Genomic DNA, 55,797 nt, shown 5'->3' with positions numbered 1-55,797 from the left:
GGCCCTCGTCGCGCTCGAGGTGATCGGCGTCGTCGCGGTCCGGCACGGCGACGGGACGGTGCTGACCGACAAGCCCAGGGCCGAGCGCATCACCGATGCGATCCGGGCGCACGCGGAGCGGATCCCCGACGTCATCGAGGCCCGCGACGCGCTGGAGACCAAGATCGCCGCGCTGGCGGCCCAGCGGCGTACGCAGGAGGACCTGGATCGCATCGATGCGGCGCTGAAGGCGATGAAGGCCGACATCGAGGGCGGTGGCCGCGGTGTCCAGGGTGACGAGCTCTTCCACCGGGCGGTCACCGAGGCCGCCCACTCCCCCCTGCTCGAGCAGATGATGACCGAGATCAGCGAGCTGATCCGCGAGACCCGCATCGAGTCGCTCTCCCAGCCCGACCGGCCCAAGACCTCGCTCGCCGGCCACCAGAAGATCGCCGACGCGATCGCCTCGGGCGACGCCCAGGCCGCCGCGGCCGCGATGCACGGTCACGTCATGCTGGTCAGCGACGTCGCCCTGCTCCGCGACTGATGACGTGGGTCGACCAGCTCGCGGTGCTCGCCGCGGGGCTGGGTGCGGGCATCCTCACCTCCACCGTCGGCGTCGCCTCGCTGCTCAGCTTCCCCGTCCTGGTCGCCGTCGGTCTCCCGCCGGTGGTGGCCAACACCTCCAACACGGTCGGGATGACGCCGGCCGGACTGAGCGGCTCCTTCGGCTACCGGCGTGAGCTGGCCGAACATCCGGGCGTGACCGCTGCCGTGCTGATGACGGCGGCCGGAGGCGGCATCGCCGGCTCGCTGCTCCTGCTGTGGCTGCCGGGATCGGTCTTCGAGGCGGTCGTCCCCTGGCTGATCCTGGGCACCTGCGTACTCGTGGGGGTCCAGCCGCGGCTGAGCCGGTTCCTGCGCCAGCACGCCACCGACGACGAGCCGCGGGTGCGGATCTCGGGGCTCACCACGGTCTTCGCGACGCTGACCGGCGTCTACGGCGGCTACTTCGGCGCCGGGTCCGGTGTGATGATGATGGCCGTGCTCGGGCTCGGCACCGACCTGGAGTTCCGCACGGTCAACGCGCTCAAGACGTTCGCGGTGATGGCCTCCAACGTGGTCGCGACCGTGATCTTCCTGGCCATCGCCGACCTCGACTGGCGGGCCGTCGGACTGCTCGCCACAGGCTCGGTCGTCGGCGGGTACGTCGGGGCCCACATCGGTCGGCGGCTGCCGGCCACTGTCCTGCGCTCGCTGATCGTCGTCGTCGGGATCGGCGCGGCGACGCTCATGCTCGTGCGCTGAGGTCAGAACGGCGGTGGTGCCCTCCAGCGCGCGCCGGTCGAGCGACCACTGTCCCGCGGACTCACCGATACTGACCGGACGCGTCAGAGCACCGCGAGGCGGTCGACCAGCAGCTCCAGCCTCTGCTCGGCATCCTCGGGCAGCAGTCGCCTCGACCGGGTCAGGGTCGCGATCCCGTGCAGGGAGGCCCAGAAGACCTCGGTGAACGCCTCCGGGCCGACGCCGTCACCGGCGACCTCGCTCAGAGTCTCCATCAGTGCGGCGAAGGCGTCCTTCAGCTGCTCCGGGGTGTCCTCCTGTGCGTACGCCAGGCCCCCGTCGAGCTGGAACAGGGCGTCGTAGACCGCCGGGTTGCGGTCGGCGAAGTCGAGATAGGCGTGAGCAAGAGCGGCGACGCGCTCGCGCGGCGTGTCGGCGACCGCAGTGGCCGCTCGCATCGCCACGGCCATCTCGGAGGCACCCTCGAGCGCAACGGCGCCGATGATCTCGCGCTTGCCGCGGAAGTGGCTGTAGAGGACGGGCTGGCTGTATTCGATCCGCTCGGCGAGCCGGCGCGTGGTCACCGCGTCCCAGCCCTGCTGCTCGGCGAGCTCACGGGCCGTGGCCACGATGAGTCGCTCACGATCCGCCCGCTCGCGCTGCTTGCGCTCCTGTACCGACATGACACGAATCCTAGCATTGCTAGACATTCGAGCGGCAGCATCGCTATCGTTGATTCATTCTCTAGCACTGCTAGATCCTCACGCTTCAAGGAGCAGAACCATGTCGCTGAAGACCATCAACACCATCCTCGCCACCGCCGTCACGCTGTTCGCCTTCTACCTCGGGTTCTCCTTCATCCTGAGTCCCGAGGCGACGGCTCCCGGCATCGGCCTGCCGACCTGGCCCGAGGGCGACGGCGGCGGCTTCCTGGTCATGAAGGGCATCCGCGAGCTGTCGATGGGCCTGATGACCGGGATCCTGCTGGTGACGGGCCATCGCCGCGCCCTCGGCCTGGTCCTGCTGATGGAGGCCGTCGCCCCGTTCGGCGACATGATCAACGTGCTGACTCACCACGGCACCGTCGCCGCCGCACTGGGCATCCACGGGTTCACCGCGGTGCTGATCGCGATCAGCGGCCTGCTGATCCTCTGGGAGACCCGCAAGCCCGCTGACGTCTCCGTCCAAGTCTCCGACGGGCTGGCTGTTTGATACGCGGTGCATCGATCGACTCGGCGCGACAGAGGGCGTCGGCGATGCGACTCGGTCGGCGTTCAGACTCCAGATCTGCGATCGCGTACCGATCCATCTCCGGTGGACGATGTGGAGGTTCGGTCAGGTAGGTCTGTTGCTGGTGAACGAAGATTCGTTCACCAGCAACAGACCTACCTATGTGAGACGGGGCAAGCCCGGCCGCTGCCTCAATAGGGCGCGACCCACTGACGAAGCCGGCGCGCCGGCGGCGAGATCCGGGCGATGCAGATGAAGCTCTCATAACGCCCTTGCGCCCGGAAGACGCGCTACGGACATTGCGTGGTCGGAAGGCTGCGCGTCAACTGCCGCCCACTCTTCGATGGGCACACCGGACCATCCCGGAGTCTCCTGCCGCACATCGATGAGGCCAACACAGAAGGACAGGATTCGGACGGGGTTCGCAAGTACCTCAACGGCAGCCAAGATCAACATCATCCCCAGCCCGACCACAACTGAGCCCAAGACCGATGCCGAACGAGGAAGCCAGTCATCGAGGACCTCTTCGAACAGCTCGTCATATGGGCGCTCGTCATCCTCGTGTGCAGTGATAACGACGGCAACGGCAGCCAACAGAGCTAGAACCAGAACCAGAACGAGCGGTCGCCACGCCAGACCGGCGAGAGTCACCGCCGCATGCTGAAGCCGAGTAAGCATGCCGTAGATCGAGGTGGGATGGGCCTCAAGGCTCACCAGGGTGATCAGCCAGAACGTAACGACGGCCGGGCGATAACGCTGTGCGACAAGCTCGATGCAGTAGTCGACACCATTCCACCCCCTAGCGAAGGCGGCACAAATCGGCAGGGCGGTCAGGACAAGAATGGATACGAGTGCGAGATTGTTGGGGTGAACAAGAATGATCAACTGTCGCACCTCGTCCACCTGTGACCCGAGCCCCGAAATCCACGGAGTTCTAGCGAGTGCCGTCGTCGGTCGTTCGGTGAACCAGACAGCGGCGATACATAACGTCGAAGTGGGCCATCCGAGCCACGAATACAGAGACCCCAATATCCGGACCGGGTCTTTAAGGAATTCCACAAGCGGGGCAATCATCGATGATCCAGGCATCTCAACACTCCGGTCGACAGTGATTCCTGACCAATCGAGGGTGACGGACAGATCGCCCGATGTGGCGGCAGACACGCAAGGATCACTCGAACAAGTGTTCGTTCTTAGCGAACATCATTCAAAGTCCGAGCATCTTGTGGTTGGATCCCTCTCGCGCCGTCAGCGGAAGGCGGACTCCCCCGTGAGCGCCTGGCCGATGATGAGCTGGTGGACCTCGCTGGTGCCCTCGTACGTCAGGACCGACTCGAGGTTGTTGGCGTGGCGCAGGATCGGGTATTCGAGCGTGACACCGGCGGCCGCGAGGATCGTGCGGCACTCGCGGGCGATGGCGATGGCCTCGCGGACGTTGTTGAGCTTGCCGAGCGAGATCTGCTCGGAACGGAGAGTGCCCTCGTCCTTCAGGCGCCCCAGGTGCAACGCCAGGAGCATCGCCTTGCCGAGCTCGAGGGTCATGTCGGCGAGCTTGGTCTGGGTGATCTGGTAGCCGGCGAGCGGCTTGTCGTAGATCTCGCGGGAGGCGGCGTACGCGATGGCCGACTCGAGGCAGTCCCGGGCCGCGCCGACGGCGCCGAAGACGATCCCGAAGCGGGCCTCGTTGAGGCAGGACAGCGGGCCCTTGAGGCCCCTGACCTCAGGGAACGCTGCCGAGGCCGGGAGCCGGACCGAGTCCAGGACGATCTCGCCGGTGACCGAGGCGCGCAGCGAGAGCTTCTGCTTGATCACCGGGGCAGAGAACCCCGGGGTGTCGGTGGGGACCACGAACCCGCGGATCCCCTTGCCGTTCTCGCCCTCGTCGGTCTGGGCCCATACGACCGCGACGTCGGCGACCGGCGCGTTGGTGATCCACATCTTGGTGCCGGAGAGGATCCAGTCGCCCGAGGCGTCACGCCGTGCCCGCGTACGCATCCCTGCCGGGTTGGAGCCGAAGTCGGGCTCGGTGAGCCCGAAGCAGCCCACCGCCTCGCCCGCGGCCATCCGCGGCAGCCACTCCTGCTTCTGCTCCTCGCTCCCCCACTTCCAGATCGCGAACATCGCCAGCGACCCCTGCACCGAGACCAGCGATCGGATGCCAGAGTCGGCGGCCTCGAGCTCCAGGCAGGCCAGCCCGTACGCCGTGGCGCTGGTGCCCGCGCAGCCGTAGCCCTCCAGGTGCATGCCGAGGACGCCGAGCCTGCCGAGCTCGGGAGCCAGCTCCTTGACCGGCACCGAGCCCGCCTCGAACCAGTCGGCCAGGTGCGGCTTGATCTCCTTCTCCGCGAAGGACCTCACCGTGTCGCGGATCGCACGGTCCTCATCGCCGATGAGGGCCTCGGTGCCGAAGAGCTCGAGCGGGGTCTGGGGCATGGGGAGTCTCCTTGGGGATCGATCGGGGGCCGCGACCGATTGTGTCACCCGTCACGCAGGCTCGTTTGAACCGTTCGCCGCAGCACTCCGTAGTGGAGGTGAAGGCCGGCATCGGGTCGGCCTCGAGGCGAGAGGAAGCGGCGTGCGGACACGTACGAAAGCAGCAGTCGGGGTCGGTGCGGCAGTGGTCGTGGTCGGAGGCGTCGCGGCGATCTTCGGGCCGGGTTGGTACGCGGACCGCGCCGAGGAGGCAGCGGCTGACGAGCCCAGCCTCAGCGCCTCGGCAGCACCCGCCGCGGGCACAGACAGCAGCGGAACCTGGACCGTCTCCGACGGCTCCTTCGCCGGCTACCGTGTCGACGAGGTGCTGCAGGGCGAGGACGTCACCGTCACCGGCCGCACCGAGGACGTGACCGGGCAGGTCACCATCGCCGAGGGTGAGGTCACCGAGGCGAGCATCGAGGTGAAGGTGGCCACGATCGCCACCGACTCCGACCGCCGCGACGACTACTTCCGGGGCAGCGCGATCGAGGCCGAGCGGTTTCCGACCGCCACCTTCGAGCTGACCGAGCCCGCCGCCCTCGCCGAGGGCGCCACCGACGTCGAGCTGGTCGGCGACCTCACCGTGCACGGTGAGACCAGGCCGGTGACCGTGGACGCCGAGGTCGGCGGCGACGGCGCCAGCGCCCTCCAGGTCGTCGGGAGCGTGCCGATCACCTTCGCCGACTTCGGCGTCGAGGCCCCGAACCTCGGCTTCGTGAGCGTCGAGGACACCGGCAGCGTCGAGTTCTCGCTCGACCTGGTCAAGGGCTGACCGGGGCTCTGGGATCCTGGGTTCGTGCGGGGAGGTGACATGGGCGCGGAGGACGAGCTTCTCGTAGCGGTGCACGACGCCCACTCCGAGGCGCTCTACCGCTACGTCGTGCGCCGCATCGGCGACGCCGAGGAGGCCCGTGACGTGGTGCAGGAGACGCTGCTGCGCGCGTGGCGCAACCCGGCGGTGCTACAGCGGCCCGACGAGGGCGTACGCGCGTGGCTGTTCACCACGGCCCGCAACCTGGTCATCGACGACCTGCGCAGCGCCCGCCGGAAGCGCGAGTACGCCGCGGAGTCACCACCCGAGGGGACGCGGGCCGACGAGACCCAGGCCGTGCTCGACTCCTGGGTGGTGGCCGATGCCCTGCTCGCCCTCTCCCCCGACCACCGGGCGGTGGTGGTCGGGGCCTACTACGGCGGCCGGTCGGTCGCCGAGCTCGCCCGCGAGCTCGACATCCCGCCAGGAACGGTCAAGTCTCGGTTGCACTACGGTCTGCGAGCCCTGCGTCTCGCCCTGCAAGAGAAGGGGGTCACCTCATGAACGACCATCTGGATGCCTCCGGACACGAGACGTTCGCCGACTGGGACGCGTCCTACGTGCTGGGCGCACTGAGCCCGAGCGACCGTCGTGCCTACGAGCGGCATCTGGCCGGCTGCGGTCAGTGTCGCGAGGCCGTGGCCGAGCTGGCCGGCATGCCCGGTCTCCTCGGCGCACTCTCACGGGAGGAGGCCGAGGAGCTCCTGGAGGAAACCGCCGCCGAGGTCCCCGCGCCCCCGCTGGCCGAGCTGGCCGGGGCCGTACGCAGGTCGCGACGGCGCCGCCGGGCGTTCGCGGTCGCGGCCGCCGTCGTCCTGCTCGCCGGCGGCACCGCGATCGGTGGCCTGGCGATCGGTCGCGACGGTGGCCGGCAGCCGGTCGCCGACCCCTCGGCCCCGGTCACCCCGACCGGCTCGTCGGCCGCCAACGTACGCACCGTCGACCTGCGTCCGGTGGGCAGCATCGACATGTGGGCGCAGCTCGTCGTCACCCCGACCTCCTGGGGCACCAAGCTGACGTGGAGCTGCCACTACCCGCCCAGGCCGGGGCAGAGCGCGCCGGCGCAGTCCGATAGTCCGGTCCAGCCGGTGACGTACGACCTGGTGCTGGTCGGCCGCGACGGTGACCGCACCGTCGCCGGGTCGTGGACGTGGTCGGGCGGGGAGACGCTCGGGCTCGACGCCTCCTCCGCGGTGCCGATCGGCGACGTCGAGCGTGTCGAGATCACCCTCGTCGGCGACGACACCGCGGTCGCGGCCGCCTCGCTGACCTGAGCCCTCAGGTCCTACAGTCCCAGCTCGGAGACGGTCTTCTCCCGCATCTCGACCTTGCGGACCTTGCCGGTCACGGTCATCGGGAACTCCTCGACGACCAGGACGTAGCGCGGGATCTTGTAGTGGGCGAGCTTGCCGGTGGCGTACGCCTTCAGGGTCTCGGCCGTCATCGGCTCGGCGCCGGGGCGCAGCCGGACCCAGGCGCATAGCTCCTCGCCGTACTTCTCGTCGGGGACGCCGATCACCTGGACGTCCTCGATGTCGGGGTGGGTGTAGAGGAACTCCTCGATCTCGCGGGGGTAGATGTTCTCGCCGCCGCGGATGACCATGTCCTTGATGCGGCCGACGATATTGCAGTAGCCGTCGGGGTTCATCACGGCGAGGTCGCCGGTGTGCATCCAGCCCTCCTCGTCGATCGCCGCCCGCGTCTTCTCCTCGTCGGCCCAGTAGCCGAGCATCACCGAGTAGCCGCGGGTCTGGAACTCGCCGGCCTCGCCCCGGGGCAGCACCTCGCCCGAGGCGGGGTCGACGACGCGCACCTCGACGTGCGGGTGCACCCGACCGACGGTGGCCGTGCGGTGCTCGAGGTCGTCGTCGCGCCTGGTCTGGGTCGAGACCGGTGAGGTCTCGGTCATGCCGTAGGCGATCGAGACCTCGCTCATGTGCATCTCGTTGACGCACCGCTTCATCACCTCGACAGGGCACGGGCTGCCCGCCATGATCCCGGTCCGCAGCGTGCTCAGGTCGAACGTGGCGAAGTCGGGGTGATTCTGCATCGCGATGAACATGGTGGGTACGCCGTAGACGGCCGTGCAGCGTTCGTCCTGGACCGCCGCCAAGGTGGCCGCCGGGTCGAACGCCGGGCCCGGGATGACCATCGTGGCCCCGTGGGTGATGCAGCCCAGGTTGCCCATCACCATCCCGAAGCAGTGGTAGAACGGCACCGGGATCGCCAGCCGGTCGTGCTCGGTGAAGCCGATCGTCTCGGTGGTGAAGTAGCCGTTGTTGAGGATGTTGCGGTGGCTCAGCGTCGCGCCCTTGGGATAGCCGGTGGTGCCCGAGGTGTACTGGATGTTGATCGGGTCCTCGGGGCTCAGCTCGTAGCTGACGTGGTCGGTCAGCCGCTCGCCGGCGCCGGCCTCGAGGAGCGCGGTCCACTCCGGGTCGCCGATGAAGACGGTCCGCTCGAGGTCGGAGCAGTCGCCGCTGACCGCGGCCACCATCGCGCGGTAGTCGGACGTCTTGAACTCCTGGGCGGAGATCAGCAGCTTGATGCCCGACTGGGTCAGGGCGTACGCCAGCTCGTGAGTGCGGTAGGCCGGGTTGATGTTGACCAGGATCGCGCCGATCTTCGCGGTCGCCACCTGGGTCAGCGTCCACTCCGCGCAGTTGGGCGCCCAGATCCCGACCCGGTCGCCCTTGCCGATCCCGGCCTTGCGGAGCCCGACGGCCAGCGCGTCGACGTCGCGGTTCATCTCGGCGTACGTCCAGCGTCTGCCGGAACTCACCTCGACCAGCGCCTCCCGGTCTCCGAATCTGGCGACGGTGCGGTCGAAGCTCGCACCGATGGTCTCCTCCAGCAGCGGGGTGGTGGTCTCTCCGGCAGCGTAGGAATCCGTCATGAGCCCAGTGTGACCTGAGTCACGGGTGGGTTCAACGGGCCTGCTGAGGCCTCAGTCCTTCGCGATCAGCTCCGCGGCGCGCTCGCCGATCAGGATCGCGGGCGCGTTGGTGTGGCCGCGCACGATCCTGGGCATCACCGAGGCGTCGGCGACCCGGAGCCCTTCGACGCCGCGTACGCGGAGGTGGGGGTCGACCACGCTGGCCTCGTCCGTGCCCATCCGGCAGGTGCCGGTGGGGTGGTAGAGGGTGTGCGCGTGACGAGCCAGGAGGGCGTCGGCGACCTCTTCCGCGGACGAGTCCACGGGCACGTCGGGGCGCAGGAACTTGCCGAGGAAGGGTTTGAGCGCGGGCTGCGACGCGATGTCCAGCGCGGCCCGGACGCCCTCGACCATCGCCGCCCGGTCCCTGCCCTCGGGGTCGGAGAGGTAGCGCGGGTCGATGACCGCCTTGTCCGAGGGGTCCTTGGAGGCGAGCGTGATCCGGCCGCGACTGGCCGGGTCGACCAGGATCGGGCCGGCGACGACGGCCTCGCCGGCGAACGGCACCAGGCCCTCCTCGAAGAAGCCGACCGGCGCGAAGATCATCTCGATGTCGGGCGCGTCCAGGTCGGGGCGCGAGCGCAGGAAGCCGTAGGCCTCGCCGACGTTGGAGGTGAGCATCCCGCGCCGGCGCAGCAGGTAGTTGCCGAGGTGACGGAGCGACTCGGCGGTCGCCAGCGAGCCCTGCTCGACCTCCCAGCCGATCCCGGCGACGAGGTGGTCGGTGAGGTTCTCCCCCACCTCCCGCGCATCGTGGAGGACGTCGATGCCGAGGTCCTTCAGCTGGGCGGCCGGACCGATCCCGGAGAGCATCAGCAGCTGCGGGGTGTTGATCGCACCGCCGCAGAGGATCACCTCGCGCCGGGCGCTGATCGTCGTCCGCCGGCCGTCGACGACGGCGTCGACCCCGGTCGCGCGGCGGCCGTCGAAGGTCACCCGGGACACCTGGGCGCCGGTGACCACGTTCAGGTTGGCGCGCCTGGCGGCGGGCTTGAGGTAGGCCGCGGCCGTGCTCCACCGGGCGCCTCGGCGCTGGGTGACCATGGTCTCGACGTACGCCTCGGGGTTGGGGCCGTTGGCCCGGCCGCGCGGGTAACCCGCCTGCTCGGCGGCCTGGAGGAAGGACTCGGTGTAGGGCCGGGGGCTCCGCTGCCGCTCGACGCGGACCGGGCCACCGGTGCCGTCCAGGGCGGTGGCGTCCTCGACGTCCTCGAGCTCTGCGTACGTCTGCTTGACGACGTCCCAGCCCCACTCAGGCCCGGCGGCCGCGCCCCACTCCTCGTAGTCGCCCTGGAGACCCTTGACCCACATCATCGCGTTCATCGAGGACGAGCCGCCGAGCATCCGCCCGCGGGGCCAGTAGATCCGTCGGCCCCCGAGCTCGGGCTGCGGCTCGGTGAAGTAGTCCCAGTCGTGCTCGGTCTGGAAGAGCTTCGAGAACGCCGCCGGGATGTGGATGTTCATGCTCTTGTCGCGCGGTCCGGCCTCCAGCAGCGTCACCCGGACGCTCGGGTCCTCGCTGAGTCTCGCCGCGAGCACGGCGCCCGACGATCCGGCCCCCACCACCACGTAGTCGCTGGTCAGTTCCTGGCTCATACCGGATCTCCTTCGTCAACGATGACGGGCTCCAGCAGGCTACCGCCAAGGACGCCGGGTTGGAGAGAGGTCGTGCGAGTACGATGCGGGCCGGTGCCCCGAATGCCGCCACGCTGCCCGAGCTTCGCAGCACTCACCGCAACGGGATCGGTGCCGCAGAGCTCGTCGTGATCTTCGTGCGGATCGCACCCAGCTGTTCGATCTCGATGAGCACCTCATCGTCTGGCCGGAGCCAGGGGTACGCCGCCTCACCGTGGGTCAGGCTCAGCTCCAGGATGCATCCGGTGCCGACCGTACCGCTGCCGATGATGTCCCCCGGGCGGAGATGGGTTCCCCGCGAGGCGTAGGCGAGCATCTCCCCGAAGGACCAGTACAGATCCGACCAGTTCCCGGAGCTGTACACCCGGCCGTTGACGGCGACGTTCATGCGGAGATCGAAGCCGCGCCCCTTTCGGAAGGGCTCCAGTTCGTCGGGCGTGACGAGGTACGCGCCGAGGCTGGTGGCGGTGTCCTTGCCCTTGGCCGGACCCAGCCCGACCTCCATCTCGGTTGTCTGGAGGTCGCGGGCGCTCCAGTCGCAGAAGATGACGTATCCGGCGATATGGTCCTCGGCGGTTTCGGGGTGGAGATCCGCGCCGGATCGTCCGATGACCGCCGCGACCTCGAGCTCGTAGTCGAAGCGTGCCGTACCCGGGGCCATCGGCACCATGTCCCGCGGTCCCAGGATCGCCGCCGGGTTCGTGAAGTAGAAGACCGGCTGGTCGTACCAGACGGGGCTGACTTCGGTGTCGAGCGCGGCATAGGAGGTCACCACGTGGTTCTCGAACGCCATGAAGTCCCGGACCGAGGGTGGCCGCGGGATCGGGGCGAGCAGGTCGGCGTCCTCTGCGGCGCATCGCTCCCATGGCCGGGCCATCGCCCGGTCGGCCCACCCGTGCAATGGGACGTCGCTGTTGAGCAGGTCGATCAGCGGTCGATCGAGCGCCAGCAGCTCCCCCTCCACGAGGAGCGCCGAGTGGACGGCTTGGTCGGTACGGCTCAGGTAGTTGGTCCAGCGCATGGTTACTCCATCCAGATCAGGCGTAGCAGGTGAGGGGACGGCCGCCGTTGTAGGCGACCATGTCGGCGAGGGCCGCGCGCTCGTCAATGGCAGCACCGGGTTCGGCCCCGGCGTCCTCGGCATAGGCGCGGTGCAGGTTCCCGACGATGCGCTCTGCGTCGAGCAGGTTGGCGTACGTGCCGAGGTCGACGCTCCTCGCAGCCTCGAGCGGCGTGACTCCGGCTTCGCGCGCCTCGGCCGCAACCCCCTGAACGAAACGTAGGTACGACGACACCTCGTCGATGACCTCGGAGCCGCACACCGGCCCGTGGCCCGGGACGATCGTCTCCGCACCGAGAGCCGCGATCCGGTCCAGCGCGTCGAGTGTGCCCGCGATCGATCCCTGCAGCATGAACGGTGTGCCGCCGTTGAACAGGAGGTCACCGGTGAAGAGGACCCCGCGGTCGGGGATCCATACGACGGAGTCGTTGTTGGTGTGCGCGGGCGTTCCGACATACATGACTTCGCACGCAGTGTCATCGAGGTACAGCGTGACGCGATCCTTGAAGGTGAGGGTGGGTGGTGCGAGCTCGACCGGTCCCCAGTCCACGTCGGTCCAGTACGGCGCCGAGCTGGGGGTGCCCCAGTTCCGCATGGCAGCGCGCATGTTGTCGTGTCCGACGATCGTGGCGCCCGAGAAGAGGTAGTTTCCGAATGTGTGATCGCCGTGATGATGGGTGTTGACCAGCGTGCGGATCGGGCGATCGGTCTCCCGAGCCATCGCGTCGAGGAAGGCGCGGGTGCGGTCGGTCGTTGAGCACGAGTCGATGCTCACGACACCGTCGGTGGCGACCAGGAAGCCGGTGTTGTTGATCCACCAGCTGCCGTCAGGCTGGACGTAGGCGAACACTCCCTCGGCCACCTCCGTGGCCCGGCGGGGCGGGGCGATACGTCGAGCCTCTGTATGCGGGGTCATACCTGCACCTCTCGTGGTGTGAGGGACGTCATGGATACGGGTGGGCGATCACCAAGGTAGGGATCGAGATACCATGAAGGGAAACGATTCTCATCGATGTGATCCATCGATGAAGATGATGATCCGATTCGCGACCCGTAGGCGTGACATGAGCGAGCTGCAGAAGACCGACCTCAACCTGCTCGTGGCTTTCGACGCGCTGATGGCCGAGCGGAACGTGACCCGAGCAGCCGAACGAATGCACGTGGGTCAACCCGCCATGAGCGCTTCCCTGGCTCGACTGCGCAAGCTCTTCAACGACCCGCTCCTCGTGCGCGAGGGACGCGCTCTGGTTCCGACGCCCGTCGCCGAGTCCCTCGTCACGCCCGTCCGCCAGGCATTGAGCATCGTTGAAGGCGCCCTCGGAACCCGCACCAGTTTCGATCCGGCCGAGGAGTCGCGCACGTTCACGATCCTGGCCAGCGACTACGTACTCGTCGTCATGCTGCGCGAACTCTTGAACACTCTGCGAAAGGAGGCGCCGGGCGTGCGCATCAACGTACGACCGATCGGCGCCGACTACGTGGACCAGCTCCGCCGAGGACTGATCGACCTGTTCATCGTTCCTCGAGAGCTCGAACGATCGGGAGTGCGGTTGCTGTCAGAGGACCTGTTCACCGATCGGCTTGTCTGCGCCGTCGACGCCGACAACGAGGTCGTCGGTGAGTCCATGACGATGCATCAGTTCGAGTCCCTGCCCTACCTCGCGTTTGTCGGGGACGAGATGACCACGGCGGCCCAGAGCCAGCTCCGCGCACAGGGGGTGGACCGGCCGATCGATGTCGCAACCCAAAGTTTCGTGGTTGCTCCGCTGCTGCTCCGCGGCAGTTCCTTCTTCAGCGTGATTCACGAACGACTGGGTCGCACGCTCGGCCGACAGAACGGTCTTCGACTACTGGAGTCACCTGTGCCGTTCACCCCGATCACCGAGGCGATGTTCTGGGCAGTTCGCCATGCCGACAGCCCCGCCCACCAATGGTTGCGCGACCGCCTCCGCGAAGCCGCAGCCGCTCTGAGATGAGCGGCGAACCCCTCGTGCGAGGCCAGCAGCGCGCCGGAGTCAGGCCGTCGACGTCGCCCGCGTGCCGATCCCTCTGACGACGACATCGACGAGCCGCGCAAGGTAGTCGTCGTCGATCGGCTCATGCGTGAGGATGGCGCGGAAGTGCAGCGGTGCCACGAGCAACTGCAGGACGAAGCTGGCATCGGCTGATCCCTGAAGCTCACCCCGCTCCTCCGCGTGCCGAACCATGACTTCGACAAGCGCGAGGCGGGACTCCCAGAACCGCGCCCGGGCGCTGCCGGCGGCGGTGTTGTCAGCAGCAAGGATCAGCGCTTTGTCCACTGCGTGGCCGAGTGGCCCCGACAGGTACTCCGCCAGCGACGTGGCATAGGCGAGCAGGTCATCGCGCAGGCTCCCCGTATCGGGCACAGGCAGGTGCTCGTCCATCTCGCCGAGCAGGGCGTCCAGGACGAGGTTGTCCCGGCTGCCCCAGCGTCGGTAGATCGAGGACTCGTTGACATCTGCGGCAGCCGCGACGGCAGCCACCGTCACGGCATCGATTCCGCCGCTTCTGACGGCTTCCATCACGGCCTCCACCACCGCCGCCCGGACACGCGCCGAGCGGCCACCGGGACGTCGCTGCCTGGACATACCTCAACACTAATGCATGCAGCCTTGCTTTTGGAAAGTGACGCGGGTCATACTCACTAACGCAATTCGACTGGCTTTAGCAAGGAGAGAGTCATGCCAGAGCAGCAGCACCCGACCCCGTCACCCGACAGCAACGAGGACGGTCGCATCCGGCAGCGCAGCGAGACCGTGGACGGCATGCGGATCGACTGGGACGTGGCCGTGCCCATGCCCGACGGAGCCCACCTGCGCGCCGATGTCTTCCGTCCCGACGACGAGAGGCAGCACCCGGTCCTCCTGTGCTTCGGCCCCTACGGCAAGGGCCTGCCGTTCCAGGAGGGTTACGCCCCCATGTGGAACCGGTTGGCCAGCACCTACCCGTCCGCCCTGGCCGGGTCGACGAACCGCTACCAGGTCTGGGAGACGCCCGATCCGGAGAAGTGGGTCCCCGACGGGTACGTCGTGATCCGCGCCGACTCGAGGGGAGCGGGACGGACCGCCGGCGTCCTCGACCTGCTCGGCGAGCAGGAGATCAGGGACTATCACGACCTCATCGAGTGGGCAGGCACCCAGCCCTGGTCCACCGGTCGGGTCGGCCTGCTCGGAATCTCCTACTACGGCGTCAACCAGTGGCTTGTCGCAGCTACGCAGCCACCCCACCTCACTGCGATCTGCCCCTGGGAGGGGTTCGTCGACTTCTACCGCGAGTTCGCCCGCCATGGAGGCATCGCGAGCAACTTCGGCGAGGCTTGGGTCGACCATCAGATCTATGGCGTCCAGCACGGAGTCGGCGAGCGAGGCAAGCGCAACCCCAACACCGGCGAACTCGTGAGCGGACCCCCCACGCTCGAGGATGAGGAGCTTCTCGCCAACCGCGTGGACACGATCGGTGAGGTGCTTCGGCGGGAGCTGCTCGACGACTTCCACACGGAGCGCACCCCAGACTTGTCCCGCATCACGGTGCCAGTGCTCTCGGCCGCGAACTGGGCCCACCACCTGCACACGCGCGGCAACTTCGAGGGATACCTGGGCGTGTCTTCGGAGCAGAAGTGGCTGGAGGTGCATGGCTACGAGCACTACACCGAGTTCTACACCGACTACGGCCTAGCGCTGCAGAAGCGCTTCTTCGGTCACTTCCTCAAGGACCTGGACACCGGGTGGGACGAGCAGCCACCGGTCCGCCTCAACGTCCGACACGTCGACGGCACGTTCGAGGTGCGAAACGAGCAGGAATGGCCCCTTGCGCGGACCGAGTGGACCCGGCTGTATCTTGACGCGGCCACGGGCACCCTCGGCGAGAGCGAGCCCGAAGCACACTCCATCGAGTTCGACGCCCGCGGCCCCGGAGTCGACTTCTGGACCAGCACCCTGACAGAGCCCTTGGAGATCACCGGCCCTTCCTCTGCCCGGATCCGGCTCTCGTCCTCGACGACCGACGCCGACGTCGTCGTGACGCTCCGCGTCCAGGACCAGGAAGGTCGCGACGTCTCCCTTGTCTCCGCGATCGACGCGCACGGCGTCCTGGGCGTCGGGTGGCAGCGCGCCTCGCACCGTGAGATCGACCCCGAGCGAAGCCTGCCGCACCGCCCCTGGCACCCGCACGTTCGGTCCCTACCTCTTGTGCCAGGGCAGGCCGTGGACCTCGACGTGGAGATCTGGCCGACCTCGATCGTCATCCCTGTCGGCTATCGGTTCGGCGTCACCGTGTCAGGACTGGACTTCCAGATGCCCGGTGACGGCCCGTGGCCAGTGCTCTACGGCATCCAGCAACGCGGCAACGGGGTCTTCACCCACGATGTCCCCTCCGATCACCCACTTGACGTCTTCGGCGGTCAGACCACGCTCCACACCGGGCTCGGAACCAACGCCTCTCTCCTGCTGCCCGTCATCCCGAGCAGGTGATCTGCACAGGAAGGCGCCCAGGGCACACGCCACCGGCGCTCGCTTGCCGATACATCGCCCTGTTCGTCGGCTCGGCCCCCAACCTGTCGGCCGCGACCATCAACCGGTTCACGAGCGGTGGACGCGCACCGCTCGACTGGCGTCGAGACAGTGACGTTCGGCTCTTCTCCTCGGCGACGCCCCCTCCTAGCATCGAAGGCAAGGAGGAGTCGAAGTTCGTCAAGGAGGGATGGCATGCCTCCACACTGTGACTCAATGGATGGCCCCGTCGTCACTGCGGCTCGCCAGGCGCTGGAAGTGGCTGACGTGGACCTTGTCTTGCCGTTCGTGCCCGCCGAAGCGGAAGCCGAGGTCCGCGCTGCCTACGACCGCGTGATGCCGATTCGCGACACCGGTCCGCAGGTTCGCGAGACCGCCGAACTGTGGTTCTTCGAGACCGTGGTGCGCCTGCACCGCGCCGGCGAGGGCGCCCCATACACCGGTCTGAGGCCGGCCGGACTGTCGGTCGGCCCCGTGATCCCCCTGGCCGAGCGCGCCATCGAATCCGGATCGAGCGAACAGTTGGGTGACTACCTGACCAACGTTCTGCGCGACGAACTCGAGCGCCGCCTCGACGCTGTGCGCGACCTGGCCGTACACCGCGCCCGGTCCATGGAGGATGAACGACGCTACGTGCAGGCCATGCTCGGTTACGAGGTGTACAGCCACCACCTCTACGGCGCAATGCGCGCCACCGATCACCACGAGGCGGGCGCGCACACTCACGCGGAGTAGGGGCAACGGGACAGCACGACGGTCCTCGCCGGCCGGCTCTCAGTCGGCGAGGAACGCGCCCAGAGCGTAGGCAGGATGGCGGTCGAGGTTGTGACGGCCGCGGTCGTAGCGGCGGGTGGTGCGCGGGTCGGCGTGGCCGGCGGCGTCCTGGACGTCCTCAAGGGGTACGCCGGCCTCGCGGGCCAGGGTGACGAAGGTGTGGCGGAGGCTGTGCGGGGAGAGCTTGTCGCCGTGCTCGATGCCGGCGGAGGCGCCCAGCCTGCGGATCAGCCGGAAGGCCTCGGAGCGGTGCCAGCGGTTGCCGGTGCTGGTGACGAAGACCGGTCCGTCGGCTCGCGCGTCGAGGTAGGCGTCGAGCGCCTGGGAGGTGGCCGGGTTGAGCACGACGTCGCGACGGGCACCGCCCTTGCGGGTGATCGTCAGGATGCGGTGGCCCCGGGAGTGACTGAGGTCGGTGACGTCGGCGCCCAGCGCCTCGGAGATGCGCAGGCCGTCGTGGAGCAGGAGCGTCACCAGTGCCGCCGCGCGGGCAGAGTGCTCGCGCGCGGCGGCGAGGAAGGCCCGCGCCTCTCCCCTGTCCATCCCCAGGGTCTGGGAGTCGTTGCTGGTCCTGGGGCGCTTGACGTGCTCGGCCGGTGACGCGCTCAGGACGTCCTCGGCGACGCCGTAACGGTAGAATCCGGCGATCGCCGAGAGGCGTCGGGCGATCGTCGCGGGGCTCCGCCGCGTCTCGAGGTGGCGGGCATAGCCGTCGACCATCGCCCGGTTGGCGGCCAGCGGGTCGATCTCCAGGGCCGCGCACCAGCCGAACCAGTCGGCGAGGTCTCGTCCGTACGCGGCGCGGGTGTGTCCTGCGTAGGAGAGCAGGAACCTCCGGGCGAGCGCCTCGGCCCTCTTCTCCTGGGGCAGCTCGTTCAGGTCGTCGAGGAACAGCTCTCTGACGGATTCCGTCACCTCGAGGGCTGTGGTGGTGGTCTGCGGGCTGTGCTCGATCGCGCTCACAAGCACACATCATAATGCCGGTTATGTTGTGCGTCTTCTCGGGATCTCATCTGAGCGGTATTTAGTATTCGTTTCGTGTTTCGTCACGCTATGATGACGGAATGACGGAAACAATCGTGGCCGACGAGAAGCTCTGCCGATTCCCTGGCTGCCCCCTGCCGGCGGCAGCCTCGGAGAGCGGGAGCGGCCGGCCGCCGGAGTACTGCGACGACCCGACCCACAACCGAGCCGCCGCCTGGCGCGAGCGGAAGCGGCTGCAGCGACTCGTGGAGGAACGGTCGCCCGAAGAGTCCGCGCGACCGGTGCAGGCCGCCCAGCAGCGGGCCGCGGAGATCACCACGCAGCTGACCCAGCTCGCCGACCGGTTCCTCGACCAGCTCCCGAAGGCGCTCGACGAGCTGCGTACGCTCGGCGACCTGACCGCTGCCGAGGCCCAGATCGCCACCGTGCAGAGCGAGGCCCAGGAGCAGATCGCCGCGGCGAGCGCCCGGGCCGTGCGGGCCGAACAGGCGCAGCGTACGGCCGAGGCGGAGCGCGACGAGGCCGATGCTGCCGCCGCGGAGGCGCTGGAGGAGTCGGAGCGCTCGGCCGCCGTCCTGCGGGAGGCGCTCGCCGCCACCAGCGCGGCAGAGGAGGCTCGCCAGGCCGCCCAGGCGGCGCGGGAGAGGGCCGAGTCCGAGGCGGCGACAGCAGCCGAGACGGCCGCGACGACGATCGCCACGCTCGAGAAGCAGCTGGCGGAGATGACGTCCGCGCATGCGACCGTGACTGACGACCTCGAGAGGCTTCGGGCCGAGCACGCCTCGGCCGTGCAGCGCCGGCGGAGCGAGACGGCGCGCGCCGACCACGCCGAGAAGGCGACGGCGCGCCTGCAGGAGCAGCTGATCGCCGAGAAGAAGGCGTCCGAGAAGGCAGCGGCGAGCGCGGAGGCGACGAGCACGGCCCTGCGTACGCAGCGCGACGCCGCCCGGGAGCAGATCGAAGCGCTTCGCGACCAGGTGGCGGACCTGCGCGGGAGCGAGGCGGCGGCGAAGGCGGATCGCGATGCCACCCGTGCCGAGCTGGAGCGTGAGCGGGCCCACGCGAGCGAGCGGCTCGAGGATCTGCGGGCTGCCCACCGGGCCCAGGTGGCACAGCTGGTGGAGCAGATCGAGCGGCGTACGTCGTCACCCGATGTTCCCGCAGAGGGATCGTGACACGCGGGACCCCCATTTGGAGGTGAACGGACGACATCCGCTACTGTTCTTCTCGCAAGCGGACGTAGCTCAGTTGGTAGAGCGCAACCTTGCCAAGGTTGAGGTCGCGAGTTCGAGCCTCGTCGTCCGCTCCACTGCGAGGGCCGCCCGATCGGGTGGCCCTCGGTCAATTTCCCGTGGCGAAACCAGCATCTTGCCGTGACTGCTCTAGGATTTCACTGCTCTGGGATATCTGAGGCAGACAATCGAAGGACCGTGCGTGGGGGGCGTTGAGTGAGCGGAAAGTTCATCGACGCCTATGCCGTGCTCGAGATCGGTCCGGACGCGGACGACGCGGCCGTGCGAGCGCGCCATCGTGAGCTCGCCAAACAGTTCCACCCCGACCGTGGCGGCCGTGCCGCCGACGGCGAGCTGATGATGCGCATCAACCGGGCGCGCGACGTGCTTCTCGACCCCGTCGCCCGGGCGACCCTGGACGAGGAGCTCGCCCGGCGCCGCCGTGAGGGCCCTCCCCCGGGGGCGCCGGGGAGCGTGCCGGAGCCCGCTCCCGGCACGCCGCCGCTCAGCCGCGACCGACGCTGGCGGGCCGCGTGGGGCAGCGCGCCTGGGTCGACCACCCCGCCGGCCGGCAGCAGCTTGCCCGGCTCCGTGCCGCCGGCCCCCGCTCGGGTGCGGCCCTCAGCCAACCGGCTGCGTCAGGCAACGCGCCAGGCCCGAGCCGCGAACTCGGTGCCGTCGTCCCGACAGCGGCCTGCGGCGCCGAAGCCTCCGCCCACGGTGACGGAGACGCCGCGCCCTCAGCCGGCTGCCCCGCAGCCCGCGAAGCCCCGGCCAGTGGCTGCACAGCCGGTGAGTCCGCAGCCTGTCCCGCCGCAACAAGCGGCTCCTCCGCAGCCCTCACCGGCGGCCGAGAAGCCGGCCCACGCCTGGTCGCTCTACGCCGCGCCGCTCGACGGGGTCTCGGTCGCGTCGCTGATCGCCAGCGTGCTGATGTGCGGCCCGCTCGGGTTCATCCTCGGCATCATCGGCCTGGCTCGTACGGCCGACGACAAGCGTCGCGGCCGCTGGGCCGCGGTCACCGGCATCGCCATCAGCAGCCTGACCATCCTGGTCGCGATCGGCTACGTCATGCAGGCGATGTCCTCGCCCGCGCCCTGACGCGGAGTCATCCGTCCGACGGCCCGCCGAGCGGCCACTCGTCGATCACCCGGCAGTCGTGGTTCGCGTACCACTGCAGGCTGATCCGGTCCGCACGACAGCGTGCGGGCAGGTGGGGAGCCAGGGCCGTGCGCGTCGAGCCGAGGTCCACTCCCCCGGCGATGTGGTCGACGGTCAGGTGCGGCACCGGCTCGAAGAGCCCGGCATAGGGCGGGCACTGCGGGAACACCGCGCTCAGCTCGGTCGTCAGGGCAGAGAACGGCTCCATGGGCTCGGGATGGAGGTAGATCGTGCCGCCGGCGAAGAGACGTACGTCCTCGAGCACGAAGTCGAAGGCGGGCGCCGCGGCCGCGATCTTCCCGACCAGCCTCAGGTCCTCGCTCGTGGGCGAGGCGATAAAGGGCGCGAGGAGCGTGATGTGCGCGTGGACGAATGCCGGGTCGGTCGACACGAACGAGTCGTCGTAGTGGCGCGTCCGCTCCAGGACGTACGTCTCCAGCTCGGGCACCGGGACGACGAGCACCGAGTGCCCGGCCGATGCCGGCGCGGCGCCCTGGGTGTTCGTCATGGACCGGATTGTCGCTGACGCACGGCGGCTCGGCTAGGGTGCCCGGGTGTCTACGCCTGAGATGCCCGCGGAACTGCTGAAGCACGCTCTCGACGCCACGGGGTTCATGCCTCCCGAGGAGGGCATCGCACTGTTCGAGTACGCCGTGGAGCGGCTGCCGCACGGGCCTGCGGTCGAGATCGGCACCTACTGCGGGAAGTCGTCGGTCTACCTGGGTGCGGCGGCGAGGCTGGCCGGGGGCACGGTGTTCACCGTCGACCACCACCACGGCAGCGAGGAGAACCAGGCGGGGTGGGAGCACCACGACACCAGCCTGGTCGACCCGACCACCGGGCGGCTCGACACGCTGCCGACCTTCCGGCGCACCATCGAGCAGGCGGGCCTCGAGGACGAGGTGGTCGCGGTGATCGGCGCCTCGACGACCGTGAGCCGGTGGTGGACCACGCCGGTCTCGTTCCTCTTCATCGACGGGGGCCACGGCGTGGAGCCCGCGCAGCTCGACTACCGCGGCTGGGCGCCGAAGGTGATGCCGGGCGGCCTGCTGCTGGTCCACGACGTGTTCCCCGACCCCGCCGACGGCGGCCGGCCGCCGTACGAGGAGATCTACCTCCCCGCGCTCGCCTCGAAGCAGTTCGAGGAGATCGACACGGTCGGGTCGCTACGCGTGCTGCGACGCCTCTGAGGTCTCGCAGCCACACTCCAGCGCCAGCTCCTCGAACCCCGCGGCGAGGGAGGTGCCGCGCATGATCCCGGACCCCGGGGTCGAACCGCCGTAGCGCTCGCCCAGCGCGTCCGCCGCGAGGATGACGGCCGCGGCGGTGAAGGTGGAGTGCTCCTCGGGCCAGAACGCGTTGGGGTTCGGGTTGGGGTAGTCGGGCGACTCGTAGACCCAGCCGGTCCAGTAGCCGCCGTCGTCGGCCCGCATGTGCTGCATGTCCTTCAGCAGCGTCAGAGCCCGGCGGTGGTCACCGATGTTGTCGAGCGCCATCACCAGCTCGCAGGTCTCCGCGCCGGTCACCCACGGGTTGGTGTCGACGCAGAGGGCACCGAGGCCGGGGCGTACGAAATGGTTCCAGCGCGACTGGATCAGGTCGTGCCCGGCCGCGCCGGCGACGGCGCCGCCGAGGACCGGGTAGTACCAGTCCATCGAGTGGTGGGACTTGTCCTCGAACGAGTCGCGGTGATGACGCAGGGCGTGGCCGAGCCGGCCGCCGACGATCTCCCACTCCGGCTGCGGGTCGTCCATCAGGTCGGCGAGCGCGACGCCGGCGCGCAGCGACTGGTAGATCGACGACGAGCCGGTGAGCAGGGCGAACGGGTCGCGAGGCGTCCAGGCGATCCCACCGAAGGGCAGCTGCAGGCCGACCACGAAGTCGAGCCCGGCGCGTACGGAGGGCCACAGCCGCTCCACGAACGCCCGGTCACGCCGGATCAGCCAGTGGTGCCAGAGCCCGACCGCGAAGTAGGCGGACATGTTCGACTCACCGATCGTCTCCACCGGAGCCCCGGAGACGATCTTCATCGGCCAGGAGCCGTCGGCGTTCTGCAGCGACGGGATCCAGTCGTACGCAGCCTCGGCCTCCTCCACCAGGCCGCCGACGAGCAGGCCCATGGCCGCCTCGACGTGGTTCCAGATGTCGGTGTGCTGACCGGGCACCCACGGGATCGCACCCGACGGCTCCTGGGCACGGGCGATCGACCCGGCCGTGGCGACGATCTGGGCAGGGGTCAGCACCCCGTCGACGTACGGGATCTCGACTCTCATCCGAGGATCAATCGGCCGTGGTCGGGTCGGAGGCGACGGGATGCGGCTTGCGGAAGTAGAGGACCATGCTCTTGCCGATCACCGGGTCGAGGACCTTCCCGGCCAGGCGCAGCGGCAGCGGGTTCTTCATGATCTCCCAGACCAGGAGCTGGTGATATGCCTTCACCAGCGGGTGCTTGTCGTTGTCGACGCCGACGGCCGACTTCAGCCACCAGTAGGGCGCGTGCAGACCGTGGGCGTAGGACTTGCCCTCGAAGATCATCGCCTCGCCGGGGGTGCCGTCGTTGGGGCGGCCGGCCTTGGTGACCTTGTCGATGAGCTCGTGGTCGGTGTAGATCCGGATGTGGCCACCGGTGGTGTTGTGGTAGTCCGCCGAGAGCTTCCAGCTGACGACCTCGGGCAGCCAGCGCGGCACCGAGATGGCCAGGGTGCCGCCGGGGCGCAGCACCCGGACGAGCTCCTTGATGGCGTCCACGTCGTGGTGGATGTGCTCGAGCACCTCGGCGGCCACGATCCGGTCGAACTCGCCGTCGGCGAACGGCAGGGAGAGCGCGTCGCCCTCCTTGACCTCTGCGTTCGCGCCCGCGGGGACCTCGTCGCGCATCGCGAAGAACCACTCCGAGACGCATGCGAGCTCCTCGGCGTCCTGGTCGAACGCGATCACGTCGGCGCCGCGGCGGTACATCTCGAAGGCGTGCCGGCCACCGCCGGCACCCATGTCGAGCACGCGCTCTCCGGCTTTCAGGCCAAGGCGGTCGAAGTCAACAGTGAGCACGGCTCACTTCCTCTCGTCTGTGTGGAACTCGTCGATGGACTGCTGGTAGATCGCCGTCATCCGCTCGGCGACGGCGTGCCAGGAGAAGTGCTCCTCGACCCGAGCGCGCCCGGCGGCCGAGTAGCGGGCCCGGCGCTCGGGGTCGTCGAGCAGCGCCGCGATGGCCTGCTCGAGCTCCTCGGTGTCGCCGGGGGTGACCTGGGTGGCGCACAGGTCGTCGGGACCGACGACCTCGGGGATGGCGCCGGCACGAGAGACGACGAGCGGGGTCCCGCACGCCATCAGCTCGGCGGTGGGCAGCGAGAAGCCCTCGTAGAGCGAGGGCACACAGGCGATCTCCGCGGAGCCCATCAGCTCGACCAGCTCGGCGTCGGAGATGCCGTTGACGAAGCGTACGTGGTCCTTGATCGCGAGCTTCTCGATGAGCTGCTCGGTCGGTCCGCCCTTCTTGGGCTTGGAGACCAGGACCAGCTCGAGGTCACGCTCGGTGCGCAGCTTGGCGAACGCCTCCAGCAGGAAGGCGATGCCCTTCAGCGGGGCGTCGGCGCTGGCCATGGCCAGGATCCGGCCCTCGACGCGGGGCCCGGTCGGCGGGACGAACTCCTCCGGGACGCCGAGGTGGACGGTCTGGACCCGCTCCGAGGGGACGCCGAAGTCGGTGAGGATGTCGCGCTTGGAGTTGTCCGAGGGCGTGATCACGTGACGCAGCTGGGCGGCGACCTTCGCCTGCATCTTCACGAACGAGTACCAGCGCCACACGCCGAACTTCTTCTTCCAGCCCTCAGCACTGTCCAGCTCGATGCGCCGGTCGAAGGAGATCGGGTGGTGGATCGTGGTCACCAGCGGCAGGCCGAGCTCGGGCTCGATGCGCAGCAGCGGCGTGGCCAGGGTCTGGTTGTCGTGGACGATGTCGAAGCGATGTCCTGAGCCTGTCGAAGGGTCGTCCGCGCGCTCCTTCAGGACCTTGAGGACGCGCTTGGCGAAGGTCAGTGGCTCGGGGAACGCGCCGGTGCGCATCCGCGCCCACTCCTCGACGTCGACCAGGTCGCGGATCTCGGAGAGCTTCGGGTTGCCGAACGGGTCGGGCTCCTCGTAGAGGCCCAGGCTCGGCACCTTGGTGAGGGTGACGCCCTCCCCCTCGAGGTCGAGATCTGGATAGGGCTGCCCGGAGAAGACCTCCACGGTGTGCCCGAGCTTGGCGAGCTCCCTGCTCAGATGGCGGATATAGACGCCTTGACCGCCGACGTGCGGCTTGCTGCGATACGACAGCAGAGCGATCCGCATCCGCCACCTCCCTCAAAACTAGAACGTGTTCCCATACTAGCAAGTAGCCAGCGCGGGTCACTCTAGTGCAGTCACTTGACAGGACGAGGCCCAGGCTTGGCGTCTAGGCTGGGCACGTGGAGGGTTTCTGGACCCGGTTCCGTCTCGACCCGAGACAGACCGACAACGCACGCATGCGCGCCTCCGATGCCGATCGCGAGGTGGTACGCACCGTTCTCACCGATGCCTTCGCGGACGGCCGGCTGACCCGTGAGGAGCACGACGAGCGGGTCGGCACCCTGCTCGAGGCCCGTACGCTGGGCGAGCTGCCCGCACTCGTCGACGATCTCGTGGTCGCCGAGCCCGCTCCCGGCGAGGCCGGGGCGAACCTCCCCGAGGCGCTCAGCTTCCGCGAACAGGGTGCGGCTGCGTACCGCAAGGAGTTCCAGGAGGCGATCGCCACCTTCCTGATGGTCAGCCTCATCACCTGGGGCATCTGGCTGTTCACCAGCGGCCCCGGCGGGCATCCCTGGCCGATCTACCCGATGCTCTTCCTGGTCGTGAACCTGGTCGGCACCGGCGTACGCCGCGAGGCGATCGTGCAGCGCGAGGTGCACCGCCTCGAGAAGAAGGCCGCCAGGAAGGCGGCGAAGAAGGCCGAGCGGGCCGAGGTCGAGGCAGCCCCCGAGACTGCCTCCCCGATCCTCGACCCGCAGGCGGACCGGTCCGAGAAGGACCGGCCCACAGATCCCGCCTAGGCGCCCAGCTGCGGGTCGCTCACGGAGGGACGTCCGTTCTCCAGGTGGCCGGCGAAGCCGCGTGCCCAGGTGGTGCCCGGGACCGCGAGGGTCAGGTCGTACCAGCCGCCGGTGGCGCGGGTGTCGACGTGGGGCGAGCGGATCCTGCCTGCGTACGCGCTGGTGATCTCGGCCTTCTTCGGCGCCACCACGGTGAGCCGTTGGGAGCGGCCCTCCTGGCGGACGGTGGCGGGAGCCGGGTCGGCGCCCGCGGTGCCGGCGTAGGAGCGGAAGAACCCGTTGGGGCCGTGCAGGTGGATCTCGTAGTCGCCGCTGACCGGCCAGCGCACGGAGATGCTGTCGCCGGCGCCGACGGTGTAGCTGTGCGGCGCACCCTGCGGGGTGAGCAGCCGCGCCTGGAAGTGGGCACCGATGGTGCCGGTGTTGCGGATCTCGACGGCGATCGCGCCCGCCGCGGCGGTCTCGATCACCTCGAGCCGGTAGGGCGTCGGGCGAGCCGGGCGGGTGCCGCGCTCCTGGCGCGGCATGGTGCCCTTCGCCGGCGTCTCCGGGGAGTAGCTCGGGTGCCGCTCGCGGTCGGCCGGTTCCCACCCGCTCGTGTCCGGAAGCGCCGGCGGCTCGGCGGTGCGGGAGAAGTCGAAGGCCGAGGTCAGGTCGCCGCACACGGCGCGGCGCCACGGGGTGATGTTGGGCTCGGCGACCCCGAAGCGCTCCTCCATGAACCGCAGGATCGAGGTGTGGTCGAAGGTCTCCGAGGCGACGTAGCCGCCGACGCTCCAGGGCGAGACGACGAACATCGGCACCCGCGGGCCGAGGCCGTAGTGGCCGTCCCCGTGCGAGCCGGTGTAGAGCTCGTGCTCGGTCGAGACGGTCGACTCCCCCGGCACCAGCGGGCTGTTGATGTGCGGTGGCACCAGGTGGTCGAAGAAGCCGTCGTTCTCGTCGTAGGTGATGAACAGCGCGGTCTTCGACCACACCTCGGGGTTGGCGGTGAGCGCGTCCAGGACCTTGGAGATGTACCAGGCGCCGTAGTTGGTCGGCCAGTTCGAGTGCTCGGAGAACGCCTCCGGCGCCGCGATCCAGCTGACCGAGGGCAGGTTGCCCTTTTCGACGTCGGCGCGCAGGATCTCGAAGTAGTCCTGGCCGTCGACCGCGCGGGTGCCGGTGCGCGCCTTCTCGAAGAGCGGGTCGCCGGGCTTGGCGTCCTGGAAGCTGTTGAAGTAGAGCAGCGAGTTGTCGCCGTAGTTGCCGATGTAGGCGTCCTTGGTCCAGCCCCACCAGTTGTCGCCCTCGGCGTTGAGGCCGGTGCCCTCGTCCTGGTAGACCTTCCAGCTGACCCCGGCCTTCTCGAGCCGCTCGGCGTAGGTGGTCCAGCCGTAGCCGGCCTCGTCGTTGTAGAGCACCGGGCCGCCGCCCTTGCCGTCGTTGCCGGTCCAGCCCGACAGCATGTAGTAGCGGTTGGGGTCGGTGTTGCCGATGAAGGAGCAGTAGTAGGCGTCGCACACCGTGAACGCGTCGGCCAGCGCGAAGTGGAAGCCGGCGTCCTGCCGTTCCAGGTACGCCATCGTGGTGGTGCCCTTGGCCGGCACCCACTGGTCGTAGCGGCCGCCGTTGATCGCCTGCTGACCGTCGGTCCAGCTGTGCGGGAGCCCCTCGAGGAAGGCGGCGCCCAGGTCGTCGACCTCCGGGTGGAACGGGAGCAGCTCGCCGTCTCCGTTCGGCTGGTGCCACACCGGCTTGCCCGAGGGCAGGATCGCCGGGTGCGGGTCGCCGAAGCCGCGTACGCCGCGCAGCGTGCCCAGGTAGTGCTCGAAGCTGCGGTTCTCCTGCATCAGGACGACCACGTGCTCGATGTCGCGGATCGTGCCGGTCCTGCGGGCGGCGGGGATGGAGGCGGCTCGCGCGATGCTCTGGTCGAGCATGGTCAGGGCGGCGGCGCCGCCGGCGAGTCCGAGGAACCTACGACGATCGATGTCAACCACAGGTGCTCCTTCAGCGTGGGGGTGGACGGCCACCCTCGCGCCTCAGATGTTCACCGCGGCAACGGGTGACTGGTCGCCAGATGACCGGTGGGCGAAGAGTTCGCCGTCCGGCCGCAGCCGGCGGCGCAGCTGCGCGGTGACGTACGCGGCGACGAGGAACATCACCAGGTCGGCCGCGATCAGCGCGAACAGCCAGGAGGCGTCGGCCGGGCCGTCGATCCGCTGCTGGATGTGGAGGTGGGCGACCATCGCCGAGACGATGAACCCGACACCGGCGTAGAGCGTGATCCGCAGGTCCACGCGCTCCTCGTCGATGCCGTGGACCCAGCGCCGGCCGACGCGCAGCAGGGCGAGCGAGGTCAGCGCGGCGATCACCGGCAGGAACGGCATCGCGTAGCGCGCGTGTATCCAGCCGCCGCCGGCGTGGAAGGAGGCCAGGTTGGCGATGATGATGACGCAGTAGATCCCCATCAGCACCCGCACGGCCAGGTTCAGCCGGCGTTCCAGGACCGTCGGCTCCGGTCCTGGGATCACGACGCGTCGCATCATCCCGTCGGGCCGCGGCCGGGCCTTCGCGTTGACGTCGACCACCAGGCCGGTGACGGTGACGGCCAGCGCCGCCGCAGCGGCCACGATCCAGATCTTCGGGATGACGTCGTCGGCCCACAGCGAGCCGTAGAGGTGCAGGTAGAGCTCCGGGTTGACCAGCTGGAAGAGCGTGTCGCCGTGGGTCTGCCGGGAGAACTTCTCGAAGAGCGCCGCGGAGGCCGTCGGGTCGCCGTAGAGCACGATGTTGCGTACGTAGAACCAGCCGATCACGACCACGGGCGCGAGCCCGATCCGGACCGCCAGGACCATGCCCCGGCGGAACGTACGCATGGTCGGCTCGCGCAACCACAGCGCGGCCAGCACGCAACCACCGAGCACGAGGACCGCCACCAGCCCGGTCGAGCGGAAGCCGGCCGCGGCGACGCCGGCGACCGTCGCCCAGACCAGCCGGTCCCGGGTGACGCCCTCGCGGACCATCCGGAAGCCGAGGAGCAGGGTCAGCGAGGCCGCGACCGTTCCCCAGCCGTCGTTGTAGATCGCGCCGCCGTCGTAGGTCACCGCGCCACAGCCGAGCACCATCGCCGCGGAGAGCACCGGCACCACCCGGCGCCTGGGCACCAGCTCGCGGGCCAGCAGCCCGACCAGGATGATGCTCAGCGCGTAGCCGAGCGCGTTGAGCAGCCGCATCCCCAGCAGCGTCACCCCGACCCCTGCCCCACCGCCGACGGCGTCGCCGAGCCAGACCAGCGGCAGGCTCATCACGTAGAACAGCGGCGGGTGGTTGGCGACCCAGATGTCACGGCGCGGCTCGTCGAGCCCGAAGAGCGCCTCGGCGAACTGCGGATAGCGCACCGGGTCGGCCGGGGTGTTCGTGTCGATCGTCGGCAGCACGCCCTGGGACAGGACGATGGCGTACGCCGCGTGCTGCTTCTCGTCCGCCTTCAGCAGCGCCGGCATCCCGATCGCGTACTGCGCGCTCATCGCGAAGCCGAGCACCCCCAGCAGGAGCAGGCATACGGTCACCTGGGACAGCGAGCGCAGAGGCGTAGGCACCTCGACAAGCTAGTGGGCCGGGATGCCGTTCAGGTGACGAGCGGGCGATCAGTCGGTGACCATCGAGGAGCCGGCGGCGACCTGCTCCCGGGTCGTACGCCGCCGCACGTCGCGCCGGTGGCGCCAGATCTGCACCACGCCGAGACCCCAGAACAGGTATTGGACCGACATCGCCCAGCGGAACGCCTCCGGCGTGTAGGAGGTCGATGCCCCCGGCGTACGCCAGTCGAGGATCCAGCCGACCAGCACGATCACGAGCAGCGCGGCGACGAAGCCGCCCTGGTTGATGATCCCGCTGGCGCTCGCCATCCGGGTTGGTGGGTTGCTGGTGCGGCCGACGTCGAAGCCGATCATGGAGGCGGGTCCGCCGAAGCCGACCACGCACATCAGGAGCAGCAGGAGCGGCAGCGGTGCCTCGCCGGGCCAGGCGAGCACGAGGGTCCACACGGACACGATCACGGCAATCATGGTCAGTGCGACCGTCGAGCGGTGCCAGGGATGGCGGCCGGCGAGGATCCCCATCACCGGGCCCGCGGCCAGGGCGGCGACGACGGTGACCGAGAGCAGGGTGCCGGCGAGGGTGTCGGAGAGGCCCTCGGAGGTCACCAGGAACGGGAAGCCCCACAGCAGCCCCATCAGGTGGGAGCTGAACGGGGTGGAGAAGTGGATCCAGAAGCCCAGGCGCGTGCCCGGCTGGTTCCAGGACGCCTTCAGGCTCCGGCCGACCTCGCGCGGCTCGAGGGCGATGCCGCGGCGGTGCCGGGCGCCGGGGCCGTCATGGACGAAGAGCAGCAGCAGCACCAGCAGGACCGGGCCGATGAGCGCGGCCGTCAGGTAGGCGCGGGTCCAGCCGAGGTGGCCGAGCGCCCACGTCATCGGGACCGCGGCGGCGATCGCACCGATCTGGCCGATGGTGCCGGTCAGCTGGCTGACCAGCGGCACCCTGCGGGTCGGGAACCACGACGGCACCAGCCGCAGCACGCAGATGAACGTCATCGCGTCGCCCATCCCCACGAACGTACGTGCCAGCAGCGCCAGCGGGTAGGAGTCGGCGAACGCGAAGCCGGCCTGCGCCACGGCCAGGATCACGGCCCCTGCCGAGAGGACCGTACGCGACCCGAACCGGTCCACCAGCAGCCCGACCGGGACCTGCATGAACGCGTAGACGAGCAGCTGCAGCATCGTGAAGACGGCCAGCTGGCTGGCGCCGATCCCGAAGCGCTCGGTGGCCACCAGCCCGGCGACCGCCAGGCTGCTGCGATGGAAGACCGCCAGACCGTAGACCGCTACGCCGATGCCCCACACGAGCCACGAGCGTGCGGATGACTGGGGATCTTCGTGGCTCACATAGAGAGGCTACGGCGTCTTCGGGGTCGACCCGGTCCCGGCACTGGCCCGTGGACGGCTGGGAGCGACCTCGGTCACAGCCCCGGTCGACACGGGCGCGGCCAGGGTGCGCGCGGCGTCGAACGTGCCCGGTCGCATCCGCCGCCGCAGCTCGGTGGCGACGTACGCGGCGACGGCGAACATCACCAGGTCGGCCGCCACCAGGGCGACCAGCGCGAAGGTGCTGCTGACCGGTCCGTCGACGTACTGCTCGGTGTCGAGGTGGCAGACCAGGCCGACGACCATGAACGCCAGCGAGACGCCCAGGCCGATGCGCAGGTCGCGCGCCTCGTCGAGCGCGGTCGGCCCCGAGGTCGGTCCCGTCGGGATGGATCGGAGCGGGAAGACGCGACCCAGGCGCAGCGCGGCGAGCCCGGCGCCGGCGGCGAGGAACGGCAGGAACGGGACCGCGTAGCGGGCGTGGATCCAGCCACCACCGGCGATGAACCCGGCGACGTTGACGAGGATCAGCACGCAGTAGCCGCCCAGGAGCGCCCAGATCGCCAGGTCCTGGCGGTGCTGCATCGTGCTCTGCGGAGCGAGACGGATGCGCTGGAGGACGCCGGTGCGGCGTGGGTTGGCCTTCGCGGCGGCATCGAGCACCAGGCCGACCACGGTGAGGGTGAGCACGATGACCGCCGCCTGGCTCCAGGTGTTGGCGATGTTGCCGTCGGTCCACAGGCTGCCGAGGAGGTGTCCGTAGAACTCGGGGTTGACCAGCTGGAACAGCGTGGTGCCGTTGGGCTCGCGCCCGAACTTCTCGAAGAGCGAGCTCGACGCGGTCGCGTCGCCGTAGATCTGGATGTTGCGCACGTAGAACCAGCCGAAAACGACCACCGGCGCCATCCCGATGCCCGCCGCGATCCCGACCCCGCGCCAGAAGGAACCCCGCAGGAACGTACGCAGCGACGGCTCCCGCAGCCACATGGCGACCAGCACGCAGAGGCCGAGGAAGAAGACCGCGACCAGGCCGGTCGAGCGGAGCCCCGCCGCCGCCACCCCGACCGCGGCCGCGGCGATCAAGCGCTCGCGGGTCACCCCCTGACGAATCATCCGGAAGCCGAGGAAGAGCGTCATGAACGCCGCTGCCGAGGACCAGCCGTCGTTGTAGATCCCGCCTCCCAGGAACGTCATCGCGCCGCAGCCGATGCACATCGCGGTCGCGATCACCGGCACCGCCGGGCGTCTGGGCACGAGCTCGCGCGCCAGCAGACCGACCATGACCGTGGTCAGGGCGAACCCGAGGGCGTTGAGCAACCGCATCCCAAGCAGGGTCAGGCCCGGGGAGCCGACGGCGTCGCCGAGCCACACCAGCGGCTGGCTCATCACGTAGAACAGCGGCGGGTGGTTGGCGACCCAGATGTCGCGGTGGGCCTCATCGGCCCCGAAGAGGCTCTCGGCCAGCTGCGGGTAGCGCGCCGGGTCGTCGGGGATGTCGGTGTCGATCGTCGGCAGCGTTCCCTGGGAGAGCGCCACCGCGTACGCCGCATGGGCACGCTCGTCGGCCTTGAACAGGGCCGGCATCGCGATCGCCACCTGGGCGCTCATCGCAAGACCGAGCACGCCCAGCAGCAGGACACAGATCGTGGACTGGGACATGGAGACCCGAGGGACAGACACGCTTCCGACGGTAACTGGTGAAACTGACGGGATCCACGGGCCACGGCTCACAGGCGGTGAACAGAGCGCGACGGGCGGGTGAGCAGACGTCGACGTACCGCTGGTCTCGCTATTTCGTCACTTGGTGGCTTCCATCATCTGCCTGAGTTCCTTCTTGAGGTCGGAGATCTCGTCACGCAGCCGGGCGGCGACCTCGAACTGGAGCTCGGCGGCGGCGCCCTTCATCTGGTCGGTGAGGTCGCCGATGAGCTGGGCCAGGTCGGAGGAGGGGAGGCCGACGAGGCCGCGTTCGCGGGCCTCGCGGGCGGCGTCGCCGAGCATCGGGGTCGGGGACTTAGCCGCCGTCTTGCCGGCGCGACCCTTCGCCTCCGTGCCGGCCCAGGTGTTGAGCAGCTCCTGGGTCGACTCGTCCTCGCGGGCGAGCATGTCGGTGATGTCGGCGATCTTCTTGCGCAGCGGCTGCGGGTCGATGCCGTTGGCCTCGTTGTAGGCCTTCTGGATGGCGCGGCGGCGGTTGGTCTCCTCGATCGCCGACTCCATGGAGGGGGTGATCTTGTCGGCGTACATGTGCACCTGGCCGGAGACGTTTCGGGCCGCACGGCCGATGGTCTGGATCAGCGACTTGTCCGAGCGGAGGAAGCCCTCCTTGTCGGCGTCGAGGATCGAGACCAGCGACACCTCGGGGAGGTCGAGGCCCTCACGGAGGAGGTTGATGCCGACGAGGACGTCGTACTCCCCCAGCCGCAGGTCGCGGAGGAGCTCGATCCGCTTGAGGGTGTCGACCTCGGAGTGCAGGTAACGAGTCCGGATCCCGGCGTCGAGCAGGTAGTCGGTGAGGTCCTCGGACATCTTCTTGGTGAGCGTGGTCACCAGGACGCGCTCGTTCTTGGCGACGCGGTCGTTGATCTCGCCGATCAGGTCGTCGATCTGGCCCTTGGTCTGCTTGATGATCACCTCGGGGTCGATCAGCCCGGTCGGCCGGATGATCTGCTCGACGGTGTCGCCGCCGACCTTGTCGAGCTCGTAGTCGCCCGGGGTCGCGGAGAGGTAGATGGTCTGGCCGATCCGGTCCAGGAACTCCTCCCACTTCAGCGGCCGGTTGTCCTGCGCGCTGGGCAGCCGGAAGCCGTGCTCGACCAGGTTGCGCTTGCGGGACATGTCGCCCTCGTACATCCCGCCGACCTGCGGGACCGCGACGTGAGACTCGTCGACGACGAGGACGAAGTCCTCGGGGAAGTAGTCGAGCAGGCAGTTGGGCGCGGAGCCCCGCTCGCGGCCGTCGATGTGCATCGAGTAGTTCTCGATCCCGGAGCACGAGCCGACCTGGCGCATCATCTCGATGTCATAGGTCGTACGCATCCGGAGCCGCTGCGCCTCGAGCATCTTGCCCTGCTTCTCGAAGGTGCTCAGCTGCTGGTCGAGCTCGGCCTCGATGCCGTTGATCGCACGCTCCATGCGCTCGGGGCCGGCGACGTAGTGCGTCGCCGGGAACACGTAGAGCTCCTGGTCCTCGGTCAGCACCTCGCCGGTGACCGCGTGCAGCGTCATCAGCCGCTCGATCTCGTCGCCGAAGAACTCGATCCGGACCGCGTGCTCCTCGTAGACCGGGAAGATCTCCAGGGTGTCGCCGCGCACCCGGAACGTGCCGCGGGTGAAGGAGAGGTCGTTGCGGGTGTACTGGATCTCCACCAGCCGGCGCAGGATCGAGTCGCGGTCGTGCTCCTCCCCCACCCGCAGCCGGATCATCCGGTCGACGTACTCCTGCGGGGTGCCCAGACCGTAGATGCACGACACGGTGCTCACCACGATCACGTCGCGTCTGGTCAGCAGCGAGTTGGTGGCCGAGTGACGCAGCCGCTCGACCTCCTCGTTGATCGAGGAGTCCTTCTCGATGTAGGTGTCGGTCTGGGGGACGTACGCCTCAGGCTGGTAGTAGTCGTAGTAGGAGACGAAGTATTCGACCGCGTTGTCGGGGAAGAGCTGGCGCAGCTCGTTGGCGAACTGCGCGGCGAGGGTCTTGTTGGGCTGCAGGACCAGCATCGGTCGCTGCAGCTGCTCGGCGGTCCAGGCCACCGTCGCCGTCTTTCCGGTGCCGGTCGCGCCGAGGAGGACGACGTCCTTGACGCCGTCGTTGATCCGCTTGGTGATCTCGGCGATCGCCGCCGGTTGGTCGCCCGAGGGCTGGTAGTCGGAGACCACCTGGAACGGGGCGACACGACGCTCGAGATCGGTGACAGGACGCATGATGTCCAGGCTACTCGGGACCACCGACAGTTCTATTTGCGATTGCTTCGCAATTCGCGCAGCGCTACTCACCCCGACGGAGCGCCATCACCACCGCCACCGTGCGGACCAGACCGCCGATCGGGCCGAACGGCAACGCGAAGCCCCACCAGTAGGCGAGCTCGAACGGGAGCAGGGCGATCGAGAGCCACCCACCCAAGCGCGGACGGGTCCACAGCACGAGGCCGACCACGACCTCGACCGCGCACACCACGGTGAACCCGACCAGCAGCGGCACGCTCGTCGGGATACCGACGTCGACGAACGGCCCGTCGCCGTTCGTCGGGAAGCCCAGGAAGATCCACACCGTGTTGTCGTGCGTCGCGAAGTAGTAAGTGCCGTACGCGGCCGGGATACCGAAGCCGACACCGAGCAGTCCGGACTGTGCCGCGGCGACCTTGCTCCAGACCGCAGTCGCTGCGGGGCGGGACCGAGGGGTGACGTCGGCGATCATGCTGCCACCCAACCACGCCCAGCGCCCCGCAGTGCGAGTAGTGCGCTACCTGACCTTCCTGCTGTCAGCGCCGAACCCGTAGCGTCACCTCACCTCACCTCACCTCGGCGAGGTCCGAGCCGGCGAGCCCGTGAAGCGGGTCGAGACCCCTGCTGTCTCGCTGATCGTCGGCCCGGGGCCGCCAGGCGAGCGGAAGCACCACCGCAACAAGGGCACAGAATCCGCCGACCCCCAGGACCAAGTACGCCAGGGGCCTGATCTCCGGAAGCATGCGATCGGTCCCCAGGTGGATCTGCGTGCGCACCGACACGGCGAAGGTAGCGGCGGCCATCCCCACCAGGAACGCCGAGATCAGCGCTGCCGCGATCTCCTCACGCCGGCGGATCTCGCCCCACGGCAGCCCGTCGACGATGGCCAGCAGGCCCACCGAGAGGACGATCGCCACCAGCGGCATGATCGTCATCAGGTAGCGCTCGTGCGGGTTCCCGCCCCCGGAGCGGAACTGGGCGAGGTTGACGATGATCACGAACGCGTGCGCGATCAGCACGAGCAGACCCACGGTCGCCACCGACGGCACCCGGGGCGCACCGACGACCAGGCCCTGCTCACGACCGTGGTCCCGCAGGCGTGCGACCACCCCCAGCGCCAGTCCGAGCAGCGCGACGAGGGTGATGGTGTCGATCACCCAGTGCAGGCCGGTGCCGCGCAGCTGATAGGGCACCCACAGGTGGTCGTACCAGCCGTGCCAGAAGCGCGGCGCGGTCATCACCTCGAACCAGGTGTCGACCTGGACCCGCTGGTAGCGCGACAGAAGCGCCGAGCTCGCGGTCGCGTCGCCGTAGAGCACGATGTTGCGTACGTAGAACCAGCCGATCGCCAGGCCCGGCACCCCGGTGGCGATCGCGGTCAGCCAGGTCGCCCGGAGGAAGCCCTTCCGGGTGCGGTCGCGGAGCAGCAGCGTCACGCCGAGCGCGGCGCCGCACATGATCACCGTGATCACCCCGGGCGCCTTCGTCGCGGCGGCCAGCGTGCCGGCGACCGCCATCACGATCATCCGGTTCCGGGTCACCCCGAGGCGAAGGATGCGGAGGGTCGCGAGCACGGTCAGCGACGAGGCCGCGACCGCGAGGCTGTCGTTCATGATGAAGCCGGCCGAGACCGCCAGCACCGCCGGCGAGGCCGTGATCGCGGTGGCCAGCATCGCGGCAGCCGGTCGCCGCGGGGTCACCTCGAAGGCGATCAGCCCGACCAGGAACACCAGCGCCCCGTACGCCAGGGCGCTCGTCACCCGCATCCCGGCGATCAGCACCTGCGGGTTGTCGAGGGCGTCCGCGAGCGCGACCCACGGCACCCCGAGGAGGTAGTAGAGCGGCGGATGGTTGGCGGTCCAGATCATCCGGTGGCGATCGAACTCCTCCCGGTTCGCGCCGCGGGTGATCTGTGGGAAGCGGTCCCTGTCCTGAGCCACGGGAGTGTCGATCGTGGGCAGCTCGCCGTTGTGGAGCGAGATGGCGTACGACGCGTTCGGGCCCTCGTCGCGGGCGTGGTAGGACAGCGCCTGGGTGGTCGCGAGGTAGAGGCTCATCGACGCCGCGAACGCGGCCAGCAGGGCGAGGACGGCGACCAGCCTGGCCGACGGCCTGGCGGGCGCGTCCGTCGGCTCGGAGGCCAGGACCGCAGTGGCGTGACTCATCACACGACTCCCGTGGGTTGGGCAGTATGAGCCGCACCCTCGTGAGCTCGGGTCGGACCTTAGAGCACCTCGGTGGATCCACCGTGCAGGTCACGCCGGATCAGAAGGTGAACGCCCGGCGAACCTCGTCCTCCGTCAGGCCGTAGTCGGCAAGGCGGTAGTCGTGCTTGGGCCGGGCGCTCCCGGAGCGGGACTCGGCGTCGATGCGGGCGACCTCGGCGCGGGCGGCGTCGCTCCACGGGATGTCGAAGTGGCCGTAGATGCCGTCCACGGTGCCGACGGGGTCCTTGACGAACTCGCGGTAGTCGACGTCGAGGAACTGCGCCTGGTCGTACTTCTTCCTGGCTTCGCCGAAGGAGCGCCAAGACCGGGAGAGGATCTCCAGCTGGGTCGCTCCGATGGTCTCGCCGACGAACGTGGTCGACATCCCGGCGGTCGCCTCGGCGGAGAGCGAGCAGCCCGAGGCGACCGAGACCACCGGCTCGCGGTGGGTGACCACGACGAGCGCGTCCGGGTAGACCTCCATCAGCGCGTCGAGCGCGACCAGGTGGGAGGGGTTCTTGAGCACCCAGCGCTTGTCGGGGTCGTTGAGCCCGATGAGCTGCAGCGAGCGGCGATGGAGCTCGTACGCGTCGCGCCAGTCCTGCTTCGCCAGCCAGGCCGAGTAGCGCGGGACGTTGGCCAGCGACTCGAACGAGATCGACTTGCCGCTCTGTCGCAGCACCCGCCAGCACTCCTCGACGCTGGTGGCGTCCATGTAGTGGATCCCCATGAACTCGGGGTTGGTGACATGGTGCTGCCGGTAGGCGTTCTGCAGGGCGTTGAAGACCGGATCCTGCTCCCAGGTCTCGCGCGGCGGCCGCGGCTGGGGGAACTCGGTCAGCCAGGTCTCCAGACCCTGGTGCGCCGGGTCGGCGGCCAGCAGCCGGTGCAGGGCGGTGGTGCCGGTGCGGACGAGTCCGGTGACGAAGATCGGCCGCTCGATGCGTACGTCCTGGTGCTGGGGGAACTCCGCGAGACGGGCCTGGGTCATGAGCCGGCCGACGAGGGCGGACTTCACCTGGGCGCGGTGGAAGTAGTTGCCGATCGGGGTGAGCCCCGCCTCGGGGCTCGCCAGGTCCTCGACCAGCAGCCGCAGCCCCTCCTCGTGGTCGGTCCCTCCGAAGTCGCTCAGCCCGGTGGTGCGGGTGGCGGCGGCGCAGATGTCCTCGTACGTCCCGACATCCGCCCGCTCGCGGGGTGCGGTCTCTGTTGGGGGCGTCTCAGTCATGGAACTCCCCGCAGTCCACGTTGAGCACGGTCCCGGTGATCGCGGAGGCCAGGTCGCTGCCCAGGAACAGTGCCGCCCGGGCGACCTCCTCGGGGGTGGCGAGCCGCTTCAGGTCGGTGGGGGCGGCCTTCTCGGCGTACACCTCCTCGTGGGTGCGTCCCGACTCCGCGGCCATCCAGTCGAAGTAGGCCCTGTTGACGTCCTCGTAGATGTAGGACGGCGCGACGGAGTTGACCCGGATGCCGCGCGGACCGAGCTCGGTGGCGAGCGAGGAGGCGAGGTGGGCGAGAGCGCCCTTGGAGAGCTTGTAGCCCGCGAACTCGGGCTGGCTCTGGTAGAGCACCGCCGAGTTGATCATCACGATCGCACCGCCGGGCTTGTCCGGGGTGGCCGCGAGCGCGTCGGCGAAGAGCGCCGAGAGCCGCAGCGGGGCGTAGACGTTGGACTCCTGGGCCAGCCGGAGCGCGTCGAGCGGGATCTGGGTCAGCGGGTCCATCGGCGGGATGCCGAAGGCGTTGTTGAGGAGCACGTCGACACGGCCGAACTCCTCCAGCGCGGCGTCGACCAGGTGGCGCCGCGCGTCCTCGTCGGTGATGTCGGTCGGCACCACCAGGGCACGTCGTCCGTGCTCCTCGATGACGCCGGCCATCTTCTGCAGCCGCTTCTCGGTTCGGCTGGCGAGCACCAGGTCGGCGCCCATCAGCGCGGCCTGCTCGCCCAGCGAGCGGCCGAGGCCGGGGCCGACCCCCGAGAGCACGACGACCTTGCCATCCAGGAGTCCAGTCATGGCGCCTAGAGTAGAACGTGTTTCACTTTTGGGGAAGGGGTCCGCGCGGAGCGGTCAGGTCGGGAAGCTGAACCTCGCCACCTCGTCGACCCACTCGGCGTACGCCCCGATCTCCTGCGGCACCTGCTGAGCCCGGACGAGATCGGCGTGGGCGCGGAGGACACGGGACCAGTCGGCGCACGAGCCGCAGGTCGCCCGCCCGCATCCGGCCGTGTGCTCGCGCGCGACCTTCTCGAGCAGCGTGCGGAAGGTCGCGCCGTCCTCCCCCGCGGCCAGCGACTCGACCACGGCGCCGAGCACCTCGCCCGCCTGAGCCGGCGCCCCGACGAGGATCGCCATCAGGATCCCGAGGGCCTGGTGGCCGGCGGGGTCGGTGGTCGCGCCCGCAATCGGGGCCGTGCGCGCCAGCCGGTAGACCGCGAGCAGCTTCCTGGCTCCCCCGGGCGTGGCACAGAAACGCGCCAGCTCGCTCGTGAACAGCGCCTCGCCGGGGGTCATCTCGAAGCTCTGGACCCGACTGCGGCGGGCGGCCGGGTCGCCGGAGCCTGCTGCCAGCGCCGAGGGCCACGACGGCACCGCGTGGCGCATCAGCGACCGCATGAACCGCACCGCGGGGTCACCGGCGAACGCCCGTAGCGCGAACGGCACGTCGAAGACCCGGGAGAGGTAGCCGGCGGGCTCGGCCACCCGGTCCTCGAGGGACCTCTGCACCGCCCGGGCGTCGATGGCCGCGACGACCGCGACACCCTCCTGACCACCCAGCTCGTCGACGGCCCGCAGCACCCCGGCCGCCGTCGCGGGGTCACAGCGGTCCAGGTCGTCGACGTAGACGAACGTCCGGACGGCCGGTGAACCGGGCAGCGCGCCGACGGGTGGGCGCGGCGGCGGTCCCGGTGGCGCCGCCCGCAGCGCGGCCTCGTAGGCCGCGACCTCCCGGTCCATGGCCGCGAGCGCCATGGTGGCGGTCATCGGCTGCTGCGTACGCCGCTTGCCGCGGTGGCCGTCCTCCTCGGGCAGTCCTGCCAGCGCCGCCCGCAGCTCGGCCGTCCGTCGCTGTGCGGCCTGGTGCTTCGCGACCAGCGGCGGCGGCTCGCTCTTCCCCGCCCCTCGCACGGTGTCGAGCACTCCGGTCGCCACGTCGCCGTGAGCGTACTGACGGGCGTCGATGCGTACGTGCCTGGCGCGGGCGGCGTAGGCCTCGTCGTGCTCGGTGAGCCACTCGATCCGCTCCTGGAGCTTCCGCAGGAAGGTCGACCGGCCGCTGCCCGGCAGGCCCTGGACGGCCACCGAGATCGGGAGCTGCGTGTGCGCGGAGGCGAGCAGGCGGGCCATCCGGTCGACGTCGACGCGGTGCCCGAGGATGTCGTCGTCGGACTGCTCCGGCATCGGCGCCGGCTCGATCATGGGCTGACCCACGGCGCCGCTCACGGGGCCGGTGACGATCGGCACCTCGGCCGTGTCCCCCGCTCCGGGCGACGCGATCTCCGCAGGCGCCGGGACCGGCTCCGGCGCCACCTCGGCGATCTCGGCGACCTCGGCGATCTCAGGCACGTCAGGAGCTTCAGGCTCCTCGACGATCTCGTCCACCGGCTCCCGCATCTCCGCGAGCGGGGTGACCGGAAGCCCGAGCTCCTCCTCGACCGCCTGGAGCGCCTTGGCGAAGTCGGCGGCACTCCAGTGCCGTCCAGCGCGACGCTTGAACATCGCCTTGCGCAGCACCGCCTCGAACGAGCCCGGGACGTCGTCGCGGTCGATGGGCACCGGCTCGTGCTCCCGGATCCGCTCCGCCAGCGCCTCGGGGCCACCGGAACCGCCCTCGAACGGCGTACGTCCGGCGAGCAGCGTGTAGCAGGTCGCGGCCAGGCTCCAGATGTCTGCCCAGGCGCTCGGCTCGACCGGCTCGGAGAGCATCTCCGGCGCCATCCATGGCAGCGACGTCGACCCGACGCCGGCGGGACGGCCGGCCGAGGAGAGGCTGCCGAAGCCGGCCAGCTGCGGCTCGCCGGCAGCGGTCAGCAGGATGTTCGCGGGCTTCACGTCGCCGTGCAGGATCCCGTGGCGAGCGGCGACGTCGAGCGCACCGGCGATCTTGATCGTGATGCTCAGCGCCTCCGCGACCGGGAGCCGCTCGCTCGTCCAGCGCGCCTGCAGGTCGCCGCCGGAGCGATGGTCCATGACCACGAAGCTGCGGTCGTCGTCGGAGACGCCGACGGCGTGCAGCGGCAGCACATGGGGATGGGCGGCGAGCTCGGCTACCTCCTTGGTCTCCCTGGCGAGCACGTCCTGCGTCTCGGCGCTGAGCCGGTCGTTCCAGACCTTGACCACGGCGTCCACCTTCTCCTGCTGCCACTCGTAGAGAAAGACCTCGGAGGAGCCGCCCACACCGATCAGCCGGCGATACCGGAATCCCGGAATCGCCGGTGGCACATGGTGGGGGCTGGCCATGGGCCGCAATCATAGGGGCCGTACGCCAGCGCGTCGCGTCCCCTCCTCAGGAGAGCATTCGGCGCCGAAACGCCTGCTGACATGCGGCGATCCTCTCCGCATACCCCCCAGGGTTCAGGGTCTCGGCGTGCAAATGCGACTGCACCCAGCCCCCGCGTGCGGCACCATGTGCGCATGACCACGGCATCACGCGGAAGCCTCGGCATCACGCAGAGCAATGAGGGCGACCGGGTCACCACCCTCGAACTCTTCTTCGACCTCGTCTTCGTCTTCGCATTCACACAGGTCACAGCCCTGATGGCACACTCCGAGATGCCGATCGGCGTGCTCCACGGACTGATCGTGCTCTCGCTGCTCTGGTTCGGCTGGGCATCGTTCGCCTGGCTCGCCAACCAGGTGCGCGCCGACAGCGGCATCATGCGGGCGGCGTTCATCATCGCGATGGTCGCGATGTTCGTGGTCAGCATGGCGATCCCGGAGGCGTTCCACGAGGAGCCGGGCGGCATACCGGCGGCGCTGACGCTCGTGGTCTGCTATGCAGCCGTACGCCTCACCCACCTCGGTGCCTACCTGCTCGCTGCCGCCGGCAGCCGGGCGCTCCAGCGCCAGCTCCTGCTCACCGCGCTCACCTCTGTCCTGCCGACGGTCACCCTGCTCGCGATCGGCGCATTCGTCAGCGATGAGTCGCGCACCTGGGTCTGGCTCGCGGCCGTCGCCTACGACCTGCTCGCGATCTTCGTCGGGGCCCGCTCGGGCGGCTGGATGCTCCCGTCCGCGGCCCACTTCGCCGAGCGGCACGGGCTGGTCGTCATCCTCGCGCTGGGCGAGTCGATCGTGGCGATCGGCGTGGGCATCTCGGGCAAGCCGCTGGACTGGTCCCACCTGATCGGCGCCGTCCTGGCGATCGCGATCGCGATCGCCCTGTGGTGGCTGCACTTCACGCGTACGCTCGAGCAACTCGAAGCCTGCTTGCACACCCGCCAGGACCCGGACCGGGCGTGGATGGCGCGCGACCTGTTCACCTACCTGCACTTCCCGATCATCGTCGGCATCATCGTGACCGCGCTCGGCATGGAGTCCGCGATGGCCCACGTCCACGCCGACCATCTGGGTGCCGTCGGCGGCTGGGCGCTCGCGGGCGGTGCGGCGGCTGCGCTCGCCGGGTCGACGGGTGCGATCCGCCGAGCCTCCGGTCGTTGGCCTCGGATCCGTCTGGTCGCGACGTTCGCGGTCCTGGCCTCGGGTCTCGTGCTCGTCGCCCTGCCGCCGCTGGCAGCGCTCGGCCTCCTCGCGGCCCTCGTGGCCGCGCTCTGCGTGGCCGAGGAGCTCAGCTGATCATCCGTCGCGCGACGGCCCGCTGCCGGCTCGCGATGCGCGCCGCATAGGCCTCGTCCGAGAGCGCTTCGGGGTGCGGCAGAAGGTCGCGTACGTCCTCCGTCCTCACCTTCTGCACGACCGGGCCGTCCGCGGCGGTGAGGTCTCGCTCCAGCCGCTGCCAGCGCAGCATCAGCGAGCCGGTGCGGTGGCCGGTGGTCTCGAGCCAGTTGGCGATCGGAGCCCCGTCCAGCGGTGGGTGCTCGGAGATCACGAACCGCATCACGCCGTCGGGGTCGGTGACCGCCTGGGCCTTGGTGAGGCTCGTCTGGTGGGTCTCGTAGTCGGTCGAGGCGTACCAGTCCGAGCCGACCTGGATGCCCTGGTAGGAGCAGTCGTCGCACCGCGGCACCTCGACCACGAGCGCCTCGTCCTCGGCCAGCTCGTAGTGGCCGATCGAGGAGAACTGCGACTCGAGCCCGCCGGGCGTGCGCGCCGGAACGGTGAGCGTGTTGACCGGCTCCTTGTACTGGAAGAACTGCGGGAAGGCGAACCAGGTCTGGATCGAGCCGGTCAGCGACCGGGCCGCGACCTCGTACTTCTTCCGGAGCAGCTCCTGGGTGAGCGGGCGGCGCGGCCGGCCGAGGGTGTCGGGGCGCTCGATGGTGATCGTGCCGCGGGTCTCGGTGTCCCAGTCGTTGAAGACCTCGCGCACGATCAGGGTCTTCGCACCCGGCTCGGCCGTGTAGGTGAACTCGAAGCCCCCGTCGGCGTCGAGCTGCAGCTTGCGGTCGTCGAAGGCCATCAGGCTGGTCGCGGCGGAGTCGGCGGTGTAGGCACCGCCCATCACCTGGAACGAGAGGTCAGCGCTGGTCCCGCGACGGCCGCGGACGACGTACTCGACGCCTTCTCGCAGGTAGGCGTTGAAGTAGATGGCGTCAGGGTTGTCCAGGCCCTGCCTGGAGAACTGGTGGGTCGGGTTCACGAACAGCGGCTGCTCGAGGTCGTAGTCGAACGCCGTCTGCATCGCCATCCGGATCCGGCCGGAGAGGTACTCGTAGCCCTCCAGCCGGTCGGCTTCGGTGCGGACGAAGGGCGCGTTCGCGATCAGTTCCTCCGCCTCAGCGATCGCCTTCTGCAGCGGCTCGGTCAGGCCGTACGCAGCGCTCTGCTCGGTCACTGCGCGGCCTTCGCGATGATGTTCTCCCCGTACCACTCCAGGTGCTTGATCTTCTTTTCCAGCGGCTCCGGGTCGGCGCCCTTCACGTACGGGTCGCGGAACCCGACGATGCAGTCGGTGACGCCCTTCTCCTCGAGCCGCTTGATGCCATCGAGGTCGTACGCGTCGTAGCTGATCACGTGGACCTCGAAGTCGTCCCGGGTGTCGCCCTCCTCGCGCCGGATCTCGGCGAGTCGGACCAGGAGACGGTCGAGCTCCTCGCCGTCGCCGCCGGCGTGCATCCAGCCGTCGCCCTTGAGGACCGCGCGGCGCAACGCCGCGTCGGCGTGGCCCCCGACGAGGAGCGGGATCTTCTCGGTCGGCGCGGGACGCTGCTGGAGCGGCGCGAACTCGTAGAACTCACCCTCATAACCGAAGAAGTCGCCGCTCGGGTCGGTCAGGCCGCGCAGGATGTCCATGCACTCGTCCATCCGCTTGCCGCGGTGCTTCCAGTCGACACCGAGGGCGGCGAAGTCCTCCGGCCACGGCGACAGCCCGACACCGAGACCGAGCCGGTTTCCGGAGAGGAAGGCGAGGCTCGAGGCCTGTTTGGCGGCCAGCACGGGCGGGCGCACCGGCAGCTTCACCACGAACGGGGTCAGGCGCAGCGTCGTGGTCACCGCGAAGAGATGGGCGCACAGGATGAACGCCTCGATGAACTCCTTGCCCTGCAGGAACTCCCGGTCGCCGGTGTCGGTGTAGGGATAGGTGGAGTCGGACTCCTCGGGATAGATCAGGCTGTCGGCCACCGTCATGCTGGTGTACCCGGCGGCCTCGGCCGCCTGAGCCAGCGGTGCGTAGTAGTTGGCCTGCGTCATTGCCTCGGCATAGGTGAAGCGCATGCGCCAACACTAGAACGTGTTCTAAGTTTCTGCCAGAGTGTTCGCCATGTCGCCTTCTCTCGAACGTCCCGCAGGCCTGGACTCGCCGCTGACGGCGAGACTCATCAAGTACGGTGCCCGCGCCAACACCGCGCTCTTCAAGCTGACCGACGGACGCATCGGCGGTCGGTGGCGAGTGATGGCGGGCTGGCGCAAGCCGGCACCCGTGCTGCTGCTCGAGCACGTCGGCCGCAAGTCGGGCCGCACCTTCACCACTCCCCTGCTCTTCATGCGCTCGGGCGCCGACCTGGTGGTCGTCGGTTCCCAGGGCGGGCTGCCGAAGGACCCGCAGTGGGTCGCCAACCTGCGTGCCCAGCCCGACGTCGCGGTCCGCGTCCCCCGTCGCGGGCGGCGGCTCGTCCGGGCACGCGTCGCCGACCCCGCGGAGCGGGCCGCGCTGTGGCCGCGGCTGCTGGAGACGTACGCGGACTTCGAGACCTACCAGACCTGGACCGACCGGGAGATCCCGGTCATCGTCCTCTCACCTCGCTGAAGGAGACCCTTTTCATGGACGTTCAAGAGCTGATCGACCGCGCCGAGATCACCGACGCGCTGACCCGCTACACCCTGGCCGTCGACGACGGCGACTGGGACGCGCTCGACACCGTCTTCACGGCCGACGCCACGATCGACTACTCCGAGTCCGGCGGCACGGTCGGCGAGCTCGCCGACGTCAAGAAATGGCTCGCCGAGATGCTGCCCGCGTTCTCCCAAAAGCGCCTGCACACGATCGGTCAGGTCGGCATCACCTTCACCGACGAGGGCGCGGCACCGGATGCCTCGGGCTTCGCTTCGGCAGAGGTCGTGGCGTACTTCGACAACCCGATGGTCATCTCCGACGGGTCGGGCGGCGAGCGGGTCGTCGAGGTGGGCGGTCGCTACCGCCACTTCTTCGTGCGTACACCGGACGGCTGGCGCTCGCGCCACCTCCACGAGGAGGTCTTCTGGACCCGCGGGTTCTGACCCGCGTCAGGCCGCCTGGCCCCGCACCACCCAGTCCGCGAGCCCGGCGAGCGGCACCAGCAGGTCGCGGCCGCGGTCGCTCAGGGCGTACTCCACGCCCAGCGGGATCGTCGGGAAGACCGTACGCGTCACGATCCCGTCCTCCTCCAGCGTGCGCAGGGTCCGGGTGAGCATGCGCTGACTGATCCCCTCGACCCGGCGCCGCAGCTCGTTGTAGCGGTGCGGGCGCTCGGCGAGCATCATCACGACCAGCAGGGTCCACTTGTCACCGAGCATCTGCAGCGTCTGCGTCACCGGACAGGCCTCGTACGCCCCCGCCGGGACCAGCTCCGGCAGGCCCGGTCCGAGCGCCTCGCTCACGATGTGCCGGGGCACATCGGTGTTCCCATCTGACATTGAAGTGCCTTCTTCCGCGATCGCCACCGGGCGGCGAGGGTTGCTCACATCAGCAACCTACCCATGAGGGAGAAGTGAATGAGCACGATCGCGGTCCTGGGCGCGGGTCCCGGCCTCGGGATGTCGGTGGCGCAGCGGTTCGCCAAGGAGGGGTACGCCGTCGGGCTGGTGTCCCGGAACGCCGACCGGCACCCGGGGTATCTGGAGACGCTGGCACCGAGTGGTGTGCGCACGGTCGCGATCGCGGCTGACGTGCGGGAGGCCGGGGGCGCTGCTCGCGCCCTCGCCGAGATCACCGCAGTGCTCGGCCCGATCGACGTCGTCTACCACGGCCCCGGCGCCCACGACCTGAGCGCACCGACGGTCGACATCCTCGAGACCGGACCCGACGACATCCGCCGCGCGACCGCCGAGATCGTCGAGCCGGCCGCGGAGGTCGCCTCCCTGGTGCTGCCCACCATGCGCTCCCGCGGCAGCGGGTCCCTGGTCTACGTCTCCGGGGTCAGCGCCCTCGTCCCCATGCCCTTCCTCGGCCCCTACGCCCCGGCCTCCGGCGCGCTGCGGACCTACGCCCGCACTCTCGCCGCTGCGGTGGCCGAGGTCGGGGTGCACGTCGGATCGCTCGTCCTCGGCGGCCTGATCGAGCGCGGCGACATCCACCAGATGCTCACCGAACCCGGCACCCCCGCGCCCTACGCCACCCTGGACCCCGACGAGATCGCCGACGCCGTCTGGCGCCTGGCCTCCGGGCTCGAGGACGAGGTGGTCTTCGACGTGCTGGGTGCTCAGTCGAGCGACGAGCCGGTCAGCCGGGATCGGTGAACGAGACCGGCTTGCCCGTGGCTCGGGCGTGCGCGATCTCCCTGCTCGTGGACTCACCGATGTAGCCGCCCGGGTTGACCACCAGAACCCGGTCGGCCAGGTCGATCTTGCGCAGATGGAGGGCGTCGAGTGCGGTCTTCTGCTCGTCGGTGATCGACCTGCCAGCGTCGCGCTCCTCGGCGTGCACGAAGACGCCCGGCGCGAGGACGATCGCACCGGCGAACGTCAGCTCACGGTTCGCCGCCGACATCTCGTCCACGAATCGGGTGGAGCCACAGATGCAGACGATCTCGGGTCGGTCGGGCACGGCCACAGCGTACGCAGGGCAGCACGCCTCGTCAGCCGATCGCGGCGTCGCGTACGTCCGCCACAGAGAAGCCGTGGGCGACGAGCTCACGCCGTCGTGCGCACCCGGTTTCCGTCACCTCGCCAGGAGGTGGTCGATGATCGCCGGCGTGATGGTCCCGGGCTGCTGCGCGTTGGCCAGGTGGGCGGAGTCCGGGACCACCAGCAGGCGGCCGTCCTCGACCGCGTCGGCGATCGCCTCCAGGTGGGGTGGCGGGGTCGCCGGGTCGTCCGCTCCGGCGATGGCCAGGGTCGGCGCGGTGATCGCCGGCAGGTCGGCACGCAGGTCCATGGCCGCGATGACCTCGCAGCACCCGGCGTAGCCCGCGGCCCGGGTGTCGGCGACCATGGCTTCGCAGGTGGCCTTGACCTCGGGGTTGGCCTCGAGGAATTCGGGCGTGAACCAGCGGGCCACAACAGCCTCGGCCACTGCCTCCGTGCCGCGGGCTCGCACCGTGGCCGCCCGGTCGTGCCACGCCGACGACGGCGCCAGCCGGGCTCCGGTGCACAGGAGGACCAGGCGGTCGATGCGCTCCGGGTTGCGGGCGGCGACCCGCATCCCGGTCATGCCGCCCAGCGAGAGGCCCACGAAGTGCGCCCGCTCGGCGTCGAGGCGGTCCAGGAGGGCGACGACATCGTCGGCCAGGTCGTCGATCGTGTACGGACCGGGCGGAACCGGCGAAGCGCCGTGCCCGCGGGTGTCGTAGCGCACCACGCGGAAGTACCGTTCGAGCTCGGCCAGGTTCTCGTCCCACATCGCGTGGGTGGCGCCCAACGAGTTGGACAGGACGATGATCGGCCCGTCGGTCCGCCCCGAGACGACGTGGTGGACGTCGACCGCGTTCACGACATCACCCGCTCGAGGCGGACAGAGACTCGGCCGGCTGCACAGATGACGTCCATGCCGGAAATCTAGGATCGCCCGAGCGACGTTGTGAAGTATCGATCAGGCGCTCATTGATACGCCGGACGTATCAACCTCAGCCGAGGCCCGGCCGGGCGTGCAGCCCGCCGCCGGACTCGTAGAGCAGGCCCTTGTCCTTGATGAGCTGTCCCGCGGCGGCCAGGATCGGGCTGTCGCCGACGGCGGAGCCGGCCATCGAGGCGATCGCCTCGAACATCTTGACGGCGGCCTCGTCGACGGCCGGCCAGTTCCACTCCGACGGAGCGGGGCCGATCGGCTCGACCGCGTGCCAGCGCGCCGCCCGGGCCTCCGCCATGGTGGTCAGCGTGCTCCAGCCGAGCCCGCCCAGACCGACGACGCCACCGAAGTTGAGGCCGATCAGCCCCCAGCCGTTGCACTGGTACTCATAGGCGGACGGACCGAACTCGGACTCGTCCAGCTCGACCCGGGTGATCACCGGCTCGGGGCCGGTGTTGGGCGCGTACAGCTTGAACGCCGGCCGTGCGGCGAGCAGCGAGGCCGATGCCGTCGTGGTGATCTCGCTCAACGGCTGGCCAGGCGCCGAGTAGGCGTCGAAGACCCTGAAACCGAGGTCGAGGGCATAGCCGACGACGAAACGCCGGTCGTCCTGGGCGGCGTAGAAGTTGCGATTGAACACGTTGGGGGGAAACCTCGCTTGAGCCCCACCGATCAACCGATCTGCTTCGCTACGGATGACCCGGTGGGATGTGGTTCGGGCAGCGCGACACTATCGCGCCAGGCGTGTCGAGCTGGCAACCGGTTGGTGATCTGTGTCTCTCGCGAGTCCCTCAGGAGTAGGTGCCGCGGACGGTGTCGGTGGTTGGCAGCGACTGGCAGCCCAGCCGGATCCCGTCATCGAGGTCCTCCTGCTCGAGCACGTCGTTGCGCACCATCTTCACCTCGCCCTCCAGCAGCCGGAAGGCGCAGGCCGAGCACTCACCCTCGCGACACGAGTAGGGCGCCTTGACGCCCTTCGCCTCGAGGAAGTCGAGCATCGGGGTGCCCGGGTCCCAGTCGTCGTACGTCGTCGTGGTGCCATCGAGCTCGATCTCCAGCTTCACCGGCTGCTGGACGGCACTCTCGCCTTCGACGACCTCCGTCTCGGCCTCCTCGACCGGGGCGATGTCACCGAACGGGTTGCCGCCCAGGGAGGCGAACTTCTCCTGGTGCCGCCGCGCCCGCGGGAACTCCAGCTCCTTGAGCGCCGCGATCGTCGCCTTCATGAACGGCGCCGGCCCACAGACGAAGGCGTCGTACGTCAGATGGTCGGCCGCGAACGCCTTGAGCTGCTCACCGGTGGGCAGCCCCTGGACCGACTCGAGCCAGTGGACCACCTGGAGCCGGTCCGGGCGCTCGGCGGCGAGCCGCGACCACTCCTCGGCGAAGATCACCGAGCGCTCATCGCGGTTGGCGTAGAAGACCACGATCCGCCCGGTGCCCTCGCGCAGAGCCGTGCGGGCGATCGAGATGATCGGGGTGACACCCGATCCGCCGGCGAAGAGCAGGAGGTCGGCGTCGATGTCGGCCGGGGTGAAGATCCCGCTCGGCGGGAGCACCCGGAGCGTGTCGCCGGGCTGCAGGTTGTCGCAGATCCAGTTGGAGGCGTAGCCGTCCACGGTGCGCTTGACGGTCACGGTGAGGGGATCGCCCGGGGCGCTGGACAGCGAGTAGCAGCGCGCCGCCAGGCCGTCGCGGTCGCTCGGCACGGCGACGGTGAGGAACTGTCCCGGCTTCGGCTGGAAGGCGTGCTTCATGTCGTCGGGCACCTCGAAGACGATCGAGTGCGCGTCGGCCGTCTCCTTGACGACGTCGCTGACGGGCAGCAGGAAAGAGTCAGTAGCCATCCTCGGCTCCGATCTGGATCCGGCCGTCGGCGACGGCTGCTTCGATGGACGCCGCCAGACGAGGGCAGCGGGCATGGACGAGCCGCGCGCCGTCGGCGGCGGCCTTTCGGCGTACGAGATCCGGACACTGGGCCTGCGCCTCGGCCGTCCACTGGACGGAGGTCTGGTGCTCGCTGTTCTTCTTCACCCCGACGCGGGCGAGGCAGTCGAGGCACTCCACCTCGACCAGGCGGGCCTGGGTGTAGAGCCGCTGGTCCTCGACGGTGTCCTGGGACGTCGGGACGAACGAGGCCATCAACTGACCCCTGCGTCGCTCGACTCAGCCTTTTCGGCCTCGATCCGGCGGAGGTTCTCGGCGACCTCCTCGTGCCAGAACTCGTTGGCCTTGGTGGTGTCGACCTCGAACTCGAACCGGGCACGCATCTCGGGCTCGATGTCGGCGAGGTCGACGTAGAACTGCTCGTACCAGCGGCGCAGCTGGTAGACCGGGCCGTCCTCCTCGCACAGCAGCGGGTTCTGCACCGGCACCTTGTTCTGCCAGATGTGTACGTCCTGGAGGAACCCGTCGCCGAACATGTCGGCGTACTTCTTGCCGATGAAGTTGGCGGTCTTGTCGTCGAGACCCTCGGGCTTCTTGACCGTGATGCCGTACTGCAGGAGGAACGAGTCCGGGCCGGTCGGGATGTGGCAGTTGATCAGGATCACCTCGGTCACGAAGCCCTTGTAGTCGACCTCGAGCCAGTTGATCATGTACGCCGGGCCGTAGTAGGTCGCCTCGGACTTGAGGAACATCTCGGCGTCACCGTAGCCGCCGGACACGTCCGGACGTCCTCGGGAAGCCATGTACTGGGTGGCGGTGTGGTCCTCGAAGACGTTGCGGAAGTCGGTCGGGAAGGCGAAGTGCACGTAGTAGAAGTGCGCCATGTCGACCACGTTGTCGATCAGCTCGCGGCAGTGGCTGCCCTTGATCGGGACGGTGTTCCAGATCCAGTCGGTGTAGACCTCGCGGTTGCTCACGTCGGGCAGCTCCGGCGGCAGGATGTCGTAGTCGGGATTCGAGCCCTCGGGGTCGTGCCAGATCAGCAGCGAGTCGTTGCGGATCACGGTCTCGTACGCCTTGGTTCTTGCTCGCAGCGGAACCCGGCGGGCGTAGGGGATCTGCTTGCAGCGGCCGTCGGCACCCCAGCGCCAGTCGTGGAACGGACAGCCGACCTCGTCACCCTTCACGGTGCCCTGGGTCAGGTCGCCGCCCATGTGGCGGCAGTAGCCGTCGAGCACGCCGAGCTCGCCCTTGGTGTTCTCCCAGACGACGAGCTTGCCGCCGAACGCCTCCACGGCATGGGGCTTGCCGTCCTTGAAGTCGCTGGCCAGACCCAGGCAGTGCCAACCGCGCGCGAAGCGCTCCGGCTGGGAGCCGTGGTCGAGCGTGCGGGTCTGGGTGGTGGGGTCGGCCATCGTCGTACCTTCCGCTGGTCTGTTCGCTGGGCCCTATTCAAAACGTAGAACCTGTTCTAGTTTTATCACATGCATGTGGCCTTGACACCCGCCCAGGAGCAACTTCGCTCAGAGCTCAACTCCTACTTCGCCCAGTTGGTCACGCCGGAGCGGCGCGCGGCGCTCGCGCGGGCCTCCGGCGAGTTCGGGGGCGAGGCCGACGAGGAGGTCTACCTCTCGACCATCCGGCAGATCGGCGCCGACGGCTGGCTCGGGATCGGCTGGCCGAAGGAGTACGGCGGGCAGGACCGCTCCATGGTGGAGCAGCTGATCTTCACCGACGCTGCCGCGGTGGCCGGGGTGCCGATCCCCTATCTCACGCTCAACACCGTCGGCCCGACGATCATGCGGTTCGGGACCTCGGAGCAGAAGGAGTACTTCCTGCCGAAGATCCTCGCCGGCGAGCTGCACTTCTCGATCGGCTACTCCGAGCCGGGCTCGGGGACCGACCTCGCCTCGCTGCAGACGCGCGCGGTGCTCGATGAAGGCACCGGCGAGTGGGTGATCAACGGCCAGAAGATGTGGACCTCGCTGATCCAGTATGCGGACTGGATCTGGCTCGCCTGCCGGACAGAGCCGGAGGCCTCGCGTCACAAGGGGCTGTCGATGATCCTGGTGCCGACGTCGTCGGAGGGTTTCTCCTATACGCCGGTCCAGACCGTCGCCGGGGTCGGCACCTCGGCGACCTACTACTCCGACGTCCGCGTGCCGGCCTCGAACCTCGTCTCCTCGCGCGGCGGGGGCTGGGCACTGATGACCAACCAGCTCAACCACGAGCGCGTCGCACTCACCTCGGCGGCACCACTGGTGCACTCGCTCGGGCTCGTGAAGGAGTGGGCGCTCTCCACCGTGGTTCCTGGTGGCGGCCGGGTGATCGACGCGGAGTGGGTGCAGCTCGCGCTGGGTCGCGCGCACGCCCGGATCGAGGCGCTCTCGCTGATCAACTGGAAGCTCGCCTCCGACGCCGACCACGGCGTGGCGCTCTCGCCGGCCGAGGCGTCGGCGACCAAGGTCTACGGCTCCGAGCTGGCGACCGAGGTCTACCGGACACTCATGGAGATCGTCGGCCCGCACGCGGGACTGACGGCCGACTCCCCCGGCGCCGTGCTCGCCGGCCGCCTGGAGCGGTTCCACCGCTCCTCGCTGGTGATGACCTTCGGCGGCGGCACCAACGAGATCCAGCGAGACATCATCGGCTACGTAGGCCTCGGCCTCCCCGCCGCCAAGCGCTGACCCCACACCTGACGACAGGGACACACACCATGGACTTCTCCTTCACCACCGAATCCGACGACGCCGCCGAGCTCGCGGCGAAGATCATCGGCGACGCGACCTCGGTCGAGCGGCTGCGTACGGTCGAGGCGGACGCCGGCGACCGCGGCCGCTTCGACGCCGCCCTCTGGTCCGCCCTCGGCGAGGCCGGACTGCTCGGGCTCCATCTGCCGGAGGCCCAGGGCGGCGCCGGGCTCGGGCTCATCGAGCTGTGCCGGGTGCTCGTCGAGGCCGGGAGGCGCGTCGCGCCGGTGCCACTCGCCGTGCACGGACCCTGCGGCCTGCTGCTCGCCGAGACAGCGCCCGAGACCCTGGCGGATGTCGCCGACGGGTCCCGGGTACTGACGGCCGCGGTCGCCGAGGAGCACGCCCACCTACCCGGCTCCCCCACCGTCGTCGCCACGGGCGACACGATCACCGGCGTGAAGACGCTGGTCAGGGCCGGAATGATCGCCGACGCGTTCCTCGTCACCGCAACGGCGCCGGACGGCACCACCGCGGTCTTCCTCGTCGAGGCCTCGGCGCCAGGCGTGACCCGCCAGGCGCAGCACACCAGCGACGGAGACGTCACCGCGCTGGTCTCATTCGCCTCGGCGCCCGCCCGTCGGATCGGGGACGCGTCTGCCGCCGACCGGCTGGGCGCGCTGCTGACCGTCGCCGCTGCCGCCGAGCTGCTGGGTGTCACCGAGGGCGCCCTCCAGCTCACCTCCTCCTACGCCAAGACCCGCGAGCAGTTCGGCCGCGCCATCGGCACCTTCCAGGCCGTCTCGCAGCGCCTTGCCGACGGGTTCATCGACGTACTCGCCCAGCGCCTCACCCTCTGGCAGGCCGTCTGGCGGGTCTCGTCCGGGCTGCCCGCCGCCGACCAGGTCGCCGTCGCCAAGCTCTGGGCCGCCGACGCCGCCCACCGCCTGGCCCACACCACCGTCCATGTCCACGGCGGCGTCGGCATCGACCTCGACGGCGAGGCACATCGCTACTTCACCGCCGCCAAGCGCTTCGAGTTCGTCTTCGGAGGTGCGACCGAGCAGGCGCTGCGGATCGGGCGGGCGTTCGCGGGGTCCTGATCTCGAGCGGATCTCGCAGGGGCTTCGGCATCCGCCGGAGCCCCTCTTGTCGTGGCGGTTCTCTGTGCGGTATCGCGACTGACGACCACGCTGTGCGATAGCGCTTCGGCCTATCGGGTGCACTGTTGCGTCGATCGGACCGTCGCGGCTGAGCACCGGCGAAAATCACGTGCGGGGCGCATGGGTCCGTGTCATCATCGCTCGCAATCGAGAGCACTGCTCTCATCACGCCTGCCGAGGAGCTACGCAGTGACCGACCCCCACGTCTCCCCCGACCACCGCACCCGCCTGGGCGCCATCGCTCTGGCGATCGCCGGCATCCTCTTCGCCATCTACGAGGCCGCAGCCCCGCGCACCGACCAGACGACGCTCGACGGCGCGGCATCCTGGACCTCCGCCGGCTGGAGCATCGCGCACATCAGCGCCATCGTCGGCCTCATCCTGATCCCACTCGGCTACGGCGCGATCCGCGGCTTCCTCGACGACACCCCGCACGAGAGGACCGCGTTCCTCGCAGCCACCATCGGCTACATCGGCTCCGGCCTGACCATCTCCTACTACGGAGCCGAGGTCTACGGCCTCAAGGCCATCGGCCAGCGCGCGGTCGCCGACAGCGACGCCAGCCTGACCGACGTCGGCAACGACTTCCGCCTGGACCCCACCGCGATGACCGTCTTCGCCATCGGGCTGCTGCTGGTCGCGATCGCCGCCGTGCTCGCCGCGATCGCCGTCTGGCGCTCGGGATCCCTCCCCCGCTGGAGCGCCGTCCCGCTCGCCGCTCTCCTGGTCACCATGCTCCCCCAGTACTTCCTGCCGCACGCGGGGCGGATCATCTGGGGCGTACTCGTTGCCGCCGCGGCACTGTGGCTCGCCTCGGCTCTCTGGCGGGCGGCGCGGGCCTGAATCGGGGCGCGGCGGCGTCTTCTTGGTTGGTCCCTCGTGGTTCCCTGGCCGCCATCGTGTGGGGGATCTGGATGTGTGTCCGTTTGGTCGCGGGTCTGGGTTCCAGCGCGGGTGGGGCCAATACCGGGTTTGGGTTGGGAGATTTACAAGCCAGGGTGTCTGGGTTGGGAGCCATTCGGGTCTCTTGCGGACTTCCAGCAGCGGTCTGGGTTATCGCTGGGATACCTGTCCCTGATTGGGTTTCGATCGATTTCGTTCGACTACGTTTGAAGAGGTGTGGTAGGCTCGGCGCAGGCGTAAACGTGAAGGCCGACCACCTCGAAAGAGGCGTGCCCCTCCCGGTGCGAGGGGTAATCCAGGGGAACCAGGGGCGTACGCGCTGAGCTGCGAGGGTAAGTAATAGCCCGCATCTGGCGGGCCTCCGAGACCAGCGAACTCTCCACACCCGCATGCGCGGGTGTGGAGAGTTCGTACGTCGGGAGGTGACCGGATCGATGACCACGCTGCAGCAGCCCCAGCACCCTGTGCTCGGCGCCGTGGTCACCATCACCGACGCACTCGACGGTGTCGCGGCGGCGAACCCGTCGTTCATGGCCACGGATCAGAAGGCCGCCACTCTGGTCGAGATCGCCCGGGCCAAGGCCCAGCTGGCCGAGCTCGAACTCCGGGTGCTCGCCACCGCTGACAACGTCGCCGCTGAGTCTGCTGCACGTGACGTCGCGGCGTGGTTGCATCACCACACCCACCAACGACCCGAGGTGCTGCGTGCCGACCTCCGGTTGGCTGTCGCGCTGGACCGTACCTACGGCCTGGTCGCCGCGGCGATGCGAACAGGGACCTGCAACCCCGCCCAAGCCCACGTGATCACCCAGGCTCTCGACGACCTCCCCACCGATCTCGACCCCGAGATCAAGACCAAGGCCGAAGAGGCCCTGGTTGCCTACGCGACCCAGTTCGACCCCACCCAGCTGCGCCGCCTCGGCCGCCGCATCCTCGATGTCATCGCCCCCGAGATCGCCGAAGCCGAAGAAGCCCGGCGCCTCGCCGCCGAAGAGGCCCACGCCCGCAAGAAGACCCGCCTGACCATGCGGCGCCTCGGGGATGGCACCACCCGCATCACCGCCATAGTGCCCGACACATCCGCGGACCGACTGGCCACCAACCTGGAGGCCTTCGCCTCACCAAGGCGCGACGACGGCACCCGCACCGACACCGGCGAGTACCTCCCCTACGACCGTCGGCTGGGGCGTGCGTTCTGCCAGCTGCTCGAAACCCTCGACCCCACCCGCCTCCCCATCCACGGCGGTGACGCGACCACGGTCATCGTGACCATCGACCTCGACCAGCTCCGCCAAGAAGCCGGCACCGCCCAGATCCTCGGCGGCAGCCCGATCACCGCAGCCGAAGCCCGGCGCCTGGCCTGCACCGCAGGCATCATCCCCGCCGTCCTCGGCAGCCCCTCCGAGGCCCTCGACCTCGGCCGCATCCAACGCCTCTTCACCGCCGCCCAACGCCGCGCCCTCCTCCTCCGATCCCCGACCTGTGAAGCCGAGGGCTGCGACATCCCCGGCACCTGGTGGCTGTCGCGATTTGAGTTGTCCCTGTCGGTGTCGGCCGGGCGAAGCCCGGCCCGGCTCAGCCGGTGGCCAGGCCGGTCTGGTGGAGTCGT

The 55,797-nt window shown here is 69.5% G+C and carries 53 protein-coding genes and 1 tRNA gene (1 of these 54 only partly in view); 22 read left to right on the top strand and 32 right to left on the bottom strand.

Going from position 1 to position 55,797, the window contains the following annotated elements; all coding sequences use genetic code 11:
• Positions 1-526, top strand: partial view of a FadR/GntR family transcriptional regulator gene (locus tag ACIA03_RS05335; protein WP_396980006.1) — the 3' portion only. The gene continues 173 nt to the left of window position 1, outside the view; only the last 526 of its 699 coding nucleotides appear in the window; its start codon lies off the left edge, out of view; it ends in the stop codon at positions 524-526.
• On the top strand, positions 526-1,287 hold the full coding sequence (locus tag ACIA03_RS05330; RefSeq protein ID WP_396980004.1) for a sulfite exporter TauE/SafE family protein: 762 nt from the start codon (positions 526-528) through the stop codon (positions 1,285-1,287). The genes ACIA03_RS05335 and ACIA03_RS05330 overlap by 1 nt, the downstream gene beginning before the upstream one ends.
• 83 nt (positions 1,288-1,370) lie before the next feature.
• On the opposite strand, the gene ACIA03_RS05325 is transcribed toward ACIA03_RS05330, so the two are convergent.
• Positions 1,371-1,949 (bottom strand): TetR/AcrR family transcriptional regulator, encoded by a 579-nt coding sequence (locus tag ACIA03_RS05325; protein WP_396980002.1) that lies wholly within the window; start codon positions 1,947-1,949, stop codon positions 1,371-1,373.
• Between the two features lie 100 nt (positions 1,950-2,049).
• Here ACIA03_RS05325 and ACIA03_RS05320 point away from each other — a divergent pair, with 100 nt between their 5' ends.
• The gene (locus ACIA03_RS05320) at positions 2,050-2,478 is read left to right on the top strand and encodes a DUF4267 domain-containing protein (RefSeq protein ID WP_396980000.1); all 429 of its coding nucleotides are present in this window, start codon (positions 2,050-2,052) and stop codon (positions 2,476-2,478) included.
• Between the two features lie 279 nt (positions 2,479-2,757).
• Here ACIA03_RS05320 and ACIA03_RS05315 read toward each other — a convergent pair whose 3' ends face one another.
• Positions 2,758-3,660 carry a hypothetical protein gene (locus tag ACIA03_RS05315; RefSeq protein ID WP_396979998.1) on the bottom strand — a complete coding sequence of 301 codons (903 nt, stop codon included), beginning with the start codon at positions 3,658-3,660 and terminating at the stop codon, positions 2,758-2,760.
• Positions 3,661-3,744: 84 nt separating this feature from the next.
• The gene (locus ACIA03_RS05310) at positions 3,745-4,929 is read right to left on the bottom strand and encodes an acyl-CoA dehydrogenase family protein (RefSeq protein ID WP_396979996.1); all 1,185 of its coding nucleotides are present in this window, start codon (positions 4,927-4,929) and stop codon (positions 3,745-3,747) included.
• A 142-nt stretch (positions 4,930-5,071) separates the two neighbouring features.
• Between ACIA03_RS05310 and ACIA03_RS05305 the strand changes: the two genes are divergently transcribed.
• Genes ACIA03_RS05305 through ACIA03_RS05295 form a run of 3 tightly spaced genes read left to right on the top strand, consistent with a single transcriptional unit; the run spans position 5,072 to position 7,056 of the window.
• Complete coding sequence (locus ACIA03_RS05305) at positions 5,072-5,743, top strand: YceI family protein (protein ID WP_396979994.1); 672 nt, start codon at positions 5,072-5,074, stop codon at positions 5,741-5,743.
• Between the two features lie 24 nt (positions 5,744-5,767).
• Positions 5,768-6,286: a sigma-70 family RNA polymerase sigma factor gene (locus ACIA03_RS05300; protein WP_396979992.1), complete on the top strand. Its 519-nt coding sequence runs from the start codon at positions 5,768-5,770 to the stop codon at positions 6,284-6,286.
• Entirely contained in the window at positions 6,283-7,056 is a 774-nt protein-coding gene (locus ACIA03_RS05295; RefSeq protein WP_396979990.1) for an anti-sigma factor family protein, read from the top strand. Before ACIA03_RS05300 ends, ACIA03_RS05295 begins: the two co-directional genes overlap by 4 nt.
• Before the next feature lie 11 nt (positions 7,057-7,067).
• Here the strand turns inward: ACIA03_RS05295 and ACIA03_RS05290 are convergent, their stop codons facing one another.
• The 4 genes from ACIA03_RS05290 to ACIA03_RS05275 all read right to left on the bottom strand — a co-directional run bounded on the left by ACIA03_RS05290 (position 7,068) and on the right by ACIA03_RS05275 (position 12,328).
• Positions 7,068-8,678, bottom strand: coding sequence for an AMP-binding protein (locus ACIA03_RS05290; RefSeq protein ID WP_396979988.1), 1,611 nt, complete (start codon positions 8,676-8,678; stop codon positions 7,068-7,070).
• Positions 8,679-8,729: 51 nt separating this feature from the next.
• Complete coding sequence (locus tag ACIA03_RS05285) at positions 8,730-10,313, bottom strand: GMC family oxidoreductase (RefSeq protein ID WP_396979986.1); 1,584 nt, start codon at positions 10,311-10,313, stop codon at positions 8,730-8,732.
• A 133-nt stretch (positions 10,314-10,446) separates the two neighbouring features.
• Complete coding sequence (locus tag ACIA03_RS05280; RefSeq protein WP_396979984.1) at positions 10,447-11,373, bottom strand: fumarylacetoacetate hydrolase family protein; 927 nt, start codon at positions 11,371-11,373, stop codon at positions 10,447-10,449.
• 16 nt (positions 11,374-11,389) lie between these two features.
• On the bottom strand, positions 11,390-12,328 hold the full coding sequence (locus ACIA03_RS05275; protein ID WP_396979982.1) for an MBL fold metallo-hydrolase: 939 nt from the start codon (positions 12,326-12,328) through the stop codon (positions 11,390-11,392).
• 148 nt (positions 12,329-12,476) lie between these two features.
• Here ACIA03_RS05275 and ACIA03_RS05270 point away from each other — a divergent pair, with 148 nt between their 5' ends.
• A complete protein-coding gene (locus ACIA03_RS05270; protein WP_396979980.1) occupies positions 12,477-13,388 on the top strand; it encodes a LysR family transcriptional regulator in 912 nt (303 codons plus the stop codon).
• Between the two features lie 39 nt (positions 13,389-13,427).
• On the opposite strand, the gene ACIA03_RS05265 is transcribed toward ACIA03_RS05270, so the two are convergent.
• Positions 13,428-14,021, bottom strand: coding sequence for a TetR-like C-terminal domain-containing protein (locus ACIA03_RS05265; RefSeq protein WP_396979978.1), 594 nt, complete (start codon positions 14,019-14,021; stop codon positions 13,428-13,430).
• A gap of 93 nt (positions 14,022-14,114) precedes the next feature.
• Here ACIA03_RS05265 and ACIA03_RS05260 point away from each other — a divergent pair, with 93 nt between their 5' ends.
• Both ACIA03_RS05260 and ACIA03_RS05255 read left to right on the top strand, forming a co-directional pair.
• Positions 14,115-15,902 carry a CocE/NonD family hydrolase gene (locus ACIA03_RS05260; RefSeq protein WP_396979976.1) on the top strand — a complete coding sequence of 596 codons (1,788 nt, stop codon included), beginning with the start codon at positions 14,115-14,117 and terminating at the stop codon, positions 15,900-15,902.
• A 255-nt stretch (positions 15,903-16,157) separates the two neighbouring features.
• A complete protein-coding gene (locus tag ACIA03_RS05255; protein ID WP_396979974.1) occupies positions 16,158-16,676 on the top strand; it encodes a DUF6448 family protein in 519 nt (172 codons plus the stop codon).
• Between the two features lie 39 nt (positions 16,677-16,715).
• Here ACIA03_RS05255 and ACIA03_RS05250 read toward each other — a convergent pair whose 3' ends face one another.
• Positions 16,716-17,678, bottom strand: coding sequence for a tyrosine-type recombinase/integrase (locus ACIA03_RS05250; protein WP_396979972.1), 963 nt, complete (start codon positions 17,676-17,678; stop codon positions 16,716-16,718).
• A gap of 101 nt (positions 17,679-17,779) precedes the next feature.
• Between ACIA03_RS05250 and ACIA03_RS05245 the strand changes: the two genes are divergently transcribed.
• From ACIA03_RS05245 to ACIA03_RS05235, 3 genes are all read left to right on the top strand, one after another.
• Positions 17,780-18,874: a hypothetical protein gene (locus ACIA03_RS05245; protein WP_396979970.1), complete on the top strand. Its 1,095-nt coding sequence runs from the start codon at positions 17,780-17,782 to the stop codon at positions 18,872-18,874.
• Between the two features lie 58 nt (positions 18,875-18,932).
• A tRNA-Gly gene (locus tag ACIA03_RS05240) sits at positions 18,933-19,008 on the top strand.
• Positions 19,009-19,147: 139 nt separating this feature from the next.
• Positions 19,148-20,032, top strand: coding sequence for a DnaJ domain-containing protein (locus ACIA03_RS05235; RefSeq protein ID WP_396979968.1), 885 nt, complete (start codon positions 19,148-19,150; stop codon positions 20,030-20,032).
• A 7-nt stretch (positions 20,033-20,039) separates the two neighbouring features.
• Here ACIA03_RS05235 and ACIA03_RS05230 read toward each other — a convergent pair whose 3' ends face one another.
• The gene (locus ACIA03_RS05230; protein ID WP_396979966.1) at positions 20,040-20,600 is read right to left on the bottom strand and encodes a 2'-5' RNA ligase family protein; all 561 of its coding nucleotides are present in this window, start codon (positions 20,598-20,600) and stop codon (positions 20,040-20,042) included.
• A 46-nt stretch (positions 20,601-20,646) separates the two neighbouring features.
• On the opposite strand from ACIA03_RS05230, the gene ACIA03_RS05225 reads away from it, so the two are divergent.
• On the top strand, positions 20,647-21,282 hold the full coding sequence (locus ACIA03_RS05225; protein WP_396979964.1) for a class I SAM-dependent methyltransferase: 636 nt from the start codon (positions 20,647-20,649) through the stop codon (positions 21,280-21,282).
• Here ACIA03_RS05225 and ACIA03_RS05220 read toward each other — a convergent pair.
• The 3 genes from ACIA03_RS05220 to ACIA03_RS05210 are packed head-to-tail and all read right to left on the bottom strand — an operon-like array spanning position 21,259 to position 24,424.
• Entirely contained in the window at positions 21,259-22,365 is a 1,107-nt protein-coding gene (locus tag ACIA03_RS05220) for a prenyltransferase (RefSeq protein ID WP_396979962.1), read from the bottom strand. The genes ACIA03_RS05225 and ACIA03_RS05220 overlap by 24 nt on opposite strands.
• 7 nt (positions 22,366-22,372) lie before the next feature.
• On the bottom strand, positions 22,373-23,140 hold the full coding sequence (locus ACIA03_RS05215; RefSeq protein WP_396979960.1) for a class I SAM-dependent methyltransferase: 768 nt from the start codon (positions 23,138-23,140) through the stop codon (positions 22,373-22,375).
• 3 nt (positions 23,141-23,143) lie between these two features.
• Positions 23,144-24,424, bottom strand: coding sequence for a glycosyltransferase family 4 protein (locus tag ACIA03_RS05210; protein WP_396979958.1), 1,281 nt, complete (start codon positions 24,422-24,424; stop codon positions 23,144-23,146).
• Between the two features lie 116 nt (positions 24,425-24,540).
• On the opposite strand from ACIA03_RS05210, the gene ACIA03_RS05205 reads away from it, so the two are divergent.
• Complete coding sequence (locus ACIA03_RS05205) at positions 24,541-25,161, top strand: DUF1707 domain-containing protein (RefSeq protein ID WP_396979956.1); 621 nt, start codon at positions 24,541-24,543, stop codon at positions 25,159-25,161.
• Here ACIA03_RS05205 and ACIA03_RS05200 read toward each other — a convergent pair.
• The 10 genes from ACIA03_RS05200 to ACIA03_RS05155 form a co-directional block, all read right to left on the bottom strand.
• A complete protein-coding gene (locus ACIA03_RS05200) occupies positions 25,158-27,143 on the bottom strand; it encodes a phosphocholine-specific phospholipase C (RefSeq protein WP_396979954.1) in 1,986 nt (661 codons plus the stop codon). The genes ACIA03_RS05205 and ACIA03_RS05200 overlap by 4 nt on opposite strands.
• A gap of 42 nt (positions 27,144-27,185) precedes the next feature.
• Positions 27,186-28,745, bottom strand: a complete 1,560-nt coding sequence (locus ACIA03_RS05195) for a hypothetical protein (protein WP_396979952.1) — start codon at positions 28,743-28,745, stop codon at positions 27,186-27,188.
• A gap of 48 nt (positions 28,746-28,793) precedes the next feature.
• Complete coding sequence (locus ACIA03_RS05190; RefSeq protein ID WP_396979950.1) at positions 28,794-30,092, bottom strand: nitrate/nitrite transporter; 1,299 nt, start codon at positions 30,090-30,092, stop codon at positions 28,794-28,796.
• 9 nt (positions 30,093-30,101) lie between these two features.
• Positions 30,102-31,751: an ArnT family glycosyltransferase gene (locus ACIA03_RS05185; RefSeq protein ID WP_396979948.1), complete on the bottom strand. Its 1,650-nt coding sequence runs from the start codon at positions 31,749-31,751 to the stop codon at positions 30,102-30,104.
• 117 nt (positions 31,752-31,868) lie between these two features.
• Entirely contained in the window at positions 31,869-33,995 is a 2,127-nt protein-coding gene (gene uvrB / locus ACIA03_RS05180) for an excinuclease ABC subunit UvrB (protein WP_396979946.1), read from the bottom strand.
• Between the two features lie 64 nt (positions 33,996-34,059).
• The gene (locus ACIA03_RS05175; RefSeq protein WP_396979944.1) at positions 34,060-34,488 is read right to left on the bottom strand and encodes a hypothetical protein; all 429 of its coding nucleotides are present in this window, start codon (positions 34,486-34,488) and stop codon (positions 34,060-34,062) included.
• A 94-nt stretch (positions 34,489-34,582) separates the two neighbouring features.
• Positions 34,583-36,181, bottom strand: a complete 1,599-nt coding sequence (locus tag ACIA03_RS05170) for an ArnT family glycosyltransferase (RefSeq protein ID WP_396979942.1) — start codon at positions 36,179-36,181, stop codon at positions 34,583-34,585.
• A gap of 100 nt (positions 36,182-36,281) precedes the next feature.
• Positions 36,282-37,451, bottom strand: a complete 1,170-nt coding sequence (locus ACIA03_RS05165) for a sulfotransferase family protein (protein WP_396979940.1) — start codon at positions 37,449-37,451, stop codon at positions 36,282-36,284.
• Positions 37,444-38,238 carry an SDR family oxidoreductase gene (locus tag ACIA03_RS05160; protein ID WP_396979938.1) on the bottom strand — a complete coding sequence of 265 codons (795 nt, stop codon included), beginning with the start codon at positions 38,236-38,238 and terminating at the stop codon, positions 37,444-37,446. The genes ACIA03_RS05165 and ACIA03_RS05160 overlap by 8 nt, the downstream gene beginning before the upstream one ends.
• Positions 38,239-38,292: 54 nt before the next feature.
• Positions 38,293-40,683 (bottom strand): protein kinase, encoded by a 2,391-nt coding sequence (locus ACIA03_RS05155; RefSeq protein WP_396979936.1) that lies wholly within the window; start codon positions 40,681-40,683, stop codon positions 38,293-38,295.
• Positions 40,684-40,857: 174 nt separating this feature from the next.
• On the opposite strand from ACIA03_RS05155, the gene ACIA03_RS05150 reads away from it, so the two are divergent.
• Positions 40,858-42,018, top strand: coding sequence for a low temperature requirement protein A (locus ACIA03_RS05150; protein ID WP_396979934.1), 1,161 nt, complete (start codon positions 40,858-40,860; stop codon positions 42,016-42,018).
• Here ACIA03_RS05150 and ACIA03_RS05145 read toward each other — a convergent pair.
• Positions 42,011-43,177, bottom strand: coding sequence for a hypothetical protein (locus tag ACIA03_RS05145; RefSeq protein ID WP_396979932.1), 1,167 nt, complete (start codon positions 43,175-43,177; stop codon positions 42,011-42,013). The genes ACIA03_RS05150 and ACIA03_RS05145 overlap by 8 nt on opposite strands.
• Entirely contained in the window at positions 43,174-44,058 is an 885-nt protein-coding gene (locus ACIA03_RS05140; RefSeq protein ID WP_396979930.1) for a TIGR03619 family F420-dependent LLM class oxidoreductase, read from the bottom strand. The genes ACIA03_RS05145 and ACIA03_RS05140 overlap by 4 nt, the downstream gene beginning before the upstream one ends.
• Positions 44,059-44,104: 46 nt before the next feature.
• Between ACIA03_RS05140 and ACIA03_RS05135 the strand changes: the two genes are divergently transcribed.
• Complete coding sequence (locus tag ACIA03_RS05135; RefSeq protein WP_396979928.1) at positions 44,105-44,590, top strand: nitroreductase/quinone reductase family protein; 486 nt, start codon at positions 44,105-44,107, stop codon at positions 44,588-44,590.
• Positions 44,591-44,604: 14 nt separating this feature from the next.
• Positions 44,605-45,060, top strand: coding sequence for a nuclear transport factor 2 family protein (locus ACIA03_RS05130; RefSeq protein WP_396979926.1), 456 nt, complete (start codon positions 44,605-44,607; stop codon positions 45,058-45,060).
• A 6-nt stretch (positions 45,061-45,066) separates the two neighbouring features.
• Here ACIA03_RS05130 and ACIA03_RS05125 read toward each other — a convergent pair whose 3' ends face one another.
• Complete coding sequence (locus ACIA03_RS05125; RefSeq protein ID WP_396979924.1) at positions 45,067-45,456, bottom strand: winged helix-turn-helix transcriptional regulator; 390 nt, start codon at positions 45,454-45,456, stop codon at positions 45,067-45,069.
• A gap of 78 nt (positions 45,457-45,534) precedes the next feature.
• On the opposite strand from ACIA03_RS05125, the gene ACIA03_RS05120 reads away from it, so the two are divergent.
• A complete protein-coding gene (locus ACIA03_RS05120; protein WP_396979922.1) occupies positions 45,535-46,278 on the top strand; it encodes an SDR family NAD(P)-dependent oxidoreductase in 744 nt (247 codons plus the stop codon).
• Here the strand turns inward: ACIA03_RS05120 and ACIA03_RS05115 are convergent.
• From ACIA03_RS05115 to ACIA03_RS05090, 6 genes are all read right to left on the bottom strand, one after another.
• On the bottom strand, positions 46,262-46,585 hold the full coding sequence (locus tag ACIA03_RS05115) for a hypothetical protein (protein WP_396979920.1): 324 nt from the start codon (positions 46,583-46,585) through the stop codon (positions 46,262-46,264). The genes ACIA03_RS05120 and ACIA03_RS05115 overlap by 17 nt on opposite strands.
• Before the next feature lie 114 nt (positions 46,586-46,699).
• Complete coding sequence (gene pcaD / locus ACIA03_RS05110) at positions 46,700-47,470, bottom strand: 3-oxoadipate enol-lactonase (RefSeq protein ID WP_396979918.1); 771 nt, start codon at positions 47,468-47,470, stop codon at positions 46,700-46,702.
• A gap of 133 nt (positions 47,471-47,603) precedes the next feature.
• Positions 47,604-48,185 (bottom strand): hypothetical protein, encoded by a 582-nt coding sequence (locus ACIA03_RS05105; RefSeq protein ID WP_396979916.1) that lies wholly within the window; start codon positions 48,183-48,185, stop codon positions 47,604-47,606.
• Positions 48,186-48,336: 151 nt separating this feature from the next.
• Positions 48,337-49,392 (bottom strand): 2Fe-2S iron-sulfur cluster-binding protein, encoded by a 1,056-nt coding sequence (locus ACIA03_RS05100; protein WP_396979914.1) that lies wholly within the window; start codon positions 49,390-49,392, stop codon positions 48,337-48,339.
• Positions 49,382-49,687, bottom strand: a complete 306-nt coding sequence (locus tag ACIA03_RS05095; protein ID WP_165111934.1) for a hypothetical protein — start codon at positions 49,685-49,687, stop codon at positions 49,382-49,384. Before ACIA03_RS05095 ends, ACIA03_RS05100 begins: the two co-directional genes overlap by 11 nt.
• On the bottom strand, positions 49,687-50,847 hold the full coding sequence (locus tag ACIA03_RS05090) for a Rieske 2Fe-2S domain-containing protein (protein WP_396979911.1): 1,161 nt from the start codon (positions 50,845-50,847) through the stop codon (positions 49,687-49,689). Before ACIA03_RS05090 ends, ACIA03_RS05095 begins: the two co-directional genes overlap by 1 nt.
• 69 nt (positions 50,848-50,916) lie before the next feature.
• On the opposite strand from ACIA03_RS05090, the gene ACIA03_RS05085 reads away from it, so the two are divergent.
• From ACIA03_RS05085 to ACIA03_RS05070, 4 genes are all read left to right on the top strand, one after another.
• Positions 50,917-52,119 (top strand): acyl-CoA dehydrogenase family protein, encoded by a 1,203-nt coding sequence (locus ACIA03_RS05085; RefSeq protein WP_396979909.1) that lies wholly within the window; start codon positions 50,917-50,919, stop codon positions 52,117-52,119.
• 29 nt (positions 52,120-52,148) lie between these two features.
• Positions 52,149-53,225, top strand: coding sequence for an acyl-CoA dehydrogenase family protein (locus ACIA03_RS05080; protein ID WP_396979907.1), 1,077 nt, complete (start codon positions 52,149-52,151; stop codon positions 53,223-53,225).
• 249 nt (positions 53,226-53,474) lie between these two features.
• Positions 53,475-54,128, top strand: coding sequence for a hypothetical protein (locus ACIA03_RS05075; RefSeq protein WP_396979905.1), 654 nt, complete (start codon positions 53,475-53,477; stop codon positions 54,126-54,128).
• 494 nt (positions 54,129-54,622) lie between these two features.
• Positions 54,623-55,797, top strand: a 1,175-nt coding sequence (locus ACIA03_RS05070; protein WP_396979903.1) for a DUF222 domain-containing protein, incomplete at its 3' end; no start/stop codon positions are given.

This window comes from Nocardioides sp. NPDC051685 (genome assembly GCF_044453405.1).
GTDB lineage: Bacteria > Actinomycetota > Actinomycetes > Propionibacteriales > Nocardioidaceae > Nocardioides.
Note: the sequence above shows the minus strand (reverse complement) of the source record. Positions and strands in the feature narration are given on the sequence as shown.

What these genes read in the sequence shown, in the direction of transcription:
- ACIA03_RS05255 (WP_396979974.1), top strand. Translation starts at nt 16,158, where the DNA reads ATGGATGGCCCCGTCGTCACTGCGGCTCGCCAGGCGCTGGAAGTGGCT.
- ACIA03_RS05140 (WP_396979930.1), bottom strand. Translation starts at nt 44,058, where the DNA reads ATGCGCTTCACCTATGCCGAGGCAATGACGCAGGCCAACTACTACGCA.
- ACIA03_RS05295 (WP_396979990.1), top strand. Translation starts at nt 6,283, where the DNA reads ATGAACGACCATCTGGATGCCTCCGGACACGAGACGTTCGCCGACTGG.
- ACIA03_RS05320 (WP_396980000.1), top strand. Translation starts at nt 2,050, where the DNA reads ATGTCGCTGAAGACCATCAACACCATCCTCGCCACCGCCGTCACGCTG.
- ACIA03_RS05160 (WP_396979938.1), bottom strand. Translation starts at nt 38,238, where the DNA reads ATGACTGGACTCCTGGATGGCAAGGTCGTCGTGCTCTCGGGGGTCGGC.
- ACIA03_RS05260 (WP_396979976.1), top strand. Translation starts at nt 14,115, where the DNA reads ATGCCAGAGCAGCAGCACCCGACCCCGTCACCCGACAGCAACGAGGAC.
- ACIA03_RS05085 (WP_396979909.1), top strand. Translation starts at nt 50,917, where the DNA reads ATGCATGTGGCCTTGACACCCGCCCAGGAGCAACTTCGCTCAGAGCTC.
- ACIA03_RS05275 (WP_396979982.1), bottom strand. Translation starts at nt 12,328, where the DNA reads ATGACCCCGCATACAGAGGCTCGACGTATCGCCCCGCCCCGCCGGGCC.
- ACIA03_RS05310 (WP_396979996.1), bottom strand. Translation starts at nt 4,929, where the DNA reads ATGCCCCAGACCCCGCTCGAGCTCTTCGGCACCGAGGCCCTCATCGGC.
- ACIA03_RS05210 (WP_396979958.1), bottom strand. Translation starts at nt 24,424, where the DNA reads ATGCGGATCGCTCTGCTGTCGTATCGCAGCAAGCCGCACGTCGGCGGT.
- ACIA03_RS05330 (WP_396980004.1), top strand. Translation starts at nt 526, where the DNA reads ATGACGTGGGTCGACCAGCTCGCGGTGCTCGCCGCGGGGCTGGGTGCG.
- ACIA03_RS05170 (WP_396979942.1), bottom strand. Translation starts at nt 36,181, where the DNA reads ATGAGTCACGCCACTGCGGTCCTGGCCTCCGAGCCGACGGACGCGCCC.
- ACIA03_RS05290 (WP_396979988.1), bottom strand. Translation starts at nt 8,678, where the DNA reads ATGACGGATTCCTACGCTGCCGGAGAGACCACCACCCCGCTGCTGGAG.
- ACIA03_RS05265 (WP_396979978.1), bottom strand. Translation starts at nt 14,021, where the DNA reads ATGTCCAGGCAGCGACGTCCCGGTGGCCGCTCGGCGCGTGTCCGGGCG.
- ACIA03_RS05285 (WP_396979986.1), bottom strand. Translation starts at nt 10,313, where the DNA reads ATGAGCCAGGAACTGACCAGCGACTACGTGGTGGTGGGGGCCGGATCG.
- ACIA03_RS05095 (WP_165111934.1), bottom strand. Translation starts at nt 49,687, where the DNA reads ATGGCCTCGTTCGTCCCGACGTCCCAGGACACCGTCGAGGACCAGCGG.
- ACIA03_RS05245 (WP_396979970.1), top strand. Translation starts at nt 17,780, where the DNA reads ATGACGGAAACAATCGTGGCCGACGAGAAGCTCTGCCGATTCCCTGGC.
- uvrB (WP_396979946.1), bottom strand. Translation starts at nt 33,995, where the DNA reads ATGCGTCCTGTCACCGATCTCGAGCGTCGTGTCGCCCCGTTCCAGGTG.
- ACIA03_RS05100 (WP_396979914.1), bottom strand. Translation starts at nt 49,392, where the DNA reads ATGGCTACTGACTCTTTCCTGCTGCCCGTCAGCGACGTCGTCAAGGAG.
- ACIA03_RS05080 (WP_396979907.1), top strand. Translation starts at nt 52,149, where the DNA reads ATGGACTTCTCCTTCACCACCGAATCCGACGACGCCGCCGAGCTCGCG.
- ACIA03_RS05120 (WP_396979922.1), top strand. Translation starts at nt 45,535, where the DNA reads ATGAGCACGATCGCGGTCCTGGGCGCGGGTCCCGGCCTCGGGATGTCG.
- ACIA03_RS05135 (WP_396979928.1), top strand. Translation starts at nt 44,105, where the DNA reads ATGTCGCCTTCTCTCGAACGTCCCGCAGGCCTGGACTCGCCGCTGACG.
- ACIA03_RS05150 (WP_396979934.1), top strand. Translation starts at nt 40,858, where the DNA reads ATGACCACGGCATCACGCGGAAGCCTCGGCATCACGCAGAGCAATGAG.
- ACIA03_RS05125 (WP_396979924.1), bottom strand. Translation starts at nt 45,456, where the DNA reads ATGTCAGATGGGAACACCGATGTGCCCCGGCACATCGTGAGCGAGGCG.
- ACIA03_RS05270 (WP_396979980.1), top strand. Translation starts at nt 12,477, where the DNA reads ATGAGCGAGCTGCAGAAGACCGACCTCAACCTGCTCGTGGCTTTCGAC.
- ACIA03_RS05130 (WP_396979926.1), top strand. Translation starts at nt 44,605, where the DNA reads ATGGACGTTCAAGAGCTGATCGACCGCGCCGAGATCACCGACGCGCTG.
- ACIA03_RS05155 (WP_396979936.1), bottom strand. Translation starts at nt 40,683, where the DNA reads ATGGCCAGCCCCCACCATGTGCCACCGGCGATTCCGGGATTCCGGTAT.
- ACIA03_RS05325 (WP_396980002.1), bottom strand. Translation starts at nt 1,949, where the DNA reads ATGTCGGTACAGGAGCGCAAGCAGCGCGAGCGGGCGGATCGTGAGCGA.
- ACIA03_RS05165 (WP_396979940.1), bottom strand. Translation starts at nt 37,451, where the DNA reads ATGACTGAGACGCCCCCAACAGAGACCGCACCCCGCGAGCGGGCGGAT.
- ACIA03_RS05280 (WP_396979984.1), bottom strand. Translation starts at nt 11,373, where the DNA reads ATGCGCTGGACCAACTACCTGAGCCGTACCGACCAAGCCGTCCACTCG.
- ACIA03_RS05175 (WP_396979944.1), bottom strand. Translation starts at nt 34,488, where the DNA reads ATGATCGCCGACGTCACCCCTCGGTCCCGCCCCGCAGCGACTGCGGTC.
- ACIA03_RS05220 (WP_396979962.1), bottom strand. Translation starts at nt 22,365, where the DNA reads ATGAGAGTCGAGATCCCGTACGTCGACGGGGTGCTGACCCCTGCCCAG.
- ACIA03_RS05230 (WP_396979966.1), bottom strand. Translation starts at nt 20,600, where the DNA reads ATGACGAACACCCAGGGCGCCGCGCCGGCATCGGCCGGGCACTCGGTG.
- ACIA03_RS05090 (WP_396979911.1), bottom strand. Translation starts at nt 50,847, where the DNA reads ATGGCCGACCCCACCACCCAGACCCGCACGCTCGACCACGGCTCCCAG.